Source organism: Pseudomonas oryzicola (assembly GCF_014269185.2).
Lineage (GTDB): Bacteria > Pseudomonadota > Gammaproteobacteria > Pseudomonadales > Pseudomonadaceae > Aquipseudomonas > Aquipseudomonas oryzicola.
This window is the reverse complement of record NZ_JABWRZ020000001.1, coordinates 1,049,235-1,104,927: the sequence shown is the minus strand read 5'-3', so window position 1 is coordinate 1,104,927 and position 55,693 is coordinate 1,049,235. Positions and strand designations below refer to the sequence as shown.

Annotated in this window: 56 protein-coding genes (1 of these 56 running past the window's edge); 27 read left to right on the top strand and 29 right to left on the bottom strand. The window is 64.3% G+C overall.

The genetic code is table 11. From position 1 onward, the window contains the following. The 10 genes from HU760_RS05000 to HU760_RS04955 form a co-directional block, all read left to right on the top strand. A protein-coding gene (locus HU760_RS05000; RefSeq protein ID WP_186675184.1) for an alginate export family protein crosses the window boundary here: on the top strand, positions 1-191 show its end. 1,288 nt of this gene lie to the left of the window's left edge; only the last 191 of its 1,479 coding nucleotides appear in the window; the start codon falls outside the window, past its left edge; its stop codon occupies positions 189-191. 22 nt (positions 192-213) lie between these two features. Then, positions 214-1,773, top strand: coding sequence for a mannuronan 5-epimerase AlgG (gene algG / locus HU760_RS04995; RefSeq protein ID WP_186675185.1), 1,560 nt, complete (start codon positions 214-216; stop codon positions 1,771-1,773). 13 nt (positions 1,774-1,786) lie between these two features. Beyond that, positions 1,787-3,229, top strand: a complete 1,443-nt coding sequence (locus HU760_RS04990) for an alginate O-acetyltransferase (RefSeq protein ID WP_186675186.1) — start codon at positions 1,787-1,789, stop codon at positions 3,227-3,229. A 7-nt stretch (positions 3,230-3,236) separates the two neighbouring features. Next, positions 3,237-4,340 (top strand): mannuronate-specific alginate lyase, encoded by a 1,104-nt coding sequence (locus HU760_RS04985; RefSeq protein WP_186675187.1) that lies wholly within the window; start codon positions 3,237-3,239, stop codon positions 4,338-4,340. A 182-nt stretch (positions 4,341-4,522) separates the two neighbouring features. Continuing rightward, positions 4,523-5,980: an MBOAT family O-acyltransferase gene (locus HU760_RS04980; RefSeq protein ID WP_186675188.1), complete on the top strand. Its 1,458-nt coding sequence runs from the start codon at positions 4,523-4,525 to the stop codon at positions 5,978-5,980. A 10-nt stretch (positions 5,981-5,990) separates the two neighbouring features. Next, positions 5,991-7,148, top strand: a complete 1,158-nt coding sequence (locus tag HU760_RS04975) for an alginate O-acetyltransferase (protein ID WP_186675189.1) — start codon at positions 5,991-5,993, stop codon at positions 7,146-7,148. 17 nt (positions 7,149-7,165) lie between these two features. Continuing rightward, a complete protein-coding gene (locus HU760_RS04970) occupies positions 7,166-7,813 on the top strand; it encodes an alginate O-acetyltransferase AlgF (RefSeq protein ID WP_186675190.1) in 648 nt (215 codons plus the stop codon). Between the two features lie 35 nt (positions 7,814-7,848). Then, a complete protein-coding gene (locus HU760_RS04965) occupies positions 7,849-9,303 on the top strand; it encodes a mannose-1-phosphate guanylyltransferase/mannose-6-phosphate isomerase (protein WP_170034287.1) in 1,455 nt (484 codons plus the stop codon). Positions 9,304-9,457: 154 nt separating this feature from the next. Continuing rightward, positions 9,458-9,922, top strand: coding sequence for a multidrug transporter (locus HU760_RS04960; RefSeq protein ID WP_186675191.1), 465 nt, complete (start codon positions 9,458-9,460; stop codon positions 9,920-9,922). Between the two features lie 111 nt (positions 9,923-10,033). Continuing rightward, positions 10,034-10,846: an SDR family oxidoreductase gene (locus HU760_RS04955; protein WP_186675192.1), complete on the top strand. Its 813-nt coding sequence runs from the start codon at positions 10,034-10,036 to the stop codon at positions 10,844-10,846. Between the two features lie 67 nt (positions 10,847-10,913). On the opposite strand, the gene HU760_RS04950 is transcribed toward HU760_RS04955, so the two are convergent. From HU760_RS04950 to HU760_RS04935, 4 genes are all read right to left on the bottom strand, one after another. Further along, positions 10,914-12,365: an efflux transporter outer membrane subunit gene (locus HU760_RS04950; protein ID WP_186675193.1), complete on the bottom strand. Its 1,452-nt coding sequence runs from the start codon at positions 12,363-12,365 to the stop codon at positions 10,914-10,916. After that, positions 12,362-13,423: an HlyD family secretion protein gene (locus HU760_RS04945; RefSeq protein ID WP_186675194.1), complete on the bottom strand. Its 1,062-nt coding sequence runs from the start codon at positions 13,421-13,423 to the stop codon at positions 12,362-12,364. Before HU760_RS04945 ends, HU760_RS04950 begins: the two co-directional genes overlap by 4 nt. 28 nt (positions 13,424-13,451) lie before the next feature. Beyond that, positions 13,452-14,990: an MFS transporter gene (locus tag HU760_RS04940; RefSeq protein WP_186675195.1), complete on the bottom strand. Its 1,539-nt coding sequence runs from the start codon at positions 14,988-14,990 to the stop codon at positions 13,452-13,454. 155 nt (positions 14,991-15,145) lie between these two features. Next, positions 15,146-16,054, bottom strand: coding sequence for a LysR family transcriptional regulator (locus HU760_RS04935; RefSeq protein WP_186675196.1), 909 nt, complete (start codon positions 16,052-16,054; stop codon positions 15,146-15,148). A gap of 159 nt (positions 16,055-16,213) precedes the next feature. Between HU760_RS04935 and HU760_RS04930 the strand changes: the two genes are divergently transcribed. After that, positions 16,214-16,666, top strand: coding sequence for a universal stress protein (locus HU760_RS04930; protein WP_186675197.1), 453 nt, complete (start codon positions 16,214-16,216; stop codon positions 16,664-16,666). Positions 16,667-16,737: 71 nt separating this feature from the next. Here the strand turns inward: HU760_RS04930 and HU760_RS04925 are convergent, their stop codons facing one another. Genes HU760_RS04925 through HU760_RS04910 form a run of 4 tightly spaced genes read right to left on the bottom strand, consistent with a single transcriptional unit; the run spans position 16,738 to position 21,517 of the window. After that, positions 16,738-17,598 carry an efflux RND transporter periplasmic adaptor subunit gene (locus tag HU760_RS04925; RefSeq protein WP_186675198.1) on the bottom strand — a complete coding sequence of 287 codons (861 nt, stop codon included), beginning with the start codon at positions 17,596-17,598 and terminating at the stop codon, positions 16,738-16,740. A 10-nt stretch (positions 17,599-17,608) separates the two neighbouring features. Further along, complete coding sequence (locus tag HU760_RS04920) at positions 17,609-17,809, bottom strand: DUF1656 domain-containing protein (RefSeq protein WP_008097766.1); 201 nt, start codon at positions 17,807-17,809, stop codon at positions 17,609-17,611. Between the two features lie 4 nt (positions 17,810-17,813). Further along, on the bottom strand, positions 17,814-19,991 hold the full coding sequence (locus HU760_RS04915; RefSeq protein ID WP_186675199.1) for an FUSC family protein: 2,178 nt from the start codon (positions 19,989-19,991) through the stop codon (positions 17,814-17,816). Then, on the bottom strand, positions 19,988-21,517 hold the full coding sequence (locus HU760_RS04910) for an efflux transporter outer membrane subunit (protein WP_186675200.1): 1,530 nt from the start codon (positions 21,515-21,517) through the stop codon (positions 19,988-19,990). The genes HU760_RS04915 and HU760_RS04910 overlap by 4 nt, the downstream gene beginning before the upstream one ends. Before the next feature lie 191 nt (positions 21,518-21,708). On the opposite strand from HU760_RS04910, the gene HU760_RS04905 reads away from it, so the two are divergent. After that, the gene (locus tag HU760_RS04905) at positions 21,709-22,656 is read left to right on the top strand and encodes a LysR family transcriptional regulator (protein ID WP_186675201.1); all 948 of its coding nucleotides are present in this window, start codon (positions 21,709-21,711) and stop codon (positions 22,654-22,656) included. A 95-nt stretch (positions 22,657-22,751) separates the two neighbouring features. Next, positions 22,752-23,726 (top strand): 2-hydroxyacid dehydrogenase, encoded by a 975-nt coding sequence (locus HU760_RS04900; protein WP_186675202.1) that lies wholly within the window; start codon positions 22,752-22,754, stop codon positions 23,724-23,726. A gap of 52 nt (positions 23,727-23,778) precedes the next feature. Here the strand turns inward: HU760_RS04900 and HU760_RS04895 are convergent, their stop codons facing one another. Continuing rightward, the gene (locus tag HU760_RS04895) at positions 23,779-24,681 is read right to left on the bottom strand and encodes a DMT family transporter (RefSeq protein ID WP_186675203.1); all 903 of its coding nucleotides are present in this window, start codon (positions 24,679-24,681) and stop codon (positions 23,779-23,781) included. Positions 24,682-24,883: 202 nt separating this feature from the next. Here HU760_RS04895 and HU760_RS04890 point away from each other — a divergent pair, with 202 nt between their 5' ends. Further along, positions 24,884-25,759 carry a helix-turn-helix transcriptional regulator gene (locus HU760_RS04890; protein WP_186675204.1) on the top strand — a complete coding sequence of 292 codons (876 nt, stop codon included), beginning with the start codon at positions 24,884-24,886 and terminating at the stop codon, positions 25,757-25,759. Between the two features lie 28 nt (positions 25,760-25,787). Here HU760_RS04890 and HU760_RS04885 read toward each other — a convergent pair whose 3' ends face one another. From HU760_RS04885 to HU760_RS04860, 6 genes are all read right to left on the bottom strand, one after another. Next, positions 25,788-28,178 (bottom strand): TonB-dependent siderophore receptor, encoded by a 2,391-nt coding sequence (locus tag HU760_RS04885; RefSeq protein WP_186675205.1) that lies wholly within the window; start codon positions 28,176-28,178, stop codon positions 25,788-25,790. 119 nt (positions 28,179-28,297) lie between these two features. Next, entirely contained in the window at positions 28,298-29,281 is a 984-nt protein-coding gene (locus HU760_RS04880) for a FecR family protein (RefSeq protein WP_186675206.1), read from the bottom strand. After that, positions 29,278-29,844, bottom strand: a complete 567-nt coding sequence (locus tag HU760_RS04875; protein ID WP_186675207.1) for an RNA polymerase sigma factor — start codon at positions 29,842-29,844, stop codon at positions 29,278-29,280. The genes HU760_RS04880 and HU760_RS04875 overlap by 4 nt, the downstream gene beginning before the upstream one ends. 4 nt (positions 29,845-29,848) lie before the next feature. Continuing rightward, positions 29,849-30,175, bottom strand: coding sequence for a DUF3325 domain-containing protein (locus tag HU760_RS04870; protein ID WP_186675208.1), 327 nt, complete (start codon positions 30,173-30,175; stop codon positions 29,849-29,851). Continuing rightward, the gene (locus tag HU760_RS04865) at positions 30,175-31,740 is read right to left on the bottom strand and encodes a PepSY-associated TM helix domain-containing protein (protein WP_186675209.1); all 1,566 of its coding nucleotides are present in this window, start codon (positions 31,738-31,740) and stop codon (positions 30,175-30,177) included. Before HU760_RS04865 ends, HU760_RS04870 begins: the two co-directional genes overlap by 1 nt. After that, on the bottom strand, positions 31,737-32,042 hold the full coding sequence (locus HU760_RS04860) for a DUF3649 domain-containing protein (RefSeq protein WP_186675210.1): 306 nt from the start codon (positions 32,040-32,042) through the stop codon (positions 31,737-31,739). The genes HU760_RS04865 and HU760_RS04860 overlap by 4 nt, the downstream gene beginning before the upstream one ends. Positions 32,043-32,276: 234 nt before the next feature. Between HU760_RS04860 and HU760_RS04855 the strand changes: the two genes are divergently transcribed. Both HU760_RS04855 and HU760_RS04850 read left to right on the top strand, forming a co-directional pair. Next, a complete protein-coding gene (locus HU760_RS04855; RefSeq protein WP_003260689.1) occupies positions 32,277-32,624 on the top strand; it encodes an HPF/RaiA family ribosome-associated protein in 348 nt (115 codons plus the stop codon). A 123-nt stretch (positions 32,625-32,747) separates the two neighbouring features. Continuing rightward, complete coding sequence (locus HU760_RS04850) at positions 32,748-33,038, top strand: DUF3509 domain-containing protein (RefSeq protein WP_186675211.1); 291 nt, start codon at positions 32,748-32,750, stop codon at positions 33,036-33,038. Between the two features lie 3 nt (positions 33,039-33,041). Here HU760_RS04850 and HU760_RS04845 read toward each other — a convergent pair whose 3' ends face one another. Further along, positions 33,042-33,512: a phosphate-starvation-inducible protein PsiE gene (locus HU760_RS04845; RefSeq protein WP_170032560.1), complete on the bottom strand. Its 471-nt coding sequence runs from the start codon at positions 33,510-33,512 to the stop codon at positions 33,042-33,044. A gap of 222 nt (positions 33,513-33,734) precedes the next feature. Here HU760_RS04845 and HU760_RS04840 point away from each other — a divergent pair, with 222 nt between their 5' ends. Next, a complete protein-coding gene (locus HU760_RS04840) occupies positions 33,735-33,998 on the top strand; it encodes a YebG family protein (protein WP_063913370.1) in 264 nt (87 codons plus the stop codon). Between the two features lie 30 nt (positions 33,999-34,028). On the opposite strand, the gene HU760_RS04835 is transcribed toward HU760_RS04840, so the two are convergent. Further along, entirely contained in the window at positions 34,029-35,048 is a 1,020-nt protein-coding gene (locus HU760_RS04835; protein ID WP_186675212.1) for a Leu/Phe/Val dehydrogenase, read from the bottom strand. A 124-nt stretch (positions 35,049-35,172) separates the two neighbouring features. On the opposite strand from HU760_RS04835, the gene HU760_RS04830 reads away from it, so the two are divergent. Further along, entirely contained in the window at positions 35,173-35,979 is an 807-nt protein-coding gene (locus tag HU760_RS04830) for a SirB1 family protein (RefSeq protein WP_186675213.1), read from the top strand. Here the strand turns inward: HU760_RS04830 and maiA are convergent. Genes maiA through hmgA form a run of 3 tightly spaced genes read right to left on the bottom strand, consistent with a single transcriptional unit; the run spans position 35,973 to position 39,214 of the window. Next, on the bottom strand, positions 35,973-36,605 hold the full coding sequence (gene maiA, locus HU760_RS04825) for a maleylacetoacetate isomerase (protein WP_186675214.1): 633 nt from the start codon (positions 36,603-36,605) through the stop codon (positions 35,973-35,975). The genes HU760_RS04830 and maiA overlap by 7 nt on opposite strands. Positions 36,606-36,616: 11 nt before the next feature. After that, positions 36,617-37,909, bottom strand: a complete 1,293-nt coding sequence (gene fahA, locus HU760_RS04820) for a fumarylacetoacetase (RefSeq protein WP_186675215.1) — start codon at positions 37,907-37,909, stop codon at positions 36,617-36,619. 3 nt (positions 37,910-37,912) lie between these two features. Beyond that, positions 37,913-39,214, bottom strand: coding sequence for a homogentisate 1,2-dioxygenase (gene hmgA, locus HU760_RS04815; RefSeq protein WP_186675216.1), 1,302 nt, complete (start codon positions 39,212-39,214; stop codon positions 37,913-37,915). Between the two features lie 174 nt (positions 39,215-39,388). On the opposite strand from hmgA, the gene HU760_RS04810 reads away from it, so the two are divergent. After that, complete coding sequence (locus HU760_RS04810; protein ID WP_186675217.1) at positions 39,389-40,186, top strand: IclR family transcriptional regulator; 798 nt, start codon at positions 39,389-39,391, stop codon at positions 40,184-40,186. A 264-nt stretch (positions 40,187-40,450) separates the two neighbouring features. Here the strand turns inward: HU760_RS04810 and HU760_RS04805 are convergent, their stop codons facing one another. The 4 genes from HU760_RS04805 to HU760_RS04790 form a co-directional block, all read right to left on the bottom strand. Next, the gene (locus HU760_RS04805) at positions 40,451-41,365 is read right to left on the bottom strand and encodes an SDR family oxidoreductase (protein ID WP_186675218.1); all 915 of its coding nucleotides are present in this window, start codon (positions 41,363-41,365) and stop codon (positions 40,451-40,453) included. Between the two features lie 120 nt (positions 41,366-41,485). Next, entirely contained in the window at positions 41,486-42,391 is a 906-nt protein-coding gene (locus HU760_RS04800; RefSeq protein ID WP_186675219.1) for an alpha/beta fold hydrolase, read from the bottom strand. A 176-nt stretch (positions 42,392-42,567) separates the two neighbouring features. Continuing rightward, entirely contained in the window at positions 42,568-43,254 is a 687-nt protein-coding gene (locus HU760_RS04795) for an LrgB family protein (protein ID WP_186675220.1), read from the bottom strand. Beyond that, positions 43,244-43,630, bottom strand: coding sequence for a CidA/LrgA family protein (locus HU760_RS04790; protein WP_186675221.1), 387 nt, complete (start codon positions 43,628-43,630; stop codon positions 43,244-43,246). The genes HU760_RS04795 and HU760_RS04790 overlap by 11 nt, the downstream gene beginning before the upstream one ends. 96 nt (positions 43,631-43,726) lie before the next feature. Here HU760_RS04790 and HU760_RS04785 point away from each other — a divergent pair, with 96 nt between their 5' ends. Then, entirely contained in the window at positions 43,727-44,623 is an 897-nt protein-coding gene (locus tag HU760_RS04785; RefSeq protein ID WP_186675222.1) for a LysR family transcriptional regulator, read from the top strand. 64 nt (positions 44,624-44,687) lie between these two features. On the opposite strand, the gene HU760_RS04780 is transcribed toward HU760_RS04785, so the two are convergent. Further along, complete coding sequence (locus HU760_RS04780; protein ID WP_186675223.1) at positions 44,688-45,143, bottom strand: flavodoxin; 456 nt, start codon at positions 45,141-45,143, stop codon at positions 44,688-44,690. Positions 45,144-45,259: 116 nt separating this feature from the next. Between HU760_RS04780 and HU760_RS04775 the strand changes: the two genes are divergently transcribed. Next, positions 45,260-45,688 (top strand): PAS domain S-box protein, encoded by a 429-nt coding sequence (locus HU760_RS04775; protein ID WP_186675224.1) that lies wholly within the window; start codon positions 45,260-45,262, stop codon positions 45,686-45,688. A 59-nt stretch (positions 45,689-45,747) separates the two neighbouring features. Further along, the gene (locus HU760_RS04770; protein ID WP_186675225.1) at positions 45,748-46,365 is read left to right on the top strand and encodes a hypothetical protein; all 618 of its coding nucleotides are present in this window, start codon (positions 45,748-45,750) and stop codon (positions 46,363-46,365) included. Here HU760_RS04770 and HU760_RS04765 read toward each other — a convergent pair. Continuing rightward, positions 46,350-47,285: a MerR family transcriptional regulator gene (locus HU760_RS04765; protein ID WP_186675348.1), complete on the bottom strand. Its 936-nt coding sequence runs from the start codon at positions 47,283-47,285 to the stop codon at positions 46,350-46,352. The genes HU760_RS04770 and HU760_RS04765 overlap by 16 nt on opposite strands. 217 nt (positions 47,286-47,502) lie before the next feature. On the opposite strand from HU760_RS04765, the gene HU760_RS04760 reads away from it, so the two are divergent. From HU760_RS04760 to HU760_RS04745, 4 genes are all read left to right on the top strand, one after another. Next, positions 47,503-48,063, top strand: coding sequence for a putative antibiotic biosynthesis monooxygenase (locus tag HU760_RS04760; RefSeq protein ID WP_186675226.1), 561 nt, complete (start codon positions 47,503-47,505; stop codon positions 48,061-48,063). A gap of 76 nt (positions 48,064-48,139) precedes the next feature. Then, a complete protein-coding gene (folM, locus tag HU760_RS04755; RefSeq protein WP_186675227.1) occupies positions 48,140-48,832 on the top strand; it encodes a dihydromonapterin reductase in 693 nt (230 codons plus the stop codon). A gap of 9 nt (positions 48,833-48,841) precedes the next feature. Further along, entirely contained in the window at positions 48,842-49,138 is a 297-nt protein-coding gene (locus HU760_RS04750; RefSeq protein WP_114171118.1) for a DUF1244 domain-containing protein, read from the top strand. Then, positions 49,131-49,472 carry a HopJ type III effector protein gene (locus HU760_RS04745; RefSeq protein ID WP_186675228.1) on the top strand — a complete coding sequence of 114 codons (342 nt, stop codon included), beginning with the start codon at positions 49,131-49,133 and terminating at the stop codon, positions 49,470-49,472. Before HU760_RS04750 ends, HU760_RS04745 begins: the two co-directional genes overlap by 8 nt. A 41-nt stretch (positions 49,473-49,513) precedes the next feature. Here the strand turns inward: HU760_RS04745 and HU760_RS04740 are convergent, their stop codons facing one another. Both HU760_RS04740 and fabV read right to left on the bottom strand, forming a co-directional pair. Beyond that, entirely contained in the window at positions 49,514-50,422 is a 909-nt protein-coding gene (locus HU760_RS04740) for an alpha/beta hydrolase family protein (RefSeq protein ID WP_186675229.1), read from the bottom strand. 165 nt (positions 50,423-50,587) lie between these two features. Further along, a complete protein-coding gene (fabV, locus tag HU760_RS04735) occupies positions 50,588-51,799 on the bottom strand; it encodes an enoyl-ACP reductase FabV (RefSeq protein ID WP_202883410.1) in 1,212 nt (403 codons plus the stop codon). 325 nt (positions 51,800-52,124) lie between these two features. On the opposite strand from fabV, the gene HU760_RS04730 reads away from it, so the two are divergent. Next, positions 52,125-53,303 (top strand): acetyl-CoA C-acetyltransferase, encoded by a 1,179-nt coding sequence (locus HU760_RS04730; RefSeq protein WP_186675237.1) that lies wholly within the window; start codon positions 52,125-52,127, stop codon positions 53,301-53,303. Between the two features lie 74 nt (positions 53,304-53,377). On the opposite strand, the gene metE is transcribed toward HU760_RS04730, so the two are convergent. Continuing rightward, positions 53,378-55,669 carry a 5-methyltetrahydropteroyltriglutamate--homocysteine S-methyltransferase gene (metE, locus tag HU760_RS04725; protein WP_186675239.1) on the bottom strand — a complete coding sequence of 764 codons (2,292 nt, stop codon included), beginning with the start codon at positions 55,667-55,669 and terminating at the stop codon, positions 53,378-53,380. Between the last annotated feature and the right edge of the window lie 24 nt (positions 55,670-55,693).

Here is a 55,693-nt window from a genome sequence, read left to right as displayed (position 1 = left end):
AGGAAATGGACGTGGTCGTGACCAAGTACTTCAAGCAAGGCCTGCTGCCGGCTTCGATGAGCCAGGCCATCGACGAGCCATCCGCCCTGGTGCGCCTGCGTGCCGGCGTGTTCAAGCCGGGCGACGCCTACGGCAAGGAAGCGGACTCGTACATGCACCGCGCCTTCGTCGACGTGATCTGGCGCTTCTGAGGCCGGTAGGGGACTTACCGTTATGAACCTTCACCCGCACCTACGTCACAGCCTGCTGGCCAGCGCCTTGCTGCTGGCCGCAGGCCTGGCAGCCGCCGCCGAGCCCACGACGACCGCCAAAGGCTTGCAGCAGGCCAAGACCTACACGGTCTCCAGTGCACCGGTCGAGCCACTGCACATGGACCCGCCAAAGCTGCCCGACCTGACCGGCTACACCGCCGAAGCGGTACAGAAGAAGATCGACCGCCGTCACAAGGGCAAGGTCAGCCTGCGCCGCATGTTCCAGGAGGACACCCTCAAGGAGTTCGTCGGTGGCGACAACAAGGCGGCCGAGTGGGTCCAGCGCCAGCATGGCATTCCGCAGGCGATCTTCGTCGATGACGGGCATGTCGACCTGGTCGAGCTGAGCAAGAAGGTACCCAAGCAGTACCTCAGCGAAGTCGAGCCGGGTGTGTACCTGGCGCGCCTGCCGATCGTGGTCGGGCAGAAGGGCATCCTCGAGATCGACGGCAAGGTCAAGCAGCTGCGCCTGTCCCAGGAGGGCGGTTCGTTCCTGGTCAACGACGGCAAGCTGTTCGTCACCGATACCCAGGTGACCGGCTGGCGCGAAAAGGACAACGGCCCGGCGACCTTCCGTTCGCCCAAGGAATTCCGCCCGTTCCTGCTGTCGTGGGGCGGCACCGAGACCTACATCGTCAACAGCAAGATGGCCAGCTTCGGCTATGCCAAGTCCAAGTCGTACGGCGTGAGCATCTCGCAGTACACGCCGAACATGGCCAAGCGCATGGGCCGCCCGGAACCCACCGGCTGGATCATCGGCTCGGAATTCAGCGACATGTGGTACGGCTTCTACTGCTACGAGACCCAAGACTTCGTGGTCAAGGACAGCACCTATCGCGACAACATCGTCTACGGCATCGACCCGCACGACCGCTCGCACCGCCTGATCATCGCTGGCAACACGGTGTACGGCACCAAGAAGAAGCACGGCATCATCATTTCGCGTGAGGTCAACGACAGCTGGATCATCAACAACAAGAGCTACGACAACAAGCTCTCCGGCGTGGTGATCGACCGTAACAGCGTCAACAACCTGATCGCCTACAACGAGATCTACCGCAACCACACCGACGGCATCACCTTGTACGAAAGCGGCGACAACCTGATCTGGGGCAACAAGCTGATCAACAACCGCCGCCACGGCATCCGTGTGCGTAACAGCGTGAACATCCGCCTGTACGAGAACGTCGCCATGGCCAACGGCCTGGTGGGTGTGTACGGCCACATCAAGGACCTGTCCGACACCGACCGTGACATCGCCCTCGACCCGTTCGACACCAAGGTGTCGCTGATCCTGGTCGGTGGCGAACTGGCCGCCAACGGCTCCGGCCCGCTGTCGATCGACTCGCCGCTGTCGGTCGAGCTGTACAAGGTGTCCATGCTCGCCCCGCGCAAGGCCAGCGGCATCAGCCTCAACGGCATCCTCGGTGAACGCCAGGACGAAATCCTCGACCTGCTGGTCCGCCAGAAAAAGGCTGTGCTGATCGACCCGGTCGAACGCCAGACCGAAATGATCGAATAAGGAAGCCCAGACCATGACTCCACATCTGATGAAACTGCTGGGCCTGTCCACTGCCCTCCTGGCCATCAGCCAGGGCGTGAGCGCCGACGAAGCGAAGGCCCCGACCTTCACCGCCGAGCCTTGCTGCCAGCTGTGCCCGGAAGCGCACGACCCCAGCCGCTACACCACCCGTTACCAGCAGAACTTCACCACCCTGGTGCAGGCCCAGGGTGACTGGCTGTTCCGTACCCGCGAAGACCTGCGCACCGAGTTCACCACCACCCCGGCCGGCTACAGGCGCCTGCAGCAGGTGCACGATGCGTTCAAGAAGCGCGGCGTGGAACTGGTGGTGGTGTACCAGCCGACCCGTGGCCTGGTGAACCGCAACATGCTCAACCCGGCGGAAAAAGCCGCCTTCGACTACCAGAAGGCCCTGGGCAACTACCAGGCCATGCTCAAGCGCTTCGCCAGCATGGGCTACAACGTGCCCGACCTGTCGCCGCTGACCAACGAACAGCTGGCCGCCGCCGACCAGGGCAAGGACTTCTACTTCCGTGGCGACCAGCACTGGACGCCATACGGCGCCGAGCGCGCAGCGAAGATCGTGGCCGAAACCGTGCACAAGATGCCGGCTTTCGAAGGTATCCCGCGCAAGGAGTTCGAGACGAAGAAGTCCGGCCGCATGGGCAAGACCGGCACCCTGCATAACGTTGCCGGCCAGCTCTGTGGCACCAGCTACGCGGTGCAGTACATGGACCAGTTCGCCACCGAGCCGAAAGGTTCGAGCGGCGGCGGCGACGATCTGTTCGGTGACACCGGCAACGCGCAGATCACCCTTGTCGGCACCAGCCACAGTGGCAAGAACTACAACTTCTCGGGCTTCCTCGAGCAGTACATCGGTGCCGATGTGCTCAACGTCGCCTTCCCCGGCGGTGGCCTGGAAGGTTCGATGATCCAGTACCTGGGCAGCGAGGAATTCCAGAAGAACCCGCCGAAGATCCTGATCTGGGAATTCTCCCCGCTGTACCGCCTGGACCAGGAAACCATCTGGCGGCAGATCCTCGGGCTGCTCGATGACGGCTGCGATGACCGCCCGGCGCTGATGAGTGCCAGCGCCACTCTCAAGCCTGGCAAGAACGAGCTGATGGTGAACGGCAAGGGCGGCGTGATCAAGGACCTGGTCAACCGCAACATCCAGATGGATGTGAAGTTCGAAGATCCGTCGGTGAAAGTCCTGCAGGCCACCCTGTGGTACCTCAACGGCCGCCACGAGGACATCAAGCTGGAAAAACCGGAAACCGCCGATACCGATGGCCGTTTCGTCTTCCAGATGCGCGAAGACGAGGACTGGGCCAGCCAGAGCCTGCTGGCCTTCGAGGTACAGGGCCCGGAAAGCGGTACCCAGAAGGTCGAGGCCAAGCTCTGCAAACGCAACAACTTCGCCGTGCCCGCGCAGACCGCGCAGGCCGGCCAGTGAGGCGACCATGATTGCGTTCAAACGAATTTCCCGTCCTGCCCTGCTCGCCCTGGCGTTGTTCGGTGGTGCCGCGCACGCCGCGCTGGTGCCGCCGCAGGGCTACTACGAAGGGATCGAAAAGCTCAAGACCAGCGACGGTAATTTCCGCTGCGAAGCTGTGCCCAAGCCGTACACCGGCGCCTTGCAGTTCCGCAGCAAGTACGAAGGTTCGGACAAGGCGCGGGCCACCCTCAACGTCAACTCGGAAAAGGCCTTCCGCAAGTCCACCGAAGACATCACCACCCTTGAAAAAGGCGTGAGCAAGATGATCGGCCAGTACATGCGTGATGGCCGCCCGGCGCAGCTCGAATGCGCCCTGGCCTGGCTGGGCAGCTGGGCACGTGCCGATGCGTTGATGTCCACCGACTACAACCACACCGGCAAGTCGATGCGCAAATGGGCGCTGGGCAGCATGAGCGGTTCGTGGCTGCGCCTGAAGTTCTCCAACTCGCAGCCGCTGGCCGCGCACCAGGCCGAGGCCGAGCTGATCGAGAAGTGGTTCGCCCGCCTCGCCGAACAGACCGTGCGCGACTGGAGCGACCTGCCGCTGGAGAAGATCAACAACCACAGCTACTGGGCAGCCTGGGCGGTGATGGCCACCGCCGTGGCCACCGACCGTCGTGACCTGTTCGACTGGGCCGTGAAGGAGTACCGGATTGGCGCCAACCAGGTCGATGCGCAGGGCTTCCTGCCCAACGAGCTGAAGCGCAAGCAACGCGCCCTGGCCTACCACAACTACGCCCTGCCGCCGCTGGCGATGATCGCCAGTTTTGCCCAGGTCAACGGCGTGGATGTGCGCGGCGAGAACGACAACGCCCTGCAGCGCCTGGCGCAGCGGGTGCTGGCCGGCGTCAAGGACCCGAGCGCGTTCAAGGCGCGCAATGGCGAGAAGCAGGACATGCAAGACCTGAAGATCGACAGCAAGTACTCGTGGATGGAGCCCTACTGCAGCCTGTACGCGTGCAGCGGCGACACCCTGCAACGCAAGCGCGGCATGCAGCCGTTCAACAGCTTCCGGCTGGGCGGCGACCTGACCCGGGTCTACGACCCGAGCGCGGAATCGAAAAAGTAACGCAAAACCCCTGTGGGAGCGGGTTTACCCGCGAAAAGGCCAGACCTGCCATGTGCGGTGCCTGTGCCGGCCTCTTCGCGGGTAAACCCGCTCCCACAGGAATCTAGGTAGCCCGCCACGAACATGTGGGGGGTTTGGGGGGCGCTTTGCCCCGGATGCTGTGAACAAAAAGGAGAACCGGGATGGTCTTCTCGTCCAACGTGTTCCTGTTCCTGTTCTTGCCGATCTTCCTCGGCCTGTACTACTTGAGCGGGCAACGCTATCGCAACCTGTTGCTGCTGGTCGCCAGCTACATCTTCTACGCCTGGTGGCGAGTGGACTTCCTGGCCCTGTTCGCCGGGGTCACCCTGTGGAACTACTGGATCGGCCTGAAAGTCGGCGCCGCCGGGGTCCGCACCAAGCCTGCCCAGCGCTGGCTGCTGCTTGGCGTGGGTGTCGACCTGGCGATCCTCGGCTACTTCAAGTACGCCAACTTCGGCGTCGGCAGCCTGAACGCGATCATCACCTCGTTTGGCCTGGAGCCGTTCATCCTCACCCACGTGCTGCTGCCGATCGGTATCTCGTTCTACATCTTCGAGTCGATCAGCTACATCATCGACGTGTACCGCGGCGACACCCCGGCTACCCGCAACCTGATCGACTTTGCCGCGTTCGTGGCGATCTTCCCGCACCTGATCGCCGGCCCCGTGCTGCGCTTCAAGGACCTGGTCGACCAGTTCAACAACCGCACCCACACCCTGGACAAGTTCTCCGAAGGCTGCACCCGCTTCATGCAGGGCTTCATCAAGAAAGTGTTCATCGCCGACACCCTGGCAGTCGTGGCCGACCACTGCTTCGCCCTGCAGAACCCGACTACCGGCGATGCCTGGCTCGGCGCCCTGGCCTATACCGCACAGCTGTATTTCGACTTCAGCGGCTACAGCGACATGGCCATCGGCCTGGGCCTGATGATGGGCTTCCGCTTCATGGAGAACTTCAAGCAGCCGTACATCAGCCAGTCGATCACCGAGTTCTGGCGGCGCTGGCACATCAGCCTGTCGACCTGGCTGCGCGATTACCTGTACATCACCCTGGGCGGTAACCGCAAAGGCACCTTCAACACCTACCGCAACCTGTTCCTGACCATGCTGCTGGGCGGCCTGTGGCACGGTGCCAACTTCACCTACATCATCTGGGGCGCGTGGCATGGCATGTGGCTGGCCATCGAGCGCGCACTGGGCATCGACACCAACCCGCAGCGCTTCAACCCGGTGAAGTGGGCCTTCACCTTCCTGCTGGTGGTGGTCGGCTGGGTGATCTTCCGCGCCGAAAACCTCGAAGTGGCCGGCCGCATGTACGGCGCCATGTTCAGCTTCGGCGACTGGCAGCTGTCGGAACTCAACCGCGCCCAGCTCACCGGCCTGCAGGTCGCCACCCTGGTGGTCGCCTACATCACCCTGGCGTTCTTCGGCCTGCGTGACTTCTATCGCAACGCCAGGCCGACGCCCAAGGCCACCCCGGTGGCGGTCAACGCCGACGGTTCGATCGGCCTGGACTGGACCCGCGTGATGACCCGCGCCCTGGTGCTGCTGCTGTTCGTGGCCTCGATCCTCAAGCTTTCGGCGCAGAGCTACTCGCCGTTCCTGTACTTCCAGTTCTGAGGTGGATGACATGACTCGCACCTTACGCATCACCTATTCACTGTCGTTCCTCGGCCTGCTGGTGGGCATGGGCGTGTGGTCGACCGGTGGCCTGCAAAGCTTCCAGCGCACCGAGCAGATGACCCTGCTCAACGGCAAACTGGCCAAGGCCGCCGAGACCCACTACGACGAGCACTTCCCGATCAAGCGGTTGGGCACCAACCTGTGGGCGGCGATGGATTTCAAGCTGTTCAATGAAGGCCGCCCCGGCGTGGTACTGGGCCGCGACCAGTGGCTGTTCAGCGACGAAGAATTCAAGCCCACCGCCGGGGCCGAGCAGCTGATGGCAGAAAACCTGGCGCTGATCCGCGGAGTGCGCGACACCCTGCAGCAGCACGGCAGCCAGCTGGTGCTGGCGATCGTGCCGGCCAAGGCACGGGTATACGCCGAATACCTGGGCAAGGAACTGCCGACCAGCCTGCATGACGACCTGTACAACCAGTTCCATGCCCAGGCACGCCAGGCCAACGTGTTCGCCCCGGACCTGATGGCACCGCTGGAGCAGGCCAAGGCCCGCGGTCAGGTGTTCCTGCGCACCGACACCCACTGGACGCCGATGGGCGCCGAAGTGGCGGCGCAGGCACTGGCCGAAGCCGTCAGCCGGCAAAGCCTGCTCAATGGTGACCCACAGACGTTCATCACCGAAGCCGGCAGCACCGCGCCGTACAAGGGCGACCTGACCAACTTCCTGCCACTGGACCCGCTGTTCAGCAATTTGCTGCCGGCCCCGGACAACCTGCAGAAGCGCACCACCCGCCCGGTCGAGGCCGAGGGTGAAGCCGGTGACGCGCTGTTCGCCGACAAGCAGATTCCGGTGGCCCTGGTAGGCACCAGCTACAGCGCCAACCCGCACTGGAACTTCCTCGGTGCGCTGCAGCAGGCCCTGCGCAGCGACGTGGCCAACTACGCCGAAGACGGCCACGGCCCGCTGCTGCCGATGCTCAAGTACCTGCAAAGCGATGCCTTCAAGAACGCCGCACCGCAAGTGGTGGTGTGGGAATTCCCCGAACGTTATCTGCCAATGAAGAACGACCTCAGCAGCTTCGACCCGCAGTGGATCGCGCAGCTGAAGAACTCCCGTAAATCCGAAGAAAACCTGGCCTTGTCGTCCACCCGGACGAACCACTGAAAGAGAGGAACACGCCAATGACTACCAAGACTTCCATTGCCAAAGCCCTCACCCTCGCGGCCGGCCTTTCCCTGGCCTCGATGCAGGCCTTCGCCGGCGCCGACGCCGCGCTGTACGGCCCGAGCGCACCCAAAGGTTCGACCTTCGTGCGCCTGTACAACGCGACCAGCACCCCGACCGCTGCCTCGGTCGGCAATACCCAGATCAAGCAGGTTGGCGCCCAGGCCAGCAGCGACTTCAGCTTCCTGCCAGGCGGTGACTACACCGCCCAGGTCGGCGGCAAGAGCGTGCCGGTCAAGCTGGCCTCGGACAAGTACTACACCCTGGTCAACAGCGCCAACGGCAGCCCGAAGCTGATCGAAGAGCCGCCGTTCAAGAACAAGCAGAAAGCCCTGGTTCGCGTGCAGAACCTGAGCGACCAGCAACTGACCCTGAAGACTGCCGACGGCAAGACCGAAGTGGTCAAGCCGGTGGCCGCCAACGGCCGTGGCGAACGTGAAATCAACCCGGTCAAGGTCAACCTGGCGCTGTACCAAGGAGACAAGAAAGTGGGTGACGTCAAACCCGTCGCCCTGGAGCGCGGCGAAGCCGCAGTGCTGTACGTAACGGGTTCCGGCAACGCCTTGTCGCCGGTGTGGGTAACTCGCCCCGTGGCTAGCAACTGATTTCCCTGCCTCTAAACGACTATTGGAGAAACATGATGATCCCGGTAATTCTTTCTGGTGGTAGCGGTTCGCGTCTGTGGCCTCTGTCGCGCAAGCAGTTCCCCAAGCAGTTCCTGGCCCTGACCGGTGAACACACCCTGTTCCAGCAAACCCTGGAACGCCTGGTGTTCGAAGGCATGGACACCCCGATCGTGGTCTGCAACAAGGACCACAAGTTCATCGTCCAGGAACAACTGGCCGCGCTGAAGCTGGAAACCCAAGGCATCCTGATGGAGCCGTTCGGCCGTAACACTGCCCCGGCGGTGGCCATGGCTGCCATGAAGCTGGTCAACGAAGGCCGCGACGAACTGATGCTGGTGCTGCCGGCCGACCATGTGATCGATGATCAGAAGGCCCTGCAACGCGCCCTGGCCCTGGCCACCGTGGCCGCCGAGCGTGGCGAGATGGTGCTGTTCGGCGTACCGGCGACCAAACCGGAGACCGGCTATGGCTACATCCGCTCCAGCCAGGACGCCCTGCTGCCGGAAGGCGTGGCCCGTGTGGCGCAGTTCGTCGAGAAGCCCGACGAAAAACGCGCTGCCGAATTCGTCCAGGCCGGTGGTTACTTCTGGAACAGCGGCATGTTCCTGTTCCGTGCCAGCCGCTTCCTCGAAGAACTGAAGAAGCACGACGGCGACATCTACGACACCTGCGTACTGGCCCTGGAGCGCAGCCGTGAAGACGGCGATGTGCTGACCATCGATGAAGCCACCTTCGCCTGCTGCCCGGACAACTCCATCGACTATGCGGTGATGGAAAAGACCCAGCGCGCCTGCGTGGTGCCGATGTCGGCCGGCTGGAGCGACGTGGGCTGCTGGTCGTCACTGTGGGAAGTGCACGAGAAGGACGACAACGGCAACGTCACCAAGGGCGATGTGGTGGTGCAGGACAGCCACAACTGCATGATCCACGGCAACGGCAAGCTGGTGTCGGTGATCGGCCTGGAGAACATCGTGGTGGTAGAAACCAAGGACGCCATGATGATTGCCCACAAGGACAAGGTCCAGGGCGTCAAGCAGATGGTCAAGACCCTCGACGAGCAGGGCCGCAGCGAAACCCAGAACCACCTGGAAGTGTACCGCCCGTGGGGCTCGTACGATTCGGTGGACATGGGCGGCCGCTTCCAGGTCAAGCACATTACCGTCAAGCCGGGCGCCAGCCTTTCGCTGCAGATGCACCATCACCGTGCCGAGCACTGGATCGTGGTGTCCGGTACTGCCGAGGTGACCTGTGACGAGAACGTGTTCCTGCTGACCGAGAACCAGTCGACCTACATCCCGATCGCCTCGGTGCACCGCCTGCGCAACCCGGGCAAGATCCCGCTGGAGATCATCGAGGTGCAATCCGGCAGCTACCTGGGTGAGGACGACATCGAGCGCTTCGAGGACGTGTATGGCCGTACATCCACGCCGATCGAGCGTGGCGTTTCGGTGAAGACCATCGCGCAGTAAAACTGCAAGCTGCAAGAAAAAGCGGGACGGAGGTGAATCTGCAAGCGCGGGTTCACCACCGCCCCGCTTTTTTCTTGTGGCTTGCAGCTTGCCGCTTGGCGCTTGGCGCTTGGCGCTCCAAGATGTCCGAATCCCCGGTCGGAATCAGCCCATCATGATCATTGGCGCCTTCCTCATTCTCACCTGGCTGGTGCTGCTGTTGCGCTACCCGGCCAAGGCCCTGCCGATCTCGCTGGCGGCCGTGTGCGGCCTGGGCCTGGTTGCCCTGTTCGTCGTCTGGCAGGACGCCCGCGAAACTTCGCGGTTGGCCCGCCTGGACCTGCGCCTGGCCTACGCCCCCGAACATTGCCCCGCCGACCGTGCCCTGCAGGTACACATGAAGAACGGCAACGACGTGCCGTTGACCGAACTGCGCTGGCGCGTGGCGGCGTATGCGCCGGGCGATACCGTGAACCTGGCCGAGAACACCTACAACGCCCCGCGCTATCGTGGGCCGGGCGAGCTGCAACCGGGGGCAGAATGGAAAGACTGCCTGCCACTGCCGCCACTGCGCTCAGGGTACCGGCCGCAGACCCTGGAATTCCGTGCAGAGCATCTGCAAGGTACATTTGCCAATTGATTCACAGCGATAGCGCCACTCCTGAGAAAAGCGCTGTACCTGTGGGAGCGGGTTCACCCGCGAAGAGGCCGGCACAGCCAAAATACATTCCCCTGACTACAGGCCCCAACCATGCCCACCGTACTGATCACCGGTTGTTCTAGCGGCATCGGCCGCGCCCTGGCCGACGCCTTCCGCGATGCCGGCCATCACGTCTGGGCCACCGCCCGCAAGCCCGAGGATGTCGCGCAACTGAACGCCGCAGGTTTCACCGCCCGGCAACTGGACGTTAACGACAGCAAAGCCCTGGCCCGCCTGGCCGAAGAGCTGGAAACCCTCGACATCCTGATCAATAACGCCGGATACGGTGCCATGGGCCCATTGCTCGATGGCGGCGTGGAGGCCCTGCGCCAGCAGTTCGAAACCAACGTCTTCGCCGTGGTCGGCGTCACTCGCGCCCTGTTCCCGCTGCTGCGCCGTACACGTGGCCTGGTGGTGAACATCGGCAGCGTTTCCGGCGTGCTGGTAACCCCCTTCGCCGGTGCTTACTGCGCCTCGAAAGCCGCCGTGCATGCGCTGAGCGATGCCTTGCGCCTGGAGCTGGCACCGTTCGGCGTACAGGTGATGGAAGTGCAACCGGGGGCGATTGCCTCGCAGTTCGCCAGCAATGCCCAACGCCAGGCCGAGCAGGTACTGGCAGCGGACTCGGCATGGTGGCCATTGCGTGAGCAGGTGCAGGCACGGGCGCGTGCATCGCAGGATAAACCCACTTCGGCGGCGGTGTTTGCCCAAGGCGTATTGGCAGCAGTCGGCAAGTCGCCGGTGCCGGCAATGGTGCGCCTGGGCAATGGCAGCACGGCGTTGCCGCTGATGGCCCGGCTGCTGCCACGGCGGCTACTGGATCGGGCGCTGCGCAAGCGCTTTGGCCTGTTGCGCCCGCTGTGAATTTTCCGCCCTGGTGCCGACCTGTTCACCGGCGCGCCCACGATCGGCCGCAGGGCGGCCCCTCTCGCTATGCTTTCTTCACCGGCTGCGCATCGAACGCCTGCCAGCCACCACCCAGGGCCTTGTACAGCCCCACCAATGCCTGCGACACCGCCGCCGAACTGTCGATCCACTGCTCCTCGCTGGCCAGCAACGCACTCTGCACCGTCAGCACATTGAGAAAGTCCACCGCCCCTTCCACATACTGACGCTGGGCAGTCTCCAGGGCGATACGGTTCTGCCGCACCGCCTCGGCCAAATGATCGCGGCGCAGCTGGCTGGCGTTGTACAGGCGTAGCACATCGTCGATTTCATGCCAGGCGCCCAGCACCACCTTGCGATAGTTCAGCGCCGCTTCCTGCTGCTGTGCCTCGCGCAGTTCGAGGGTGCCCTTGAGCCGGCCACCCTCGAAGATCGGCAGCGACAGCTGTGGCCCGAAGGCGAAACGGCGCGAATCCCAGGCGCCGAAATCGGACAGCTGCATGGCCTGGAACCCGACACTGCCCGACAGCCGGATGCTGGGGTAGAAGTCGGCGTTGGCCACGCCAATGCTGGCGGTGGCGGCGTGCAGGCGGGCCTCGGCCTGGCGAATGTCCGGGCGGCGTTCGGCCAGTTCGGATGGCAAGCCAATGGCGAACTTCTGCTGCGGCGCAGGCAGCTCGCCACCCTGCAGCAACTCGGCCTGGAGGCTGCGCGGCGGTTCGGCGGCGAGCAGGCTGAGGGCGTTGACCAGGTCATCGCGCCGCGCTTCCAGGCTGGGCAGGCGCGACTCGATCGAGGCGACCTGGGCACTGGCCTGGGCGACATCCAGGCGTGTGGCGACACCTTCGGCCTGGCGGTTTTCGGACAATTCCAGGCTGTGCCGGGCGACCTTGAGGTTGTCGCGGGTCACATCGATGGTGTGCTGCACGGCGCGCAGCTGGATGTAGTTACCGGCGGTTTCCGAAAGCAATGCCAGCAGCACGCCGCGGCGATCGTTCTCGGCCACTTCGACCGTGGCATCGGCAGCCTCGACCTGGCGCCGCACGCGCCCCCACAGGTCCAGCTCCCATCCGGCCAGCAGGTCGCCCTGCCAGAGATTGAAGGCTTCCTTGCCCGCCTTGCCGGACGGGTCACTCAAGCCTTCGGCACTGTTACGCGCGCGGCTGTAGCCGGCGTTCATGTCCACCGACGGTGCTTCAGCGGCAGCCACGGTACTGCGCAGGGCGCGGCTTTGCAGCAGGCGGGCGCTGGCCATCTGCAGGTCGAGGTTGCGCTCGGCAACACGCCGGATCAAGGCACTAAGGCGGGCATCATGGAAGCTCTCCCACCAGCGCAGTTCCAGCGGTTCGGCCTGCGGCTGGCTGGCCGCCGCTTCGCCTTGCAGCGGCGCCCACTGTTGCGGTGCCTGGCTGTCAGGCCGCTGGAAGTCCGGGCCGAGGGTGCAGCCAGCCATCAGTACGGCCAGCAGCAACGGGCCCAGGAGCAATGCCGGCTTCATCGTGCGCTTACCTCTTTGCCGTCCAGCTTGTCGCCACGGGTGTCGATGGTCGCTTCCACCGACATGCCGACGCGCAGGCGGGCAAGCAGCGGCTGGCCGTCATCGAAGACGATCTTCACCGGTATGCGCTGCACCACCTTGGTGAAGTTGCCGGTAGCGTTGTCCGGCTTGACCGCAGCGAAGGTCACGCCAGTGGCCGGAGCGATGCTTTCCACATGGCCCTGCAGCCGTTCGCCAGCGAAGGTATCGACGCTGATACTCACCGCCTGGCCGGGCTGCACGTGGGTCAGCTGGGTTTCCTGGAAGTTGCCGACCACGTAGGCCTGCTGCAACGGCACCACCGACAGCAGGCGGGTGCCCGGGTTGACGTAGGCGCCGACGCGCAAGGCGCGCTCGCCGACCATGCCGTCCACCGGTGCCGTGATGCGGGTGTAGGACAAGTCGAGCTGGGCCTTTTCCAGCCCAGCCTCGGCGCGCTTGAGCTGGCCATCGGCACTGGCCACCTGGGCGCTGAGGATATCCACCTGTTTGCGCGCTGCCACCAACGCCGCCTGGGCATTGGCCAGGCGTGCGCGCGCCTGGTCGACCCTGCTGCGCGCCTGCTGGGCATTCTGCACGGTACCGGCGCCCTGCTCGGCCAGGCGGCTGTAGCGGTGCACTTCATGGTCGGCGAATGCAGCTTCGGCCTGGGCGGCTTTCACCTCGGCCTCGGCCTGGGCAATCAGTGCGGCCTGGCGTTCGAGGGTGGCCCTGGCATCGGCGCTCTGCGCCTTGGCCACCAACAGCTGCGCCTGCGCGGCAGCCAGCGCGGCCTGGTAGTCACGGGCATCGATGGTCGCCAGCAACTGGCCGGCCTTGACCTGCTGGTTGTCTTCTACCAGCACCTCCTTGATGAAGCCGGCGACCTTCGGCGCGACCACGGTGTAGTCAGCGACCACATAGGCATCGTTGGTGCTCTGGCGGTGGTCGCTGCCGAGCAGCCAGGGGCCGACGATGCCGGCCAGGACGGCCACGGCAAGCACCGAGCCGATGATCAGGGTTTTGCGGTTGTTGGTCATTTCAGTGGTTCTCGAATTCACCCTGGGTTCAAGCCACCGCGCGCGGTGGGTAGACCCGGGTAGGCACGAAAGGAATCAGGCAGATCAAGGCCATGGCAATGCCGGCCATGACCAGGTAGAGGTCGGCCGAGGTCAGCACCAACGCCTGTTCATGGATACGCTTGGCCAGGCCCACGGCGTGATCGTCGACCAGCGGAGCGTTACCCAGGCTGTCCACCAGGTGATTGGAATGGAAGTGCCGACGCACAGTGCCCAGGGCGTCCAGCAGGCCACCGGCGATCACCGCTGCCAGGCCCTTCACGGTGTTGAACCAGCTGGAAGCGAATGGGCCTTCCTGCGGGGTCATGCCGTTGGTGGACAGCATCAGTAGCGGCAGCACGGCCATCGGTTGGCCAAACACCTGCAGCAGGTAGAACGGATAGAAGTCGCCACGGATCCATTCGGCGGTGAGCAGGCTGCTGCCGATGCAGGACACCGCCAGCAACGCCAGGCCGGCGCCCAGTACCCAGCGGCAGTCCACTGCGCGGATGTTGCACAGCGCCGCCGTCAGTGGCAGAGCTAGCAGTTGCGGCATTGCCACCAGCAGCATCAGCGGGCTGGTCTGCGCCGGGCGATAGCCCTGGAGCTGCGCGAGGTAGGCCGAGGGAATGCTACCCACGCCCGAGAGCACGATCAGCACCCCGGCCAGGGTGACCAGGGCGAAACTCAGGTTGCGCCGCGACAGCATGCGCAGCTGGAAGAACGGCAGCGGCTCGGACCATTCGTTGTACATGAACAGCACCAGCAACAGCAGGCCACCGCCAAGCAGCCAGCAGATCAGCGGCGAATCGAACCAGCCCCAGCGGTCGCCCAGCGACAAGCCCAGCACGATACAGCTGATGGCAGGCAGGCCGAGCAGCACGCCACGCCAGTCGAACTGCCGGAAGCGCTCCAGGCGTAGCGGGTCCTGCGGCAGGCCCCAGCCGACACAGGCCATGGCCAGTGCCGAGGGCAGGATGATCTGCCAGAACGCCCAGCGCCAGCCGACGTATTCGGTCCACAGCCCCGCCAGCGGCGTGCCGAGGTTGGGCCCAAAGGTGGCGGTGAGCGCGTAGCAGGCCAGGCCATAGACCTTGATGCCCGGCGGCAGGAAGCGCAGGGCCACGCTCATCAGCATTGGCGGCAGCGCGCCCGAGGCGAAGCCCTGGAGCACACGCAGCAGCATCAGGCTGTGCAGGTTGGGGGCGAACGGTTGCAGCAGGCCGAGCAACGCGAACAAGCCAATGGCGCACAGGGTGAAACGCCGTAACGAGAAGGTGGTGGCCAGCCAGGGCGCGAAGGCCATGGCCGACACCGAGGCAGCGCTGTACACCGCCAGCAGCCAGGCGCCTTCGTCGGCACCGATACCCATGGCGCCGCGGATATCGGCCAGGGAGATCTTGGTCACCGATTCGTTGAGCCCTGCGCACAACACGGCCAGCAATACGCCGAACAGCCCGACCACTACCTGCAGGCCGAACGCGGCCTGCGCAGGGGCTGCCGGCGCAGGCGCGGCGAGCGCGGCAGATGGGGCGGACAGGGAACTCATGGGCAGACATCTCCGGCAACAAATTTGCGACTGGAGCAAGTCTAAGAAGGTCGAATGCTGACGAAAACTGACTTCTCGGTAGGTTTAAGTTGCGTCAGGCGCAATCCACATCAGCACTGCTTCCCGGGTATGCCGGCGAAGCAGCCAACCCGCGATCAAGGGTCGACACTGCAGCAAGCCTTCAAGATCTGCCGCAACCAGCGATGCGCCGGGTCATTGTGGAAGCGGGGATGCCATGCCTGCAGCACGGTCACCCGCTCCAACGGCACCGGGATCTCGAATGAACGCAGCGGTAGCCCAAGCTTGTGCACGCTGTTGAGAATATTCGCCGGCATCGGCAGGATCAGGTCGGAATCCGGCAGCGAGAACAGCGCCGAGTGAAAGCTTGGGGTAATCAACGCCACCCGCCGCTGTACCTTGCAGTTGGCCAGCTCGACATCGATCGGCCCGTTGGCCCGACCACGGCGAGATACGCTGATCTGTGGATAACTGGCGAAACTGGTGGGCGTTATCGGCTGCTGGAAAATCGGGTGGTCGCGCCTGGCCAGGCCCACATAGTAGGTCTGGAACAGGCTTTGCACCTTGATCTCCGGCCCCAGCTCCATGGTCGAACTGATGATCAGGTCGGTACGCCCGTCGCGCAGCACACTGTCATCATCACCGCCGGGGCTTTCCGGCACGAAACGCAGCACCGTGCGCGGCGCCTGCTCGTGCATGCGCCGTAGCAGCTGGGCGCCGTACAAGGCAATGAACAGGTCATTGGTGCGGATGTTGAAGGCCCGGTCGAGCTTGGGCAGGTCGACTTCGTCGGCACTGCGGAACACCTCGCCGGCCTGCTCCACCAGCGTTGCCACCTGTTCGCGCAGGGCCAGCGCCCGCGGCGTCGGCACCAGGCCACGGCCGGCGCGCACCAGGACCGGATCGCCCAGGGCATCGCGGATGCGCCCCAAGGTCCGGCTCATCGCCGCCGGGCTCAGGTTCATGCGCTGCGCCGCGCCGACCACGCTGCCTTCATCGAGCAGGGCATCGAGGGCGACGAGCAGGTTCATGTCCGGGAGTTGCATGGCCGTTTTCCGTGACAGCTGTGGGAATGGCGATGGTAGCAGGTTGGCGGATTGCACCAGGCGCAATGCGCTCGTGCGTGGCGGGGCATTTATTAGCTGGCTGTGTTCGGCCATAAATGAGGCATTGGCACATCAGCCAGCCTCAGCCAAGGATCCCGCATGCCCAGCCCCGTCCTGATCGCCATCGATGCCTCCCCCGCCTCCACCGCCCTGCTCACCCTCGCCCGTCGCTATTGCCACCCTGGCGATCATGAATTGCACGTGCTGCTGGCCATCGACTCGACTTTCGCCGTGCACGACCAACCCGCGCCTTACACCACCGAGGAACTGGAGGAATACCCCGCCGCCTGCGAGGAACAACGCCTGGGTGAGCGCGCCGTGGCCGAAGCGGTGGCGCTATTGCAACAGGCCGGCTTCGACAGCCAGGGCTGCGTGGTTGCCGGGCAACCGGTCGAGGCAATTGTCAGCAAGGCACAGAAACTGAACTGCGAGCTGATCATCATGGGCCACCGCCACCTGTCGCGGCTGGGGCGGTTGCTGGATCCGTCGATCAGCGCGAAGGTGATTGACCGGGTTGAGGTGCCGGTGTTGGTGGGGGCTGCGGGGGTATGACTTGAGAAGTGTATCGCCTGTGAGATCGAGCGCCGCGCGGGCGGCGCTCGATCTCACAGACGCCACACCACTCAAGGCGAACCCGGCTTCACCACCACCGTACAGGTCGTCCCCGCCGCCAGCAGGAACCCTTCCGGCACCTCATCGATGTGAATACGCACCGGCACCCGCTGCGCCAGGCGCACCCAGTTGAAGGTCGGGTTCACATCGGCGATCAGCTCGCGGCTTTGCGGGTTGTCACGGTCGTAGATGCCACGGGCGATGCTCTCCACATGGCCCTTGATGCGCTCGCCGCTCATCATCTGCAGCTCGGCCTGGTCACCCACCTGCACATGCGGCAGCTTGGTCTCTTCGAAGAACCCGTACACCCAGAACGAGTGCTCGTCGACCACCGCCATCACCGCTTCGCCGGTGCGCGCATAGTCACCCTTGTGGATATTCAGGTTGGTCACATAGCCGTCCACCGTGGCCACGATCTGCGTGCGCTTCAGGTTCAGTTCGGCTGCTGCCAGCTCGGCAAGGGCTTGCTGGTAATCGGCCTGGGCCGCGTTGGCGATGTTGCTGGCGTCGTCGCGGTTTTCCCTGGAGATCACCAGGTTGTCCATGTCGGCACGGCGCTTGGCGTTGACCTTGCGCATCTCCCAGGTGGCCTTGCGCGAAGCGACCAGGGCCTTGGCCTGGTCGACCGCCAGCTGGTAATGCTCGGGGTCGATCTGGATCAGCAGGTCGCCCTTCTTGACCCGCTGGTTGTCCTTGACCGGCACGTCCACCACATAGCCGGGCACGTCGGCAGCGACATTGATGATATCGGCGCGCACGCGGCCGTCACGGGTCCATGGCGTGGTCATGTAATGCAGCCACAACTGGCGACCGATCACCACGGCAGCGGTCAGCACCAGCAGTGTGGCGATCAGGCTGAAGAACTTTTTCATCGAAGGTTTCTCACCAGTAGAGCGACAGCGCCAAGGCGCCGAACAGGCAGACGAACAGGCTCAGGCGCAACAGCGCCGGGTGCCAGAAGAAGCGGTAGCCATCATGGCTGGCGATGAACCGGTCCAGGCCCCAGGCCAGGCCCAGGGCGAACAGGAACATCAAGGTCATGGTGGGCATGTACACGCCATGGAAGGCGATTTCGCGGGGCATGATTTCACGGAGCACGGTGCAGTCCTTTCGCCGGTGCCAGTGGCGACTGTGGGTCGAGCAGGGAAGAACGGATGAAGTGCAGGTAGCTTTGCGCGCGGCGCAGCACCGAGGTATCGAAGTGCCGGGCGAACGGCTCGTCGGTGGCCTGCACCCGGGCAATGGCGTGGTCCACCGCCACCAGGGCGCGTTCGTGGTTGCTGGCGCTTGGCTGCAGGAACAGCCGTGCCAGGGCGCGGCCCATGACCCGGATGGCCTGACGCCAGGGTTGCGACTCGGCGTAGGCCGGATGCACCGGCGCGCGGGCCTGCTCCTTGCGCAGTTCGATGACTGCGTGGCCGATTTCCAGCACGGTGAACATCCAGCCCATCAGCTGGCTTTGTACCTGCGGCTTGCCAGCAGCCAGGCCATAGGCCTGGTGCAGCAGGTCGCGGGTGCGGCTTTCGAAGGCCGAGCCCAGGCCGCGCAGGCGACCGCTGATGGCGAACAGCACCTGCTCGCGCAGTTCCTGCTCCAGGCGGCTCCACAGCCAGCGGCTGTTGGGCGGCAGGATGATCGCCCCGGCCGCAGCGCAGACGAACATGCCGATGACCATGCCGATGTAATCGTTGATGAAGCTGTACGGGTCATACACGGTCAGGTTGTTCGGCACCGAGCCGATGGCGAAGAACACCAGCAGGCCGATGCCATAGCCGGCGTAGGCCGGGCGTGACGAGAGGAAGGCGCCCAGCACGAATACCGGCGCCAACACCATGCACAACAGTGGGAAACCGTCGATCCAGGGGAACACGAAGAAGGTTTCGAAGAAGCCGACGAAGGCGCCAATCGCCGTACCGCAGGCCATCTGGAACGACATGCGCTTGGGGTTGGGCGAAGCCGCCGACAGGCCGACGGTGACCGTGGCGATCAGGGTCATCATGGCACCGCTGGGCCAGTCGCTGAGCAGCCAGTAACTGCCCAGCAGCAACAGCACCGCCGAGGCCCGCAGGCCAGCGGCCAACGACACCAGCCAGCTGGTCTGCGCCACATAGGGCTCGTCCCATTGTTCGCGTTCATGGCGGTGCGCGGCCAGCGAGGCGTGCGTCTCGGCGTAACTGTACATCTCGTCGACGAAGCGGTAGAGCAGCTCGAAGGCCGTGTGGAAATCGAGCAGGTCGGCCTCGCTCGGCTCGGTCGTCAGGTACTCGGCACGCAGGCTGCGCACCTGCGCCTGCAGGCCTTCCTTGTAAGCCGCCAGCTCCAGGGTCAGGCGCAACGCGTCGGCATCGGTCAGCGCCCGGCCGACGTAAGGTTGCAGCAACTCCACCAAGGTGTTCAGGCCTGGCTCGATGGCGCTGACGATCTGCAGCGGGCCACGCGCACGCAGGCGCTCCAGCAACCGGTGCAGGGCATTGAAGCGGGTGGTGATGGCCATGAACTCGCTGTTCATGCGCACCAGCCGGCCAGAGCGTCGGCGCATGTGCGGGTCTTCGAATGCGGTGACGTTGCGCAGGCTCTCAAGGCCCACTGCCTCGGCGACGAAGCGCACGTTGCTGCTCTCGAAGCGGTCCCGCTGACTGTCACCGCGCAAGGCCTCGACCACTACTCCGGCGAATACGCCAAAGCGCTGGTACAGGGCGTTGCGCATGGCGGCACTGGCCGACTGCGGCAGGATTGCCGCGCTGACGAAGGTCGACACCAGGATGCCCAGGGCGATTTCCAGCACCCGCCATACCGCTGCCATGAATGCCTGGTCAGGGTGTTGCAGCACCGGCAGGCCGATCATCGCTGCGGTGTAGCCGGCCAGAACGAAACCATAGGCGCGGAAGGTGCGATAGCGCATGGCACCGGCCGAGCACAGGCCTACCCACAGGGCCAGGCTGGGCAGGAACAGCTCGGTGTTTTGCGGAAAGATGGCGATCAGCGCCACCATCATCGCCGAACCGGCCAAAGTGCCCAGCACCCGGTAGAAGCTCTTGGCGAATACATGCCCGCTTTGCGGCTGCATCACGATGAACACGGTGATCATCGCCGTGCGCGGTTGCGGCAGTTCCAGGCGCATGGCCAGCCACAAGGTAATGAACGCAGCGGTCAGCACCTTGAAGATGTACACCCAGGTCACACCGTCGGTGCGCGCCCAGGCAAAGAAGCCCCGGCGCCATTCCAGGCTCTGCAGCCAGCGCACGGGCAAACTCGAAGTGCTCATTCGGCGTTATCCGGCTGCTGGTCGAAAATGGCCAGGGTGGCCGGGGTTTTCGGTGCCGCCTGGCGCTCTTCCTGCGGCACGTCCTGGCCAGCCTGCAGGCCACCACCCAAGGCGGTGACCAACTCGGCATGAGCGATCAGGCGGGCGGCCTGCACCTGCTGCTGCATCTGCTGCTGGCGGAACAGCAAGGTTTGTGCGTTGAGCACGTTGAGGTAGTCGGTGAGCCCGCGCTGGAAGGCGACCATGGCGATGTCGTAGGTTTTTTGCGCGGCAGCGACCGACTCGGCGGCGAAGTGCGACTGCTCCTGCATCGACTCGCGTCTAATCAGCTGGTCGGAGATGTTCCTCAGCGCACCCACCACGGTCTGGTTGTAGCGCGCCACGGCCACATCATAGCCCGCCGAGGCCACGCCCAACTGCGAACGCAGGCGGCCGCCGTCGAAGATCGGCAGGCTGATGGCCGGGCCGACGTTGTAGTTGAACTTGCGCCCGGTCAGGAACTCCAGTGGGCCACCGCCAGTGGCCATGAAGCCCAGGCTGCCGACCAGGTCGACATTGGGGAAGAAGCCGGCGTGGGCGACATCGATACCACGCGCCTGGGCGGCCACCTGCCACCGGCTGGCGACCACGTCGGGGCGCTGACCGACCAGCTCGGCCGGCAGGTTCGACGGCAGTTTCAGTGGCGCGGCCAAGGCCAGGGTCGGGCGCTGCAATTGCGCACCCTCCCCCGGGCCCTTGCCGGCCAGGGCGGCCAGCTGGTTACGGGTCAGGGCAATGTCTTCATTGAGGCTGTCCAGCTGGCGGTGGGTTTCCGGCAGCGGCGCTTCGGCCTGGCTGACTTCGAAGTGAGTGCCGATGCCGGCATCCAGGCGGCGCTTGGCCAGGGCCAGGATCTGCTCCTGCTGTTGCAGTTCGGCCTTGACGATATCGCGCTGGGCGAAGTGCAGGCTCAACTGGATATAGGCGCGCACCACGTTGTTCTGCAGCTCCAGCTGCGCCTGGCGGGCTTCGGCCACACTCACGTGCGCCTGGTCCACGGCCTGCTCGCTGGCATTGCGTTCGCGGCCCCAGAGGTCGAGGGCATAGCTGAAGCCGATGGCGGCGTTGTTGTCCCAGGTATTGGCCCCGGACAGCGCACCAGGGCCGTAGAACTGGTCCTCAGGCCAGTTGTGGCGCTTGAGCGTGGCCTGGCCGTTGGCCTGGAGCTTCTCTGCCGACTCGACCACGCCAGCCATGGCCTTGGCTTCGCGCACCCGCGCTGCAGCCATGGCCAAACTCGGGCTGTCGGCAACGGCCAGGGCAACCCAGCGGTCCAGCTGAGGGTCGCCATAGGCATGCCACCACTGCTGGTCAGGCCAGTGGGCGTCGCTCGCGGCTTCGCGTATGGCCGCGTCGGTGGTCAGGGTGTTGGCTTGCAGCGTCTTGCTTTGCGGGGCTATGCCCCAGGTTCCGATACAGCCGCTCAAGGTGAGGGCAAGGGCACAGGCACTGAACGCATTGAGCGTTCTGATGATGCGACGCGGCACAGCTGCGATTTCCCGAGGAAGAAGTGATAGGGCCGGGCAATTCTAGGGGGCGCCAGCACTGGCGATAAGCGTGGATTCCTGCGAATCTTTGTTACCGAAACAGCGATAATCCGCCTTTGGTCGAAGGCAACTTTTCATCTTTTTTTCGTTACTTCGTGACACAATTTTGTCCTCTAGATCGAGAGTGACCCATGGACACCCTGCAAAACATGCGTGCTTTCAGTTGCGTAGCCCAACTGGGCAGCTTTACCGCTGCCGCCGGGCAGCTGGATACGACCACCGCGAACGTGTCGCGGGCAGTCTCCAACCTGGAAGCCCATCTGCAAACAAGGCTGCTCAACCGCACGACCCGCCGCATTGCGCTGACCGAAGCCGGCAAGCGCTACCTGATGCGTTGCGAACAGATTCTTACCTACGTGGAAGAAGCCGAGGCCGAGGCCAGCGACGCCCATGCGCGCCCCGCCGGGCAATTGAAGGTGCATTCGATGACCGGGGTCGGCCAGCATTTCGTGGTCGATGCCATCGCCCGCTACCGCGAATCGCACCCGGACGTGACCTTCGACCTGACCATGGCCAACCGCGTGCCCGACCTGCTCGACGAGGGTTATGACGTGTCCATCGTGCTGGCCACCGAACTGCCCGACTCGGGGTTCGTGTCCCAGCGCCTGGGCATCACCTACAGCATCGTCTGCGCCTCGCCCGCCTACCTTGCCCGCCAGGGCGTGCCGCACAAGCCCGCCGACCTGCTCAAGCACGCCTGCCTGCGCATGGTCAGCCCGGTGATCCCGCTGGAAAAGTGGCTGTTCGACGGCCCGGAAGGCCAGGAGATGGTCAACATCACCAGCTCGCCGTTCATGGTGAACACCGCCGATGCCATGAAGACCGCGATTCGCAGCGGCATGGGGGTGGGCGTGCTGCCGATCTATTCGGCCATCGACGGCCTGCGTGACGGCAGCCTGGTACGGGTGCTGCCCGAGTACCGCCTGCAGGAGCTGAACCTGTATGCGATCTACCCGTCGCGGCAGTACCTGGACGCCAAGATCAAGACCTGGGTCGAGTACCTGCGCAATTCGCTGCCGGAGATTCTCGCAGCGCACGAGGCGGACCTGAAAACCCATCAGGTGCAGATCGCCAATTGAAAAAGCTGCTGCATTGCGGGGGCGGACAATGGTAGGTTGCTAACCAATGTCCGCGAAGACGCCCCACCGCCCCCGCCTTGCAGAGAAGTAGCCCGATGAAAAAGACCGTCCTGGCCTTCAGCCGTATCACCCCGGCCATGGCCGAGCGCCTGCAGCAAGATTTCAACGTGATCCTGCCCAACCCCAAGCTGGGCGACATCAACGCCCAGTTCAACGAAGCCCTGCCCGAGGCCCACGGCCTGATCGGCGTCGGCCGCAAGCTGGGCCGGGCACAGCTCGAAGGCGCGGCCAGGCTGGAGGTGGTGTCCAGCGTTTCGGTCGGCTACGACAACTATGACCTGGACTACCTCAACGAACGTGGCATCGCCCTGACCAACACCCCGGATGTGCTGACCGAAAGCACCGCCGACCTGGGTTTCTCGCTGATCATGGGCTGTGCCCGTCGCACCGCCGAGCTGGATGCCTGGACCAAGGCCGGCAACTGGCAGGCCACCGTGGGCCCGGCCCACTTCGGCAGCGACGTGCATGGCAAGACCCTGGGCATCGTCGGCCTGGGCAACATTGGTGCCGCAGTAGCGCGCCGGGGCCACTTCGGTTTCAACATGCCAATCCTGTACAGCGGCAACAGCCGCAAGGCCGCGCTGGAGCAGGAGCTGGGGGCACAGTTCCGCAGCTTGGAGCAATTGCTGGCCGAAGCGGATTTCGTGTGCATCGTGGTGCCGCTGTCCGATGCCACGCGCAAGCTGATCAGCACCCGCGAGCTGCAACTGATGAAGCCGAGCGCGTTCCTGATCAACATCGCCCGCGGGCCAGTGGTGGACGAAGCGGCGCTGATCGAGGCGCTGCAGAACGGCACCATTCGCGGTGCGGGCCTGGACGTGTACGAGAAAGAGCCGCTGGGCGATTCGCCGTTGTTCAGGCTGCCCAACGCGCTGACCTTGCCACACATCGGTTCGGCCACTGCCGAAACCCGCGAGGCCATGGCCAACCGGGCAATCGACAACCTGCGCGCGGCGCTGCTGGGTGAGCGGCCGCGAGACCTGGTGAACCCGCAGGTGTGGAAGGGCTGATAGCCCTTTACTGCCTGCACCGGCGATTAGGCCGGTGCAGGTAACCCATTCTCTATTTGGCCGCCACGATACCCGCAGCCAACTTGGCCTTCGGCTTGCGAAACACCAGCACATTCCCCGCCATCACCGCAACCAGCCCCAACAAGGCCGGCGCCGTCCACTGATACCCCTCGGCCAGCGCCGACACGTTCAACGCCACCAACGGGAACAGCACCGTGCAGTACGCCGCCCGCTCCGGCCCCATGCGCCCGACCAGGGTCAGGTAGGCGGTGAAGGCGATCACCGAACCCGGGATGACCAGGTACAGCAACGAGCCGATATAACGTGCATTCCACTCCATGCTGAACGGCACGCCACTGACCACACAGAACAGCGCCAGCATCGCTGCGCCGTAGACCATGCCCCAGGCATTGGTGGTCATGGGCTTGAGCCCGGCCTTCTGCTGCATGCTCGAGAGCATGTTGCCCGCCGAGAAACACAAGGTGCCGAGCAAAGCCAGGCCAAGGCCATACAGGGTCTCGCGGCTGGCCGTGTGGTGCGACAGCTCCGGCCAGAACAACAGGCCCAGGCCGAGCAAGCCCAGGGCGCCGCCACCGAGCACATTGCCGGCGATCTTCTGGCCAAAGAATATCCGTGCGTTGAGCGCGTTCCACAAGGTGGCGGTGGAAAACACCACGGCAATCAGGCCGCTGGCGATCCACTGGCTGGCGCTGAGGAAGCAGATGAAGTTGACGCAGAACAGGCACAGGCCCTGGGCCAGGCAGATCTGGTGACCACGGCGGTTCATCGGCTGCAGGCGGCGGGTAAGCAGCAGGAAGGCGAACAGGATCAGACCGGCCAGGGCGAAGCGGTAGACGATCGAGACCGGAATGGCGACCACGCCCAGCTGGAGTTTGAGGGCGATCCAGGTAGTACCCCAGATCAGCACGGTAAGTAGATAGAGTGACAAGTTCATGGTGGCGGTTCCTTGGGCCTTTCAAGATCGGTGCCCGGCGCTTCGCGGCTTTAGCCGCGAATCAAGGGCACAGCCCTCGCCGAGGCATCCCAGTGTTCTCCGCCCGGACAACCGCGCGCTTGCACAAACTTGCGCATTTGTCCCGTGGGTAGCTGTAAGCCTGCGCAAGGCGCAGTAGGATGGCAGGCAAGAGGAACCGCCCATGACGCCATTCAGCCAACTGCAAGTGTTCAATGCCATGCATGCCTCGCCCCACGCCCGGCTGGAGCTGAGCGCACAGCTGGGTGACGGGCTGGCGGCGGCGTTGTGGAACAACCGCGACGATGCCCGCGACTACCAGGCACCCAGCCACCACACCCTGTCGTGCTACATCGCCGACGGCACCGGCACCTTCCGCCGCCAGCGCCCGGCCGACAAGGGTGCGCCAAACAAGCTGTGCGTGATGCCGGCCGGGCAGGAATCGAACTGGGTGATCAATGGCGCGATCCGCCTGGCGCACCTGTACATCAGCGAGGCGCAGTTCGCCCTGGGCTGCGTGCGCCTGCTCGACCGCGAACCGCGTGAACTGCAACTGCAGGAAGCGACCTTTCTCGACGACCCGCAGCAGGCCGCGCGCTTTCGCCAACTGATCACCCTGGACTGGCACGAACCCGGCGAGCGCTTGCTGGCCAGCAGCCTGGCGCACGAAATCGTCGACCATGCATTGCTCAACCAGGTCGGCCTGCGCCAGGGCCTGCGTCTGAAAGGCGGGCTGGCACCGAACCTGCGCCGGCAAATGGTCGAATACATCGAAGCACACCTTGACCAACCCATCACCCTGGGTGAACTGGCCTTGCGCTGCAACCTGTCCGAATACCATTTCGCGCGCATGTTCCGCGCCAGCTTCGGGCTACCGCCGCACCAGTACCTGCTGGCCCGGCGCCTGCACCGGGCCTGCCAGTTGCTGCGCCTGGGGGTGATGCCGCTGGGGGAAATTGCCTTGCTATGCGGGTTTGCCAGTGCCAGCCATTTCAGCAACCGCTTCCGCCAGGCGATCGGTGCGACACCGGGCGAATACCGTTCGGCCATTCGCGACTGAAGCCGCGAAGAGGCCGGCACAGGCTGGTCTAGAACTCGAAGGTGCTGGACAAGCTCACCTGCCGCGCATCGCCGATAGCCACAAAATACTGGTTCACCGCCGAGCTGTAATAGACCTTGTCAAACAGGTTCTTGACGTTCAACTGCAACAGCACCTTGTGCTCGTCAAGCCGGGTTTCGTAGCTGGCAAAGGCATCGGCCACGGTATAGGAAGGCAGGTCGAAGGTGTTGGTCGAATCACCCGCCCGCTCGCCCACGTACCGCGCCCCGCCCCCCAAGCGCAAGCGGTCGCCGCCGAACAGGCTGCCGTAGTCGTACACCGCCGACAGCGAACCACTGTGCCGGGCCACGTTCTGCAGGCGGTTGCCCTTGAGTTCCGGGTCCTTGGTCACTTCAGCATCGGTGAACGCGTAGCTGCCGATCAGGCTCCAGCGCTCGCTCAGTTGGCCGGTCAGGTCCAGTTCGACACCCCGCGAACCGACTTCCCCGGCATTGCTGTACACCGTATCGCCCGTGCGCGTGTCGAGGGTGGAAACCAGCACATTGCGCTTGGTGATGTCGAACAGCGCCAGGGTACCGGTGAGGCGCCCCGGCATGTCGAGCTTGGCCCCCAGCTCCCACGACTTGCCCTCCTCCGGCGCCACCGAGCCGTCCAGCACCACATTGCCGACCAGCGGCGCGATGGTCGAGTTGGGCTTGAACGATTCGCTGTAGCTGGCATAGAACGACAGCTGCTCATCGAGCTTGTACACCACGCCCGCATGCGGCACCCAGGTCTGGCCGTTGCTGTCGGTATTGGCCTGGAACGGGCGCCCGCGGCCGGCGTACTGGTCGTATTGCTGGAAGCGCGCACCGGCTACCAGGATCCAGTGCTCATCCAGGTGCAGCGCGTCCTGGGCGAACAGCGCATCGGTGCGCAGCTTGTCGGTCTGGTCGCTTTCCTTGGCACCGACCGTGGTGCCTTCCACTTCCTGTCCATAGACCGGGTTGACATAGCTGAAGGTCGATTGGGCTTTCTGCCGGATCAGGTCACCGCGGAAGATCTTGCGGTCCTCATGGTCGACGCCGAACAGCAGGTCGTTCTGCATGCCGGCCAGTTGCACGTTGCCGGCCAGGCTCAGCGTGGCGAACTGGTCACGGCTCATGGCGTCGTGCGTGCCGTCGATGCTGCGCGACAGCGTGCCGCTTGATTCACTGACTTTGGTCACCCGCACCTGGCTGGCATCGTAGGTTTCGCGGTTGAAGCTGTAGCCGAAGTGCAGCTTCCAGTCATCGGCCAGCTGGTGGTCGAGCTCCAGGCGGTACAGGTCGGAACGCCCTTCCATGTCGTTGAACGGCTCGTCCAGGCGCCGCGTGGCCGGAATGTCCAGCGGGTGGCCGTTGTTGCCGAATGCCGTGCCCCGATCGAACGGTGACAGAAACTCGCGGTGCTCATAGGCCAGTACCACCTGGGTGTCCTCACCCAGCCAGGCCAGCGATGGCGCTACCAGCGATTCGCGGTGCACACCGTAGTTGCGCCAGTAGTCCTCGTCTTCGTGGTCGACGATCAGGCGGTAGGCGAAATTGCTGTCGCCCAGCGCGCCGGTGCTGTCAAAGCCGCCGCCGCTGCCATTCTTGCCACTGCCGTAGGTCGAGCCGCGCACGTTCAGGGCATTGTACTGCTGCAGCTGCGGCCGCTTGCTGACCACATTGATCACCCCGCCCGGGTCCTGGATGCCGTACAGCAGCGACGCCGGGCCCTTGAGCACTTCGACTCGCTCGGTGCTGGCATTGAGGTTGCGGCCCTGTACCACCGGCATGCCGTCGCGCATGATCGAACCATCACGGTTATCACCGAAACCACGCTTCATCACCGTGTCGGCGGTGCCGCCAAAGTTGTTGCCCTGGGTGATGCCGCTGACGTTGGCCAGGGCGTCGTCGAGGTTGCGTGGGGCCTGGTCGCGGATGACCTGGGCCGGCACCACGTTGATCGCCTGGGGAATGTCCTGGTTCGGGCCCTGGCCGCGCATGATCGAGGCGCTGGCCGGGGGCTGGTAGCTGTAGTCGTCCAGTTCCGAGCTTATCGTGGTGGCCTGCAGGTTGAGGGCGCCGGAAGTGTCCAGCGCTTCCAGGGTGAAGGTGCGTGCATCAACGCGACGCCAGGCCAAACCGCTGCTGCCCAGCAGTTGCTGCAGGGCCTGCTCGGCGCTGAACCGGCCATTCAGCCCCGGGGCCTGCACGCCTGGTAACTCCAGGGTGTAGACCACGCTCTGGCCAGTGGCGCGACTGAAAGCGTCGAGCGCCTGTGCCAGCGGTTGCGCCGGCTGGGCGAAGGCGTACGCCTGCTGTTGTTCGACAGCGCCGGCCAGCGGAGCGAAAACGAGTGCCGGCAGCGCGGACAGGCCGAGCAAGAGAGGGACGCAACGCGAGGTGAACTTCATGAACGCTGACCTGTGAGAGGGGTTATGACTGCGAATGAATCGCACTTCCACTCATTACACGGATGCCACGTCCTGTTACCTCACCCGCTATCTGAAAATATTTTTACCTGTGCCGGCGACTATCGGATGACCGTCAACCGCCCCAGTACGGTCTGCTGCGAAAAGCCCATCACCTTGCCCAGCGAATCCAGCGCCAGCAACGGCTCTGCCACAGGGAAACTGCCACTGACCTTGCGCTGCCCCAGTTGCTCGTCGAGCAACAGGATGCGCCCCGGGTAATAGCGCTCCAGGTCTTCAAGTACCTGCGCCAGCGGGACCTGGTAGTAGTTCAGCCAACCCTGGCGCCAGGCCAGGCGGTTGTCGCTGTCCACCGTCCCAAGGTCGCCCAGCCGGCCTGCAACATAGGCCACCTGCTGGTTGGCCGTCAGTTCGCGGCTTGCAGCGCCTGGTGCCGGGCTTACTGCCACCCGCCCGCTACGCACCGTGACCTGGGCGCCTTCGCCCTGCTCACGTACTTCGAACTGCGTGCCGAGTACCCGCACCTCGCCACCTGCTGCTTCGACCAGGAACGGTTCGCCGGTATGCGTGACCTGGAAGAACGCCGCGCCATGCAGTAACCGCACACGGCGCTCGCCGCGGACGAACTCGACAGCAATCGCGCTCCGCGCATCCAGCGTCACCTGCGACTGGTCGGCCAGAATCACCTGGCGCACCTGCTCGGCGCTGCTGTAGTCGGCCTGCAGGTCCTGCAACCACAGGCCGGGTTGCCAACCCCCGGCGATGCCCACGGCCAGTACCAGGCAGGCCGCCAGCGCCAGTGCCGCGAACCGCTGCCGCCACGGCGACCGGGCCGCTGGCTGGGCCATGGCAGCCAGATAGCGTTGCAAGCCTTGCTGTTCTTCGCCAGCCAGGCGCGCTGCAGCGCTGCCGCTGGCCTGCCACAGCGCCTGCGCCTCGGCATAGGCTGCACGGTGCGCGGGGTCGCTCAACAGCCAGCGCTTGAACGCGGCGCCCTCGGCTTGCGCGGGCTGCTCGTTGATGCGGCTGAGCCATTGCAGTGCAGCCTGGGACTGCGCCTCGGTAATCTGCGGTAGACGGCTCATCGGCGGGCACTCCCTGGCCGGCGTGGGATGGACGCGGGCTCGGCAACACTCGCCTTGCACGCCTCGAGGGCGCGCATCATATGCTTTTCCACAGCACTCTGGGACAGTTGCATGGCCTTGGCGATCTCGCCGTACCTGCAGCCATGGATGCGATTGAGCAGGAAGATCTGCCGGGTGCGTTCGGGCAAGGCGCGCAGGGCAGCTTCGATGCGCTGCAGATCGTGATCGATCTCCACGGCCTGCTCCGGCGCCTGGGCTTCATCCACCGACAACGCGGCTTCGACCACTCGTACGCGGCTGCCTTCACTGCGCAAGTGGTCGATGGCCAGGTTGCCGGCGCAACGCAACAAGTAGGTATCCAGCGCCTCGACCTCGACCTCGGGGCGGCGCCAGAAACGCAGGAACAACTCCTGGACCAGGTCCGATGCCGTGGCCCGGCAACCGACCCGGCGACTGACCAGTGCTTCCATGCGCGCGCGCTGGGCCTGGAAAACCTCGACGAAACGCGCACGTCCAGCGCTGTTGTCGGCGTCCGGCTCGAGCATGCTGCCCTGTTCGCTCATCGGCTCACCCGGCGCATACCACAAGCAACGGCCCCAGCACCACGCTGGCGGCGGCCAGGCACAGCAGCAGGCGGGGCTGGTAGGGCAAGCCGAAGACCCACACGGTCGCCACGGCCATCAGTACCGCGCCCCACTCCACCAGGCCATGGGCCCAGCCCCGCAGGCGCACGCTGAATGCCAGTGAAGCCAGCAGCAGCAACCAGCCGGCGCCGCGCAACAGGGGCAGCTGGCCTGGGCGCGGCTTGCGCCCGAGCAGCTCGGCAAAGTGCTTTTGCATGGCCAGGCACAGGGCCACCAAGCCTGCGAATGTGATCAGTGCGATGCCCGCCATCAGCTTGCCTCCGCCGTTTGCGCAGGTGGCGTTCTTGCCGCTCGCGGGGTGCGCTTGGCAGCCGCCTTGGGCCTGCGCAGCAGCTTGCCGGCAAGCCAGGCGAGGAACAGGCCGGTAGCCAGCGCCGTCAGGTCGACGCCGGCCATGGCCCAGTCCCCTGCCGGCAGCGAATGGTTCAGGCCCTGGCCGGTGGCAAGGCCATTGAGCAGCGGCAGCAGGACGAAAGCCAGCGCGCCCAGGGCCAGTTGCTCGGCCCAGGCCCGGCGCCCACTGCGCAGCATGGCGTGCACCAGCGCCAGGCCCCAGGTGATGAAGAAAGCGTCGACCTCCAAGTCGCCCCGGCCTTCGATCCCCAAGGGGATCAGGCGGTTGGCCCAGAAGAAACCGGCAACGGCCAGCAGCAGGCCGCCCATGCTGGCGATGTTGAGTACCTCGACCAGGCGCAGCTCGCCCGGCAGGCGTTCGCCACCGGCATGCTTGAGCTGGCGCTTGCCCAGCCACATCACCAGCCCGGTGCCGATCACCGCAGTACCCGCCATGCCAAACAGGAAATACAGCCAGCGCAGCCAAGGCCCGGCGAAATTGCCCATGTGCAGGCCGGCAAGGCTGAATGCGGTCATCATCACCCCACTCTCCGGCTTGCCCTGGCTCAGCAGCGCACCCGTGGTGCCATCGAATGTCCAGTTGGCGCTGCGCCGGTAGGCGACGTGGTCGGCTGACGATTGTGTGAAGGTTACGCGGGCATTGCGGTCGCCGGGGTTCTGCACCTGGATATCGCCAATATGCGCGCCTGGTTGCAGCGCCTGTACCCTGGCGTACAGGCTTGCCAACGGCACCAGCGGTGCGGCCACATGGGCCGCCGCGGGCGCATCGTTGCGGCCGAACAGGTCGTTGAAGTACTTGTCGGTGTCATTGCCGTAGCTGGCCATGATGCCCGCCGGCATGACCATGTACATGAACAGCACCAGGCTGCTGTAGCTGATCATCAGGTGGAACGGCAGCACCAATACGCCGATGGCGTTGTGCCCATCCAGCCAGGAGCGCTGGCCCTTGCCGGGGCGGAAGGTGAAGAATTCCTTGAAGAACTTCTTGTGGGTGATGATGCCGGTCACCAGCCCCAGCAACATGATGAATGCGCAGAACGTCGACAGCCAGCGGCCATAGGGGTGCGGCATCTGCAGCTGGAAATGGAAGCGGTAGAAGAATTCGCCACCGCGGCTATCGCGTGCCTGCAGTGGCTGACCGGTCTGGGTATCGAGGACCTGGCTGACATAGCCACTGGCGTCGCGATAGCCCACCTTCAAGCCAGCCTCGCGTGCGTTGGGCAGGCGGATGAACCAGGTTCCCGCATGACCTGCGGTATCCAGCAGGTAACGCTGGGCCACTTCCAGGCCATGGGCCGGATCCAGTGCCTGACGACGCACTTCGGGCTGTGACCAGTGGGTGATCTCTTCCTTGAAGTACGACAGCGTGCCGGTGAGGAAGATGGCGAACAACAGCCAGCCGAAGACCAGCCCGGTCCAGGTGTGCAGCCAGGCCATGGCCTGGCGGAAGCCTTCCTTCATAAGGTTTGCATCCGGTATGCCAGCAGGTTGGTCACAGCCAGCAGCATGCTTGGCGCCAGCACGCCCAGCCAGGCGCGCCAGGCGCTACGGCAGGCGAAGCACCAGATGAAGGCCAGCAGGTAGAAGACGAACGACAGCAACAGGCCGGTAAGCGTGGCATCGACCTGGGGCAGCGGCGCCAGCAGCGCAATGCACACGCTGGCCATGGACGCCAGCAGGTAGCCGCCGAGCAACGCGGCCAGGCTGCGTGAAGTCACGGCCAGGCGATAGCTGAGCGAGAGACCGGCGATTTTGCGCGTCATGGCGAATGTCTGGCGTTTGCGGGAATGCAATACTAATGATTTCAATTCTCATAAGCAAAGACCAGGCGATGTGCCGCCGACCGCCGCCATTCATGCAACAAGAAATTTATTTTCAAAAAGGGCTTGAATTCGTTTCGCCGTTGCCTGACCTTAGAGTCAAGAGGCGCAGAAATTCCAAGGGTCTCAAGGGCCTAGGCGCGTCTCCATGCGAGCAAGCTGAATAAGGATTGAATCATGCAAATCCAGGTCAACAGCAGCAACCATTTCGAAGGCAACGCCCGGCTCGACCAGTGGGTCCGCAGCACTCTGCAGAACTCGCTGGAACGTTACGAAGACGACCTCACCCGCATCGAGGTGCACCTGCGCGACGAGAACGGCGCCAAGCCCGGACCGCATGACAAACGCTGCCAGATGGAGGCTCGCCCCAAAGGCCATCAACCGATTTCCGTGACCCACACTGCCACTTCGCTGGACCAGGCAGTCGATGGTGCCGCCACCAAGCTGAACCACGCGCTGGAACACTTCTACGGCAAGCTGCGCAGCAAGCGCGGGGCCCTGGAACTGAGTGACCCGGACGCCTGATCGGCAATCCAGGAAACGCCCGGCCATGTGCCGGGCGTTTTCGTTCATGTCGATCAATGGCGCTGAACCAACTGGCAATTGCTCCGGTCAACCTCTGCAGTCATTCATTGCAGAAGCAAGACCATGAACAACCCATTCGAACGAATCAGTGCTGCATTCGCCCCCGAATACCGGGTAAACCTGAGCATCGTCAACCTCGACGGCAGCATCATGCTGACTCTGTCCGACGCCACCGGCGTGGTCGCCAAGCGCCTCATCACCCAGGCCCAGCGCAATGACCCGGTGCGCCTGCAACGGGTGATCGACAGCATCCGCCTCGGCCTGGCCATCGAACACCATCAGAACCCATTGCAGGTGCTGGCCGCACTGACCCGCGACGCTCAGCGCGAGCCGCGCCATTTCATGGCCAACTGAGGGCTACTTGCCCTCCTCCACTTCCTTGCCATTGGCATCCAGCGCCTTGGTCGAGGGGTAGCGGTACGAGGCATAGCGCACCACCAGGATCGAGAACGCCAGCAACAGGATGCCACCGCACAGGTACAGCAGCCCCGCGTCCGGCGCCTTGTGGTGCGAGACATCGCCGATCAGCAGGCGAGTCAGCGCAGTGATGGCCACGTACAGCAGGAAGCGGATCGGCATGTGGTTGGTCTTGAAGTAGATCCCGACCATCGCACCCAGCTCCAGGTAGATGAACAGCAGCAGGATGTCATCGACGCTGACCCCGCCCTTGCCGAGCATGTCCAGGAAGGTCATCACCGCCGCATAGGCGGTAATCGCGCCAATGCCGAACAGTGCCAGGTAATGGAATGCCTCGACGCACAGGTTGCCCAGCGAGTCGGCCGAGCCGTGCAGGCCCTTGCGCAGCTTTTCTGCCCATTTGATGTTCACGATGTTCCATTCCCCGATACGTCTTGAAGGATGATGCGCCACCGGTGTGACGCTTGTGCCATGCAGTTAAAGGGCCAGGCCCTTGGCTTGGAAGGCGACCGATTGCCGCAAGGCACGCGCGCACGGGCTGAAGAATCGGCTTGCGCGGCGGTGGCAAATGCCATTACTGTATATGGATACAGTAGATCGTACCCTAACCAGCAAAAGGCACAGAGGTGATGAATGGCCGTCGAAGTGGTGTACCGCAGCAGCCGCGACCCGGAGCGCTTGTTCATGGATAAGGCCGAAGCAGACCGTCACGACAAGATGCTCGAACTGGCCGAGCGCCTGGCCGAAGTGCTGCACAAGGCAGTGCCCTCGCTGACCGAGCAGCAGGTCGAGGAAGCCGGCATCTACATGGCCAGGAACCGCGATGTGTTCGCCCGGGCGTTCAAGAGCCAGCCGGATGCGTTGGCCGAGTTGCTCGAGGCGCCAGCAGCCGAGTAATTGCTGCGCTGGCCTTGGCTGGAGCGGCCGTCAGCCGTAGAGCAACCGCTCCGCCAGCATCTGCGCCACCCGCGCCGGCGAGCGTTTCTCCGCCTGCGCATGGCCAAACACTTCGGTCAGCCGCGTTGGTATGCGCGCCAGGTGCGCGGTGATGGTACCCAGATCCTCGCCACGATGGGTAAGCGCCACATAGATCAACCCACCGGCGTTGATCACGTAGTCAGGCGCATACAGAATCCCGCGCGATTCCAGCTGGTCGGCCACCTGCAAGGTGGTCAACTGGTTGTTCGCCGCCCCCGCCACCGCCGCGCAACGCAGTTGCATCACGCTCTGCCCGTTCAGCACCGGCCCCACGCCACAAGGCGCGAATATGTCGCAAGGGGTGCTGATCAACGCGTCGTTGGTGATCGGCTTGGCATCGAACTGCTCCACCGCCAGCCGCACCCGCCCCGGGTCCAGGTCGCTCACCAGCAAATCGGCTCCCGCCGCGTGCAGTTGCTCGGCCAGCGCATAACCGACATTGCCCAGCCCTTGCACCGCAACCCGCAACCCTTGCAGGTCATCACTGCCAAGCCGGAACGAGGTGGTCGCCCGAATCCCGGCGAAAACTCCCATCGCCGCATGCGGGGATGGATCACCGCAGGCCGTGGTGCTGGTCACATGCGGGGTACTCTGGGCAATGCAGTCCATGTCCAGGGTTGAGGTGCCGCTGTCTATGGCAATGATGAAACGCCCTTGCAACGTATCGACGAAGCGGCCAAAGGCCTCGAACAGCGCCGCTCGGTTTTCCACATGCGGGTTGCGCATGATCACCGCCTTGCCGCCGCCCAGTGGCAGGCCGGCCAGCGCAGCCTTGTAACTCATGCCCTGGGCCAGGCGAATGGCATCGGTCATGGCGCTTTCGTCATCGGCATACGGCAGGTAGCGGCAACCGCCCATGGCCGGTCCCAACTGTTCACTGTGGATCGCCACCACGGCCTTGAGCCCGGTGGGCGGGTCGGTGAACAGGTGCAGCGACTGGGTGCGGGTGCTTTGCATCAGTGCGAACATCGACTGGCTCCCCTGAGAGGTGCTCATTCCAGTATAGGCTTGGCCCTTGGGCCGATGCCGCTGCCGGACCACTGGACGAAACCGCGCACGGCGGCTAATACTCAAGCGTGAGTGGAGAAGCCCCATGAAGCCACGTCAAGCCTGCCTGGCCTGCCTGGAACGCAAGCCCGTCGCCCTGCTGGAAGCCGCATTGTGGATTGCCGCCGAGCATGACTGCAGCGTCGAGCCTGCGGCCAGCCTTGCCACACTGCATGACCTGCAACGCGAGATCAGCGCCAACCTGCCAATGCTGCCGCTGTGCGAGCTGGCCCAACCACTCCTGCGCCAGCTCAATGCCCTGGGCTTCCAGCAGGATGAGTACCATCCCCTGCGCCCACATGCCGCGCTCATGGACAAGGTGCTGCAGCGCCGCCGTGGCCAACCGCTGACCCTGGCCATACTCACCCTGGAATTGGCCGGGCGCCTGTCCATCCCCCTTGAGGGCGTGGGCTTTCCCGGCCATTTCCTGCTGCGCGTGCCGGGTGCCGACCACCTCCTCGACCCCTGCGGCGGCCGACGCCTGTACCCCAACGATTGCCGCGAACTACTGGCACGTCAGTTCGGCCCGCAGGTAGCGCTGACTGCCGAGCACATGCGCAGTGCCAGCCCCGCGCAGATACTGCAACGCCTGTCACGCAACCTGCGCCAGTTGCACATCAGCAATGACGACCACATGGCAGCGCTGATCGATGCCGAACGGGTCATGCAACTGGGGCCGGCGCAAGTCAGCGACTATGTGACCCGCGCCTCGCTCTACCAGCATCTGGATTGCCCGCAGGCCGAGCGCTTCGACCTGGAGCATGCTTTGCTGCTGACGGAAGACCCGGTCCAGCGCCTGAAGCTGTCCGAGCGTATCGGCAAGCTTCCGGCGGCGAACCGTTCCATTCACTGAGCCGGGCAGTCCGGCTGCCGGGAAGGGTGTGCCTTGGCAAACGCCGGGTGCCCGGCGGCCAGGGCGGCAACCCGCAGGATGCGCGGGAAGCCGTCGAGGTCGATGTTGAAACGTTCGGCCGCGTACAACTGAGGGATCAAGTAGACGTCCGCCAGGCCTGGCTCATCGCCGAAACAGAAGCCGTGATCGCCGATCAGTTGTTCCACCGCTGCCAGCCCTTGGCTGATCCAGTGGCCAATCCACTGGTTGACCTGGGTCTCGTCATGCCCGGCCTGGCGCAGCCGGTTGAGCACGCTGACATTGTGCAACGGATGGATGTCGCAGCCGATGATCGCTGCCACACCACGCACCTTGGCGCGCACCTCCGGCGTGGCAGGCAGCAGCGCGGGCTGTGGATAAACCTCTTCCAGGTACTCGATGATCGCCGGAGACTGCACCAGCAGCTCACCGCCGTCAGTGCGCAAGGCTGGCACACGGCCCTGCGGATTGACGGCGACATAGGCAGCACCGCGTTGCTCACCCTGCAGCAGGTTGACCGGCAGGGACTGGTAGGCCAGCCCCTTCAGCGCCAGGGCAATGCGCACCCGATAGGACGAGGTGGAACGGTAATAGGTGTACAGCTCCATGCCCTGCCTCCTCAGTTGGCCGCGATGACCGTGCCGCGGCACTCGCCGAAGCCGATGCTGGCCACGCCATCACGTACGCAACGGCCACGCAGGATGATTTCGTCGCCGTCCTCGAGGAACTTGCGTACCTCGCCACTGGCCAGTTCCACCGGGTGCTTGCCGCCTTCGGTGATCTCCAGCAGGCTGCCGAACGAACCGGGCGTGGCGCCCGACAGCGTGCCCGAACCGAACAGGTCGCCCGGCTGCAGCTGGCAGCCGTTGACGCTGTGGTGCGTCACCAGCTGCGCCACGGTCCAGTACATGCTGCGGGTGTTGCTCAGGGTCAGGCGATGCGGGGCCATGCGCTGCTCGCGCATGCGCTCGGTCAGCAGCAATACCTCGAGTTCGATATCGAATGCACCGGCGGCCTGGTCGCGCTTGTCCAGCAAGTACGACAGTGGCTGCGGGTCGCCTTGCGGGCGTGGCGGCTGGGCACAACGGAAGGGTTCCAGCGCTTCGGCAGTGACTACCCACGGTGAGATGCTGGTAACGAAACTTTTCGACAGGAACGGGCCCAGCGGCTGGTATTCCCAGGCCTGGATATCCCGGGCCGACCAGTCATTGAGCAGGCACAGGCCTGCCACGTGCTCGGCGGCATCACCGATCGGGATCGCCTGGCCGAAGTCATTGCCCTGGCCGATCCAGATGCCCAGTTCCAGCTCGTAGTCCAGGCGCGCGCAAGGGCCGAAGCTCGGTTCGCTGTGCCCGGCCGGCAGGGTCTGGCCCTTGGGGCGACGCACGTCGGTGCCGGACGGACGGATGGTCGAGGCGCGGCCGTGATAACCGATCGGCACGTACTTGTAGTTGGGCAGCAGCGGGTTGTCAGGGCGGAACAGCTTGCCGACGTTCTTGGCGTGCTCGATGCCCACGTAGAAGTCGGTGTAGTCACCAATCTGCGCCGGTACATGCAACTGGCAGGCGCTGGCCGGATACAACGCAGGCTGCAGGGCCGCCTGGTGCTCGCTGTGCTCGCCTAGCAGCACCTGCAGACGCTCGCGCAGGGCCACGCGAGCGCTGCGACCGAGGGCGAAGAATGCGTTCAGAGCGCCACCGCGGGTGGCCTCGACAGCAGCCTTGGCGGCACCGTCGAACAGGCCGGCGGCCAGCACTGCCTCAAGGTCGAGGATCGCATCGCCAATGGCCACGCCACAGCGCCTGGCTTCACCGGGCCGGCTGAATATGCCCAACGGCAGGTTCTGCAGCGGGAAGTCGCTGTGCCCGTTGGCGTGCTCCACCCAGCTACGGGCAATGGCGGTCTGGTTCATGGGTTATCTCCGGTTCGGGTTGAAGGTGCTCGGCAAGGTGGCCCAGCAACTATCGTAGTCGGCCTGCAATTGCGGGCATTCGAGGGCCTGCAGGCTCGGGCGCAGCACCTGGCTGGTCTCGAACATGAAGGCCATGGTGTTGTCGATCTTGTGCGGCGCCAGGTCGGCGGCAATGGCCTTTTCGCAGGTTTCGGCATCGGGACCGTGGGCGCTCATTACTCCGTGCAGCGAGGCACCACCGGGCAGGAAACCCTCGGCCTTGGCGTCGTAGGCACCGTTGATCAGGCCCATGAACTCGTTCATCAGGTTGCGGTGGAACCATGGTGGACGGAAGGTGTTCTCGGCCACCATCCAGCGTGGCGGGAAGATCACGAAGTCCATGTTGGCCATGCCGTGCACGCTGGTCGGCGAAGTCAACACAGTGAAGATCGACGGGTCCGGGTGGTCGAAGCTGACCGTGCCGATGGTGTTGAAGCGCCGCAGGTCGTACTTGTATGGCACGTTGCTGCCGTGCCAGGCGACCACGTCCAGCGGCGAGTGCTGCAGTTCGCAGGCCCAGTGCTCGCCCAGGAACTTCTGCACCAGCTGCACCGGGCCTGCGGCCTCTTCGTAATGCGCCACCGGGGTGAGGAAGTCGCGCGGGTTGGCCAGGCCGTTGCTGCCGATCGGGCCCAGGTCCGGGATACGCAGCGGTGCGCCGTGGTTTTCGGCAATGTAGCCACGCGCCTGGCCGTCGAGCAGCTCGACGCGGAACTTCATGCCGCGCGGGATCACCGCGATTTCCAGCGGTTCGACCTGCATTACCCCCAGTTCGGTGGCGATGCGCAGGCGGCCCTGTTCCGGCACCAGCAGCAGTTCACCGTCGGCGTTGAAAAACACCCGTTCCATCGAACGGTTGGCGCGGTAGATGTAGATGCTGACGCCGGCCGGTTTCTCTGCTGCCGAGTTGGCCACCATGGGTAGCCAGCCTTCGATGAAGTCGGTCGCTTCGCTGGGGATCGGCTGTGGGTTCCAGCGCAGGCGGTTTGGGGTGATGGCCCCCAGCGGGCCGCTCAGCGGCTGGCGCGCCAGGCGCTCGAACCGCGGATGTAGCGCAGACGGGCGAATTCGGTATAGCCAGGTGCGGCGCAACTCGCTGCGGGCCATGGTGAATGCCGTGCCCGAGAGCAGCTCGGCATACAGCCCGTATGGGGCTTTTTGCGGCGAGTTCTGCCCGACCGGCAGGGCACCTGGCAAAGCTTCGCTGGCAAATTCGTTGCCAAAGCCGCTGAGGTAGTGAAGGTCGGGTGACGTATCGCGATTCATCGATGCCTCCGGGCTCTGGCCGAGCCGTTGCGGGCAGCTGGCTGCCGGTCCCGATCGGGTTGGCAGCACGTCTGCATTGTTTTTATCGTAATCAGATTACGAATAACGTAATTTGCTCCGGGCAATGCGTCAAGCTATAAAGGCGCGACGCGAAGAATCCGGAAGCAGATGTCCATGACCAAAGCCAGCTCCCCCGCCGACAACGGCAAGCAGAAAGTCCGCTCGGCAGAGGTCGGCACCGACATCCTCAAGGCCCTTGCGGAACTCTCCCCCTCCACCTCGCTGTCGCGCCTGGCAGAGCACGTGCAGATGCCGGCGAGCAAGGTGCACCGTTACCTGCAGGCCCTGATCGCCAGCGGCTTCGCCGAGCAGGATGCAGCCACCAACCATTACGGCCTGGGGCGCGAGGCCCTGCGGGTGGGGCTGGCGGCACTGGGCAGCATCGATGTGCTGAAGATTGCCGCGCTGCCGCTGTCGCAACTGCGCGATGAACTGAACGAGAGCTGCTTCATTGCCGTATGGGGCAACCAGGGCGCGACCGTGGTCAGCATCGAGCCGGCAGTACGCGCGGTTACCGTGGTCACCCAGATCGGTTCGGTACTGCCGCTACTTACCTCATCCACCGGGCTGGTGTTCGCCGCCTACCTGCCCGAGCGCGAAACCGTGGAGTTGCGGGACCAGGAACTGGCCGCCCTGCAGCACAGTGCCGCCGATTACCAGGCAGTACTGGCCGGCATTCGCGAACGTGGCCTGCACCATGTGCACGGGCTGCTGATGCCGGGCGTGGATGCGCTGTCGGCCCCGGTATTCAACGCCATGGGGCAGATCGCTGCGGTGATGACCGTGGTCGGGCCAACCTCGATCTTCCATGCTGACGAGCATGGCCCGGCGGCGCAACGGCTGCTGGCGGCAGTACGGGAAACCAGCTGGCGCATGGGTTATACGCCTGCGGCACTATTGCCCGATGCGTAAAGGTGAATGTCATAAGCCGCTATTTTTCCTACAGGATCAAGCGCTTATTCTTAACTCACTGGCCGGCATGAAGGGCTCCCCCCCCCCCCGCCTTTCAGGCCTGCGAGGTTCACCGACGTAGATTTTGAAGCTCCTTGATCTGACGTCTCGATTGGCCGCTGCGGCTTGCAGCGGCCTTTTTTATCTGCCCTGAAAATAATCTTCACCTGTGCCGGCCTCTTCGCGGGCAAACCAGTGAAGAGGCTGGCACAGGCAGCAAAGGTTTCAGCCCAGTGGGTATTTCTGCAGGTTCGCCATCATCTGCTGCAATGCCTGCAAGCTGTCCTGCGGGTGCACCGCCCCCTCGAAGTCACCGATGCGCGCCCAGTTCTCCGCCACTTGCTCCGGGGTAAAGCCCTCGCGCGGATCGAACCCCACGCCCAGGCTACGCTCCCAACGCACCTTGCCCACCCAGCCGCCACCCACTTCGAACAGGTCCCCGCTGCCTTGGCACTGCTCGCTGCCCAGGTACACCACCAGCGGGCTGACCAGTTCGGGCTTGAGCCGCTCGAACACCTGGGGCGGGATCAGCCCTTCGGTCATTCGCGTGCCACCGGTAGGGGCAATGGCGTTGACCAGGATGCCATGCTTGCGCCCCTCGATCGCCAGGGTGCGGGTCAACCCGTACAGGCCCAGCTTGGCCATGCCATAGTTGGCCTGGCCAAAGTTGCCGTAGATACCGGATGTGGACGCGGTGAAGATCACTCGTCCCCAGTTCTGCTCGCGCAGGTGCGGCCAGGCAGCGCGGGTGACCTTGTAGGCCCCTTCGACATGCACCTGGTAGACCTGCTCCCAGTCGCTGTCTTCCATCTTGTGGAAGGTCTTGTCACGCAGGATGCCGGCGTTGTTCACCAGCACATCGACCCGGCCGAAGCTGTCCAGGGCCTGCTCGACGATACGTGCGCCATGGCTGACCGAATCATGGCTGGCAATGGCGCTGCCGCCAGCGGCGCGGATCTCCTCGACAACCCGGTCAGCGGCGGAGGCGCTGGCACCTTCACCATGGGTGGAACCACCGAGATCGTTGACTACCACCCGGGCGCCACGCGCGGCGAACAGCAACGCATGGGCACGGCCCAGGCCGCCGCCGGCTCCGGTGACGATCACCACGCGATCTTGCAGACGGACAGGCTCGCTCATGCTCATGGCTCCAGGCAGGTTCAGGTCCGCCGAGTGTCCGCCGCCGAGGGCGAACGGACAATCAAGCGCCTGCCGGCTGAATGCCTGGCAATAACGCAACGCGATGGTCGAAGGACCTGGTCAGGACCAGGCCATCTTCTGCGGGTAATTGCGCAGCGGTCGTTCGCGAAACACGAGGTAGTGGCGTAACACCTGGACCGGCGCCTCGGTATGCGGGTAGTGGCCGATGCCTTGCAACTGAACGGTATCCGGCGCTGGTACCAGTTGCCGGTAGCGCTCGACCATGTGCGCGCCAGACAGCGGGTCGACCATGCCAGTGATCAAGCGCAGCGGCACGCCTTCGCGTTGCATCGCGCCAACCCAGCGGTCGCGGTACAACCTGCGCTCCGGCATGTAACCAACCAGTTTGTGCAGCACGCGCGTACCATGGTTGGCGGTGATCAGGCTCCAGAAATCATCCAATACGCTTTCACTGGGATGGGTGCAAGGGCCATAGACCTGGATAAGGTTGCGCACCAGGTCGTCGCGCCCGAACGAGCGCCCTACCAGCCAGCCCACACGGCTGAGCAGCAGTTTCTGGATCAGCAGCATGCGGCAACTTTCCGGAAACAGCCCACTGTTGAGAAACGCACAGCTGGCGATGCGGGCGCGCTGTTCGTAATGCCGCGCCAGCAGTTCCTGGGCCACGCTGCCACCGTAGTCATGGGCCAGCAGGTGCACCGGCTGGTCGACCTGCAGTTCGGCGAGCAAGGCCTGCTGCAGGTCGGCCTGCTCCATCAGGCTGTAGACATGATCGACCGGTTTGGCCGAATCGCCAAAACCGAGCATGTCGCAGGCGATCACCCGGAAGCGTTGGGCCAAAGGCCCCCACAAGTAGTGCCAATCCCAGCTGGCGGTGGGGAAACCGTGCAACAGCAGCAGGGGCTCTCCTTGCCCTGCGGTCCAGTAGCGGATGCTCTGGCCCCGGAAGGTGAAGCTCTGTCCCCGGGTACGCCAGACGCACAATGGAATTTCGGCCATGGGCATCAGAAAGGTCCCGGTGAAGTGGTGTTGGCTGAACAAGGCAAGGCTGTGCTCATAGCATGTCACCTCGGCACTTACATGTGCTCTCTGAGTCGAGGCTGAGTCTAGCCAGCAGCCCAGGGCCTTGAACTTGCATTGCCAGCCAGCTTGATGACTGAGCGAGTCAGTGGCACGAACGGTCAGAGCAGCATGGCCAGCAGCGGTGCCGCGAACAGGTTCAGCAGACCGGTCAGGACCATCACCAGGCCCGCCACCGAACCCTCCTCGCGACCCACCTCATGCGCACGGCTGACCCCTGCACCATGGGCACCGACGCCAAACAGCGCCCCACGCGCCAGCGACGTGCGCAACGGCAACCAGCGCAGCAAAATGCCGCCGAACATGGCGCCGAGTACGCCGGTGAACATCACGAATACTGCGGTCAGCTCCGGTACGCCACCCAGGTCATGGGCCAGTGGCATGGCAAACGGCGTGGTGATCGAACGCGGCACCAACGACAGGCTGGTCGTACTGTCCAGCGCGAGCAGATGAGCCAGCCCCCAGGAACTGGCAATCGAGGCACTGCTGCCGGCGACCATGCCCGTCATCAGTGCCGGCCAGTGGCGTGCCAGCATGATCCGCTGCTGCCAGATCGGCACCGCGAATGCCACGGTCACCGGGCCGAGTACATTCATCAGCCAATGGGTATTGCGGGCATACTCGGCATAGGCGGTGTGCAGCGGTACCGCCACCGCCAGCAACAGGATCGGCACCAGGATCAGCGGCGACAGCAGGTAGCGCCCACTACGCCGGTACAGCCAGCGGCTGCCCAGATAGGCCAGCAGGGTCAGGGCGAGCCAGAACAGCGGCATGGGTTCAAGGCTCATGGCGCAACCTCCAGCGGCATACCAGTTCCACGGTCAGTGCGGTCACCACCATCACCATCAATGTACTCATGGCAATTACCAGCAAGATGCGCCAGCCTTCGTCACGGATCAGGGCGCCGTAGTCGAGCAGGCTCATCAATGCCGGAATGAAAAACAGCAGCATTTCGGCCATCAGCCAGCCCGCGCCCAGTTGCAGCATGGCCGGCTTGAGCACACCTGAAGCGAACAGTAGCAGCAGTAATGCCAGGCCCATCACACCACCCGGAATCGGCCAGCCCAACCAGGCAGCAAGCTGGCCGCCGAACAGGAACAGAAAACAAAGGGTCGCCAGTTCGAGCAACAGGCGCAGGGCTTTTTTCAGTAACGCGGGTTTCATGGGGGAGTCCTCGACAGGCCCTCATTTTAAGATCCGGCTGCCTAGGCCAGAAGCGAATTGTTAGACTACGCACCATTCCAGAATGGAATTGTGATCATGGAATTCAAACAGCTGCGCAGCTTTATCGAAGTCGTCCATCGCGGTGGTTTCACCCAGGCAGCGCAAACTCTGCACATCAGCCAGTCGGCCGTCAGCAAGCAAGTCGCCCAGCTGGAGCAAGATCTGGGCCAGCCATTGCTGGAGCGCCAGGCTTCACAACTGCACCTGACGGCAGCCGGGCGCATCGTGCTCGAGCGTGGCGAAGCGTTGCTGCGCCAACGCCAGGCACTGCTAGGCGAACTGGACGACCTCAGCCAGATGGGCCGCGGCGAATTGCGCCTGGGCTTGCCGATGCTGGGCAGCGACGCGCTGTTCGCCGGGTTGTTCGCCGAGTATCGGCGTCGCCACCCGAACATCGTCATTCAACTGCTCGAAGGCGGCAGCCGCAGCATCGAACAGGCTGTCAGAAGTGGTGAACTGGAGCTGGGCGGCAGCCTGACACCTGCTGACGAGGCGCTCGACTACCAGCCTTTCTGCAACGAGCCACTGGATGCCCTGCTGCCGGTCGGCCACGAGCTGGCGGACCAGGACGGGGTAGACCTGCGGCAGTTGGCCGACACTCCGTTTCTGCTGTACCAGCGCAGCTTCGTGCTCAACGACCGGTTGCTGAAGGCGTGCCAGCAACAAGGCTTTACCCCCAAGGAAGGCGGGCGCAGTGGCCAGGCAGACTTCCTTGCCGCGCTGGTGGCGGCGGGCCAGGGCGTGGTCTTGCTGCCCCGAGTGGTGGCAAAAGCACTGCAACGCCCTGGGGTAGTGCGTTTGCCGCTGCGCTCGCCAAAGGATCTGCGTTGGGACATCGCCTTCATCTGGCGGCGCGGGGCGTATCTGTCACGGGCAGCGCAGGCGTGGTTGGCGTTGGTGAACGAGCGGCCAGTGCCAGACGGCAAGGAATGAGTTGCCCTTGCTGGCCTCTTCGCGGGCGAACCCGCGAAGAGGCCGGTACAGGCAAAAGAAATTGTCAGGCTTTCAATGCAACAGCCAACTCAGCCAGCCAAGGCTCGGCATCCACTTCGGGGGTTACCGTCTCACTGGCGTCCAGGCGCAGCATCGGCTGTACTTCCCGCACGCCCAGCTCGGCGAACAGCTCGCGCATTTGCTCACCGCCACCGCAATAGGTATCGCCATAGCTGGAATCGCCCAGCGCGATCACCGCACCCGGCAGGCCACGCCAGGCCGCTGGCAGCGTATCGCGGATGCTGCTGTACAACGGCATGAGGCTGTCCGGCAGCTCGCCCATGCCTGTTGTCGAGGTGACGGCCAGCAGGGCGTCAGGGGTAAATCCTTCGAGGTCCTGCAAGGTAGCGCGCGCCGCATGCCAGGCCTCCAGGCCGGCAGCCTTGAGCAGCACTTCGGCGTGACGGGCGACTTCTTCGGCGGTGCCGTAGACCGATCCGGAAATAATGGCGACTTTCATCGAGTAGAGGATTCCGAAACTGAGTGAAAACGTAGGATACTAGCATTCAGCGCTGGCAAAAGGCCGCCTCTACTCTAGTCGCTTCTTCAGCCCTTCTTCGCCAATGGCCCCCGAACATGATCAACGCGCAACTATTGCAATCCATGGTCGATGCATCCAATGACGGGATCGTGGTCGCCGAACAGGAAGGCGACGACACCATCCTCATCTACGTGAATGCCGCCTTCGAACGCCTGACCGGCTATAGCCGTGACGAAATCCTTTATCAGGATTGCCGCTTCCTGCAGGCCGACGACCGCGACCAGCTTGGCCGCGCCCGCATTCGCAAGGCGCTGGCCGAAGGCCGCCCGTGCCGCGAAGTGCTGCGCAACTACCGCAAGGATGGCAGCACCTTCTGGAATGAACTGTCGATCACCCCGGTGAGGCACGACGTCGAACAACGCACTTACTTCATCGGTATCCAGAAAGACGTGAGCCGCCAGGTCGAACTGGAGCGGGAGCTGGCCGAAATGCGCGCTCGTCCGAAACCCGACGAACGCAGCTGAACCAAGCGCGAAGCTCGCGGTCAATCGCGTTGAAGAAATTGTCACCCTCGAGTTCGATCATGCAAGCAGAAGCGCTCCTGACTCAGGACGAGCTGGACTTCATACAGAGCATGCAGCATTCGCCGCAACTGAACCTGGCCGACCCCATGTCGAGCCTGCTGGTCAATGGCGATCGCCGAATCCAGAGCTTGCTCACCCGTCTGGTGGCCAACGAGCAAGTCACCTTGCAGGCCCAGTTCAACAACCAGCAGATCAGCTTCCCGCTGCAACTGGTGGAAGACGAGTTCCACGCCCTGCACCTGCAACTGGGCTCGCCGGAAATCTACGAAGACGGCCCCAGTTTGCGCCCGTGGCGCCTCTCGCTGGAACAGCCGAGCGCGTTGCTCGATGCCCATGGCCAGGACAGCGGCCTGTGGGTTCGTGACATATCGTTCAAAGGTACGCTGGTTGAAATCCGTGGCTTGCCCACAGCGCCTACCCGCTTCGAACTATGCTTCGCCCCTGGTGGCATCAACCCCATCGAACTGCTGGGTGTGTTGAGCCGGCGCATCGGCCCGGACCTGGCCGCCTATGACCTCAGCCAAAGCCCGGCAGAAGAGATCGAGCGCCTGCGCGACTACATTCTGCAGGCCCACCGCCGGGCTCACCCCGAACTGCACACTCAGGTATCCAGCTGACCGGCCAGAAATTGCCGCAAACGCTGGCGCATCACGCTGCCCTGCGCGCCCAGGCAGGCTATCGCGCTGCCCGCCAGGCTGTCCTGTGCCAGCTCCGCCGCTTCACCGGCCAGTAGCAACGGGCACTCGAGCCCGGCCACCAGGCGCGCCAGGCGTCGACTGACCTCTACGGTAAGGGACTGGTGCGAAAACAGCACCAGGGCATCCGGCTTCAGGCGCTCGCAGACCAGCGCCAGTTCCGCCAGCGGCTGGCCGTTCGGCAACAGGGTCACACCAATCTCGTCGCTGCCCAGAATCAGGCTGGTCACCAGCAATTCCAGCTCGTGGGACTGCCCCGGAAGCGGCGCCAGCAGTACTGTGCGCCGGCGTGGCGCGTGGGCAAGCTGCAGGCGGGCGAACACCCGGCCACGCAGGAACTGGTCAAGGAACAGCCACTCGCTGGCTTGCCCGTAACTGCCCTGCCCGACCGCAAGGTCATGCCACACTGGCATGAACACTTCGCTGAACACCTGGTCCAGGGTACTTGCGGCGAACACCTCGTTAAACAAGCGGTCCAGGCCTGCCGCGTCAAACCGTTGCAGCGCCTGGCGAATCTGCTGTTGCCAGCGCGCCCAGGCGTCAGTCGCCGCGCCTGCCGGCCCGGCAAGGGCATGGTCGCGCGCGAGAATGCTGGCGACCTTGCTCACCGCCACACCGCGCTCCAGCCAGCCGAGGATGCGCCGCACGTCATCGATGTCGGCCTGCGAATACAGGCGATGACCACTGTCGGTGCGGGTTGGCTGGATCAGGCCATAGCGGCGTTCCCAGGCGCGCAAGGTCACGGCATTGACGCCGGTCAGGCGGGATACCTCACGGATCGGAAACAGGTCCTGCTGCATCAGGCCCGCATCGATCACTGGATTACGTCCCTGTTCGTTCATCTTCACGGAGTATCCTGTGGGCGGAAGTCGAGCACTAGTCTACTACGACGTCGACGGCCGCAGGGATCGACCGTTTGCCGGCTGACATTTGCCGATGCACGCCGATACGCGATAATCCGCGCCCGATTCTTGCATGCATGCCTGCGTCGCCCACCACCCCGGACGACTCAGCCAGAAGGGCCAGCTACCCGCCAGCCCTGTAGCCAGGAGATACACGATGTCTACCCCACCCGTTACCCTGATGGTTTCGCGCCGCGCCGCCCATGGCCGCTACCAGGACCTGCTGGCCTGGCTGCATGAAGGCGAGCAGTTGGCTACCGACTTCCCCGGCTACCTCGGCTCGGGCATCCTCGCCCCACCCAGCGATGGCGATGAGTTCCAGATCATCTTCCGCTTCAGTGACGAACCCACATTGCATGCCTGGGAGCACTCCGCTTCGCGCCGGGCCTGGTTGCAACGTGGCAATGGCCTGTTTGAACGCCCCAGAGAAGCGCGCGTAAGCGGTATCGATGACTGGTTCGGCACCAACACGGTGCAAAAACCGCCGCGCTGGAAACAGGCCGTGGCTATATGGCTGGCTTTCTTCCCGGTCTCGCTGGTGTTCAACCTGGTGTTCGGGCACTGGCTGGCAGCGCTGGATCTGCTGCCTCGGGTACTGCTCAGCACCCTGGCCCTGACGCCTGTGATGGTCTACCTGTTCATCCCGCTGTCCACCCGCCTGCTGGCCGGCTGGCTACAGGCCGTGCCACGCGGTGGACCAGCACTGCGCAGCCGCTGAGCGCAGCGGTACAAGAGCAAAATTCTTGAGGTATGCTGGGCGGCAACGACAGACCAGACAAGTTGACCGCCCGAACATGAACAGCCCAATTCTCGTAACCGGAGCCAGCCAGCGTGTCGGGCTGGCCCTGGCCCTTGAACTGGCCCAGGCAGGCCACACGGTGGTCAGTGCCAGCCGCAGCGCCCAGCCAGGGGCGGCCCACCCGAACATCGTGCAGTTCCAGGCCGACCTGTGCCAGGCGGCCGACCGCCAGGCCCTGATCGACTACTTGCATAGCCATTACGATGGCCTGCGCGCCATCATCCATAACGCCTCGCTGTGGCTGGACGATGGCCTCGACAATCTCGAAACCATGTTCCGCCTGCACGTCGAAGCCCCCTACCACCTCAACCTGGCGCTGGGCGACCTGCTGGCCAGGGAGGAAAAGGCCGACATCATCCACATTTGCGACGAAACCTCTTCGCGCGGCAGCAAAAGCCATATCGGTTATGCCGCAACCAAGGCCGCGTTGCAGAACATGGTGCTGTCGTTCGCCGAAAAATATGCGCCCAAGGTGCGTGTGAACGGTATCCTTCCCGGGCTGCTGATCCTCAAGGAAGGGGGCGACGAAACCTATCGCCAGCAAACCCTGAAGAAGGCCTTGCTGGAATTCGAACCCGGCGCCGGCCCGCTGATCGAGACGGTCAAGTACCTGCTCGCCAGCCAGTACAGCACCGGCAGCCAGGTGGTCATCAACGGTGGCCGCCACCTGAAGAACCGCATGACCTGAGAGAAGCCAATGACCCCACAGCAACAGCTCGAACTCGAGGCCGCCGCGTTCCGGCGCCTGGTCGAACACCTGCAAAAGCGCACCGACGTCCAGAACATCGACCTGATGAACCTGTCCGGTTTTTGCCGCAACTGCCTGTCCAAGTGGTACAAGGCGGCAGCCGACGAGCGCCAGCTCGACGTAAGCCTCGACGACGCCCGCGAAGCGGTATACGGCATGCCATACGCCGAGTGGAAAGCCCAATACCAGAAAGAAGCCAGCGCCGAGCAACAAGCGGCGTTCGAAAAAGGAAAACCTCGTGACTGACCTCGACACCCTGCGCGCCAGCCTGGCAAGCGGCAAACACGTGTTCGCCGACACCCTGGCGTTCATTGCCGACCATTACAGCTACCAGCCACAAGCCTTCGACAACGGCGGCGTGGCGAATGCGGCCGGGCAGAACGAAGGCTCGTGCAAGACCCTGGGCCTGGCGCTGCTGGAAGGGCTGAGCGACCAGGAAGCGCTGCTGGCCTTTGGCGAGCACTACCGTGACGTGCTGGCCACGCCCGAGGGCAGCGACCATGGCAACATCCGCGCGCTGATCAAGCATGGCCTGGCCGGTGTGAAGTTTGCCGGGCTGCCGCTTTCGCGCAAGGCCTGAAATTGCCGGGGCTGCTTTGCAGCCCCGAATCTGTATCAACCTCAGCTGATGATTATCCCCGGCACGCCAGCTGCCAACCCACCCCGCTGCAACCACTGCACCGCAACCGGCCACAAACTCTCGCGAAACCGATCATGGAAGAACGCGAAATGGCCAATTTCCCCGACCGAGATATCCCCAGGCGCAATGCGCAAGTGGCAGCGTTCAGCACCCTGCAGGTAGCCCAGCAGGCGCTCCGTCGCCGCCACGGTACCAAAGGGGTCGTCGGTCAGGCTGATCGCCAGCGTCGCCGCCCGCACCTGGGCGAACGGTAGCATCGCCAGCGCCCGCCCGCTGGGGCGTTGCTCATAACGCGGGGTACGTGTGGCCCAGTCATGCACCACGCCGGATGGCGTGTCCTCCAGCCAGCCCAGGCGCTTGCCGGGGAAATAACCGAACACCCGGGTGAGCAGCGGCATCAGCACATGCCACTTGCCGAACAGCTGCCAGCGCTGCCCGGCCGCGTAATCTCGCCAGTAGGCGAATTGCGCGCCGACCATCACCACCCGGCGTACCTGCCCCGCAGACGGCGCCAAGCCCACTGCGCAGCCGCCAAAGCTGTGTCCCACCACGTCCACCGGCTGGCCGGGGAAATGTTCTGCTGCGTGCGCAAGCATGGCTTCGAAATCCAGCCGGCCCCAGTCGCTCCAGCTGGCCTGGAAGCCGCGCAGCGATGACGGGCGGGATTCGCCGATACCGCGGTAGTCGTAGGTCAGCACATCGCAGCCTTGGGCGAACAGGTAGTCGGCAAAGCGCGAGTAATAGCGGCAGCGTACCGAAGTGGCAGCATTGATGATCACCAGCGGCCGCTGGGTGTCAGGTTGGGCGTGGCGCCAGCGGAAGCCGCCGAGAATGTAGCCGTCGGCTGCGGCGTGGCGAAAGGCGGTGGCAGGTTGGGCAAGGCTGCTCATGGCACATTCCCTGTTGTCGTGCGCCAAAGCTAGCAAAAAATCGTCAGCCTGTGCTGGCCCTGTCACCGCCAAGCCAGCTCCCACAGGTATTCCGCAAATTTGAAGGCCTGCGGACACTCTGTGCGGAAACTGGCTTGCCGGCAATGAGGCCAGCGCAGCTTCAGCTTACAGCTCGATGCAGTCGAACTTCACATCGGTAGCCACGTCTTCGTCGTAATTGACGTCAGCGCGCTCGAAGCCGAACAGGTTGAGGAACTGCTTCTTGTAACCGGCATAGTCGGTCAGCTCGAACAGATTCTCGGTGGTCACCTGTGGCCACATGGCCTTGCAGGCATCCTGCACGTCGTCACGCAGTTCCCAGTCGTCCAGGCGCAGACGGCCCTTCTCATCTACCTCGGCCGGCGCACCGTCGGCGCGGTACATGCGGTCGCGGAACATGCGGTCCAGCTGGTCCTGGGTACCTTCGTGAACACCCTTCTCCTGCATGATCTTGAAGACCATCGACAGGTACAGTGGCATCACCGGGATGGCCGAACTGGCCTGGGTAACCACCGACTTCAGCACCGCCACGTTGGCACCGCCCTTGATTTCAGCGGCCAGTTTCTGGTCCAGGCGCAGGGCGGTTTCGTCCAGGTCCTGCTTGGCCTGGCCCAGCGCACCGTGCCAGTAGATCGGCCAGGTGATTTCGGTACCGATGTAGCTGAAGGCCACGGTGCGGGCGCCTTCGGCCAGCACGTTGGCGCCCGCCAGGGCATCGATCCACAGCTGCCAGTCCTGGCCGCCCATGACGGTAACGGTGTCTTGGATTTCCTGCTCGGTGGCCGGCTCGATGCTGGCCTCGATGATGGTGTCCTTGTTGGTGTCGATGGCGGTCGACTTGTAGGGCTGGCCGATCGGTTTCAGCGCCGAACGCACCAGTTCACCGGTCTGCGGCAGCTTGCGCACCGGCGAGGCCAGCGAGTAGATGACCAGGTCGACCTTGCCACCCATTTCGTTCTTGATCAGCTCGATGACCTTGGCGCGCGCTTCGTCGGAGAAGGCATCACCGTTGATCGACTTGCTGTACAGGCCTTCGGCCTTGGCGAACTTGTCGAAGGCGGCAGCGTTGTACCACCCAGCGGTACCGGCCTTGGTCTCGGTGCCAGGCTTTTCGAAGAACACACCCAGGGTGTCGGCCTTGAAGCCGAACGCCGCGGTGATACGGGCTGCCAGGCCGTAGCCGCTGGAAGCGCCGATGACCAGGACCTTCTTCGGGCCATCCTCGCGCACGCCCAGCTTGCGGGTGGCTTCGATCTGGTCACGGACGTTGAGCTCGCAGCCCTTCGGGTGAGTCGTGGTGCAGATGAAACCGCGAACCTTAGGATGAATGATGGCCAATGTCTGTACCTCGTCAGGTTTATGCCGGGGAAGCGCCACCATTGGGCGATTCCGAATGAATTGATCAGAGGGTGAGACTACCCTCGCTGGTTATCCGACACATATTACGGGCTGATCAGGGGGATGCAAAACGGAGCTTCGCCGATACCGGCCCTTTCGCCGCGGTTCGGCGCGCAACAGCCGGTGCACTCGGTCGTGGGGCCGATGCGCGTCGGCTTTGCGCCTATTCATTGGATTTCCACATCAATCGCTAAGAAAAACAAACTTAACAAATGAGCCAAAGCCACCGATGCTTGAAGCACTACGCCCATCGGAGAACAACAACATGAACGACGTGGTTATCGTCGCTGCAACCCGTACCGCCATCGGCAGTTTCCAGGGCGCCCTCGCCACAGTCCCTGCGGTAGACCTCGGTGCCGCCGTGATCAAGCGCCTGCTGGAGCAGACCGGGCTGGAGCCGGCGCAGGTCGATGAAGTGATCCTCGGCCAGGTGCTTACCGCCGGTGCCGGGCAGAACCCGGCACGCCAGGCTGCGATCAAGGCCGGCCTGCCCTACAGCGTACCGGCGCTGACCCTGAACAAGGTCTGCGGTTCGGGCCTCAAGGCCCTGCACCTGGCAGCCCAGGCCATCCGTTGCGGTGATGCCGAGGTGGTCATCGCCGGAGGCCAGGAGAACATGAGCCTCGCCCCCTACGTGATGCCCTCGGCCCGCACCGGCCAGCGCATGGGCCACGGCCAGCTGATCGACAGCATGATCAGCGACGGCCTGTGGGACGCTTTCAACGACTATCACATGGGTATCACGGCGGAAAACCTGGTGGACAAGTACGGCCTCAGCCGTGAGCAGCAGGACGCCTTTGCCGCCGAGTCGCAGCGCAAGGCGGTGGCGGCGATCGAGGCGGGCCGCTTCGATGATGAGATCACGCCGATCATGCTGCCGCAGAAGAAGGGTGAGCCCAAGGTCTTCGCGCGGGACGAACAACCACGCCAGGACACCACCACCGAGTCCCTGGGCAAACTGCGCCCGGCGTTCAGGAAGGACGGCAGCGTCACCGCCGGCAACGCCTCCAGCCTGAACGATGGCGCTGCCGCCGTGATGTTGATGAGTGCCGCCAAGGCCGAGGCCCTGGGTTTGCCGGTGCTGGCCAGGATTGCAGCCTATGCCAGTGCTGGCGTAGACCCGGCGATCATGGGTATCGGCCCGGTTTGCGCGACCCAGCGTTGCCTGGACAAAGCCGGATGGCAGCTGGCCGAACTGGACCTGATCGAAGCCAACGAAGCCTTCGCCGCGCAGGCGCTGGCGGTGGGCAAGGCGCTGGCGTGGGATGCGGCGCGGGTGAACGTCAATGGTGGAGCAATTGCCCTCGGCCATCCGATCGGGGCGTCCGGATGCCGGGTGCTGGTGACCCTGCTGCACGAAATGATCAAGCGCGATGCCAAAAAAGGCCTGGCCACCCTGTGCATCGGTGGCGGGCAAGGCGTGGCGTTGGCGATCGAGCGCTGATCACCACTCGATTCGGGCAGGCCCGGCCTCTTCGCGGGTAACCCCGCGAAGAGGCCGGCACAGGCTACAACAGATCAGGCACTGGTACGCAGCTCGCGGGCAGCAGCAACCATATTGATCAGCGCTGCCTCGGTCTCCGGCCAGCCACGGGTCTTCAGCCCGCAATCCGGGTTGACCCACAGGCGTTCGGCGGGGATACGCCGGGCCGCCTTGCGCAACAGCTTGACCATTTCCTCGCGGCTCGGCACCCGCGGCGAGTGGATGTCGTACACCCCCGGGCCGATCTCGTTGGGGTAGGCAAACCGCTCGAATGCCGCCAGCAATTCCATGTCCGAACGCGAAGTCTCGATGGTGATCACGTCGGCATCCATTGCCGCGATCGACTCGATCACGTCATTGAACTCGCTGTAGCACATGTGGGTGTGAATCTGGGTTTCGTCGCGCACGCCCGAGGCACACAGGCGGAAAGCCTCGGTAGCCCACTCCAGGTAATGGGCCCAGGCGCCGTGGCGCAGCGGCAGGCCTTCGCGGAAGGCCGCTTCGTCGATCTGCACGATCCGGATCCCCGCCGCTTCCAGGTCGAGTACTTCGTCGCGGATCGCCAATGCCAGCTGACGCGCCTGCACCTCGCGGCTGACGTCCTCGCGTGGGAACGACCACATCAGCATGGTCACCGGGCCGGTCAGCATGCCCTTCATCACCTTACCGGTCAGGCCCTGGGCATACGTGATCCATTCCACGGTCATGGCCTTCGGCCGGCTCAGGTCGCCAACGATTACCGCCGGCTTCACGCAGCGCGAGCCATAGCTCTGTACCCAGCCGAAGCGGGTGAAGGCATAGCCATCGAGCTGCTCGGCGAAGTACTCGACCATGTCGTTGCGCTCGGCCTCGCCGTGTACCAGCACATCCAGGCCCAGGTCTTCCTGGATTTGCACCGCATGGCGGATCTCGCTGTGCATGGCCTCGACATAATCGGCCTCGGTCAGCCTGCCTTGCCGGTAGGCCTGGCGTGCCAGGCGAATCGCCGACGTCTGCGGGAACGAACCAATGGTTGTGGTCGGGAACGCTGGCAGGCCGAGCCGCGCACGCTGCTTGCCGATACGCTGGGCAAACGCCGACTGGCGCTGGCTGTCGGCGGGCTTGATTGCGGCCAGGCGGGCTTGCACGGCGGGTTTGTGGATGCGTGGTGAAGCAGCGCGGCTGGCCTGCACGGCCCGGCTCTGCGCCAGGGCAGCGGCGACATCCGCGGCCCGCGGGTCATCGATGGCCTTGGCCAGCAGCGCCACCTCCTGGCACTTCTGCACGGCAAAGGCCAGCCAGCTTTGCAGCTCGGCATCCAGCTGGTCTTCACGTTCCAGATCCACCGGGCTGTGCAGCAGCGAGCAGGACGGTGCCACCCACAGCCGGTCGCCAAGGCGTTCATGGGCGTGGCGCAGTACCTCCAGCGCCTGCTCCAGGTCGCAGCGCCAGACATTGCGGCCGTTGACCAGGCCCAGCGACAGCACCTTGTAGGCCGGCAGGCGGTCGAGGATGGTCGGGTACTGCTCCGGCGCCCGCACCAGGTCGATATGCAGGCCATCGACCGGCAGGTTGGCGGCCAGGCCAAGGTTGTCTTCCAGGCCGCCGAAGTAAGTGGCGATCAGCTTCTTCAGCGGCGCGCGCTGAATGATGTTGTAGACACGCTCGTAGGCGTTCTTCCAGTTCTGGGGCAGGTCCAGGGCCAGGATCGGCTCATCCAGCTGCACCCATTCCACTCCCTGGGCAGCCAGGCGGTTGAGGATCTGGTCATACAGCGGCAACAGACGATCGAGCAGCTCCAGTTTGTCGAAATCGCCGCCCTTGGCCTTGCCCAGCCACAAGTAGGTCAGCGGGCCAATCACTACCGGCTTGACCGTGTGGCCAAGGGCGTGGGCTTCGTCCACTTCTTCGAACAACTGCTCCCAGCTGAGGGCGAACTGCTGGTCGGCGGTGAATTCGGGGACCAGATAGTGGTAATTGGTGTCGAACCACTTGGTCATTTCCTGGGCGTGGGCGCCGCCACAGCAGCTGTCTCCGACGGCACCACGGGCCATGGCGAACAGGGTTTGCAGGGTGGGCCGGGCAGCGCCGTTGCTGGCAAAGCGCTGGGGGATGACGCCGAAAGTCAACGAGTGGGTCAGTACCTGGTCGTACCAGGCGAAGTCGCCGACCGGCAGCAATTCGATGCCGGCGTCTTTCTGCACCTGCCAGTGGCGGGCACGCAGCTCGCGGCCGACGGCGCGCAGGCCGGCTTCGTCGAGTTCGCCCTTCCAGAAGGCTTCCTGGGCCTTTTTCAGCTCGCGGTCGCGGCCGATACGTGGAAAGCCCAGATTGTGTGCCAGTGCCATGTCTTGTCCCTCAGCATGCATAAA

Excerpts from the sequence above, each read along its gene's own strand:
- algG (WP_186675185.1), top strand. The coding sequence starts at position 214 with ATGAACCTTCACCCGCACCTACGTCACAGCCTGCTGGCCAGCGCCTTG.
- HU760_RS04990 (WP_186675186.1), top strand. The coding sequence starts at position 1,787 with ATGACTCCACATCTGATGAAACTGCTGGGCCTGTCCACTGCCCTCCTG.
- HU760_RS04985 (WP_186675187.1), top strand. The coding sequence starts at position 3,237 with ATGATTGCGTTCAAACGAATTTCCCGTCCTGCCCTGCTCGCCCTGGCG.
- HU760_RS04980 (WP_186675188.1), top strand. The coding sequence starts at position 4,523 with ATGGTCTTCTCGTCCAACGTGTTCCTGTTCCTGTTCTTGCCGATCTTC.
- HU760_RS04975 (WP_186675189.1), top strand. The coding sequence starts at position 5,991 with ATGACTCGCACCTTACGCATCACCTATTCACTGTCGTTCCTCGGCCTG.
- HU760_RS04970 (WP_186675190.1), top strand. The coding sequence starts at position 7,166 with ATGACTACCAAGACTTCCATTGCCAAAGCCCTCACCCTCGCGGCCGGC.
- HU760_RS04965 (WP_170034287.1), top strand. The coding sequence starts at position 7,849 with ATGATCCCGGTAATTCTTTCTGGTGGTAGCGGTTCGCGTCTGTGGCCT.
- HU760_RS04960 (WP_186675191.1), top strand. The coding sequence starts at position 9,458 with ATGATCATTGGCGCCTTCCTCATTCTCACCTGGCTGGTGCTGCTGTTG.
- HU760_RS04955 (WP_186675192.1), top strand. The coding sequence starts at position 10,034 with ATGCCCACCGTACTGATCACCGGTTGTTCTAGCGGCATCGGCCGCGCC.
- HU760_RS04950 (WP_186675193.1), bottom strand. The coding sequence starts at position 12,365 with ATGAAGCCGGCATTGCTCCTGGGCCCGTTGCTGCTGGCCGTACTGATG.
- HU760_RS04945 (WP_186675194.1), bottom strand. The coding sequence starts at position 13,423 with ATGACCAACAACCGCAAAACCCTGATCATCGGCTCGGTGCTTGCCGTG.
- HU760_RS04940 (WP_186675195.1), bottom strand. The coding sequence starts at position 14,990 with ATGAGTTCCCTGTCCGCCCCATCTGCCGCGCTCGCCGCGCCTGCGCCG.
- HU760_RS04935 (WP_186675196.1), bottom strand. The coding sequence starts at position 16,054 with ATGCAACTCCCGGACATGAACCTGCTCGTCGCCCTCGATGCCCTGCTC.
- HU760_RS04930 (WP_186675197.1), top strand. The coding sequence starts at position 16,214 with ATGCCCAGCCCCGTCCTGATCGCCATCGATGCCTCCCCCGCCTCCACC.
- HU760_RS04925 (WP_186675198.1), bottom strand. The coding sequence starts at position 17,598 with ATGAAAAAGTTCTTCAGCCTGATCGCCACACTGCTGGTGCTGACCGCT.
- HU760_RS04920 (WP_008097766.1), bottom strand. The coding sequence starts at position 17,809 with ATGCCCCGCGAAATCGCCTTCCATGGCGTGTACATGCCCACCATGACC.
- HU760_RS04915 (WP_186675199.1), bottom strand. The coding sequence starts at position 19,991 with ATGAGCACTTCGAGTTTGCCCGTGCGCTGGCTGCAGAGCCTGGAATGG.
- HU760_RS04905 (WP_186675201.1), top strand. The coding sequence starts at position 21,709 with ATGGACACCCTGCAAAACATGCGTGCTTTCAGTTGCGTAGCCCAACTG.
- HU760_RS04900 (WP_186675202.1), top strand. The coding sequence starts at position 22,752 with ATGAAAAAGACCGTCCTGGCCTTCAGCCGTATCACCCCGGCCATGGCC.
- HU760_RS04895 (WP_186675203.1), bottom strand. The coding sequence starts at position 24,681 with ATGAACTTGTCACTCTATCTACTTACCGTGCTGATCTGGGGTACTACC.
- HU760_RS04890 (WP_186675204.1), top strand. The coding sequence starts at position 24,884 with ATGACGCCATTCAGCCAACTGCAAGTGTTCAATGCCATGCATGCCTCG.
- HU760_RS04885 (WP_186675205.1), bottom strand. The coding sequence starts at position 28,178 with ATGAAGTTCACCTCGCGTTGCGTCCCTCTCTTGCTCGGCCTGTCCGCG.
- HU760_RS04880 (WP_186675206.1), bottom strand. The coding sequence starts at position 29,281 with ATGAGCCGTCTACCGCAGATTACCGAGGCGCAGTCCCAGGCTGCACTG.
- HU760_RS04875 (WP_186675207.1), bottom strand. The coding sequence starts at position 29,844 with ATGAGCGAACAGGGCAGCATGCTCGAGCCGGACGCCGACAACAGCGCT.
- HU760_RS04870 (WP_186675208.1), bottom strand. The coding sequence starts at position 30,175 with ATGGCGGGCATCGCACTGATCACATTCGCAGGCTTGGTGGCCCTGTGC.
- HU760_RS04865 (WP_186675209.1), bottom strand. The coding sequence starts at position 31,740 with ATGAAGGAAGGCTTCCGCCAGGCCATGGCCTGGCTGCACACCTGGACC.
- HU760_RS04860 (WP_186675210.1), bottom strand. The coding sequence starts at position 32,042 with ATGACGCGCAAAATCGCCGGTCTCTCGCTCAGCTATCGCCTGGCCGTG.
- HU760_RS04855 (WP_003260689.1), top strand. The coding sequence starts at position 32,277 with ATGCAAATCCAGGTCAACAGCAGCAACCATTTCGAAGGCAACGCCCGG.
- HU760_RS04850 (WP_186675211.1), top strand. The coding sequence starts at position 32,748 with ATGAACAACCCATTCGAACGAATCAGTGCTGCATTCGCCCCCGAATAC.
- HU760_RS04840 (WP_063913370.1), top strand. The coding sequence starts at position 33,735 with ATGGCCGTCGAAGTGGTGTACCGCAGCAGCCGCGACCCGGAGCGCTTG.
- HU760_RS04835 (WP_186675212.1), bottom strand. The coding sequence starts at position 35,048 with ATGTTCGCACTGATGCAAAGCACCCGCACCCAGTCGCTGCACCTGTTC.
- HU760_RS04830 (WP_186675213.1), top strand. The coding sequence starts at position 35,173 with ATGAAGCCACGTCAAGCCTGCCTGGCCTGCCTGGAACGCAAGCCCGTC.
- maiA (WP_186675214.1), bottom strand. The coding sequence starts at position 36,605 with ATGGAGCTGTACACCTATTACCGTTCCACCTCGTCCTATCGGGTGCGC.
- fahA (WP_186675215.1), bottom strand. The coding sequence starts at position 37,909 with ATGAACCAGACCGCCATTGCCCGTAGCTGGGTGGAGCACGCCAACGGG.
- hmgA (WP_186675216.1), bottom strand. The coding sequence starts at position 39,214 with ATGAATCGCGATACGTCACCCGACCTTCACTACCTCAGCGGCTTTGGC.
- HU760_RS04810 (WP_186675217.1), top strand. The coding sequence starts at position 39,389 with ATGACCAAAGCCAGCTCCCCCGCCGACAACGGCAAGCAGAAAGTCCGC.
- HU760_RS04805 (WP_186675218.1), bottom strand. The coding sequence starts at position 41,365 with ATGAGCGAGCCTGTCCGTCTGCAAGATCGCGTGGTGATCGTCACCGGA.
- HU760_RS04800 (WP_186675219.1), bottom strand. The coding sequence starts at position 42,391 with ATGCCCATGGCCGAAATTCCATTGTGCGTCTGGCGTACCCGGGGACAG.
- HU760_RS04795 (WP_186675220.1), bottom strand. The coding sequence starts at position 43,254 with ATGAGCCTTGAACCCATGCCGCTGTTCTGGCTCGCCCTGACCCTGCTG.
- HU760_RS04790 (WP_186675221.1), bottom strand. The coding sequence starts at position 43,630 with ATGAAACCCGCGTTACTGAAAAAAGCCCTGCGCCTGTTGCTCGAACTG.
- HU760_RS04785 (WP_186675222.1), top strand. The coding sequence starts at position 43,727 with ATGGAATTCAAACAGCTGCGCAGCTTTATCGAAGTCGTCCATCGCGGT.
- HU760_RS04780 (WP_186675223.1), bottom strand. The coding sequence starts at position 45,143 with ATGAAAGTCGCCATTATTTCCGGATCGGTCTACGGCACCGCCGAAGAA.
- HU760_RS04775 (WP_186675224.1), top strand. The coding sequence starts at position 45,260 with ATGATCAACGCGCAACTATTGCAATCCATGGTCGATGCATCCAATGAC.
- HU760_RS04770 (WP_186675225.1), top strand. The coding sequence starts at position 45,748 with ATGCAAGCAGAAGCGCTCCTGACTCAGGACGAGCTGGACTTCATACAG.
- HU760_RS04765 (WP_186675348.1), bottom strand. The coding sequence starts at position 47,285 with ATGAACGAACAGGGACGTAATCCAGTGATCGATGCGGGCCTGATGCAG.
- HU760_RS04760 (WP_186675226.1), top strand. The coding sequence starts at position 47,503 with ATGTCTACCCCACCCGTTACCCTGATGGTTTCGCGCCGCGCCGCCCAT.
- folM (WP_186675227.1), top strand. The coding sequence starts at position 48,140 with ATGAACAGCCCAATTCTCGTAACCGGAGCCAGCCAGCGTGTCGGGCTG.
- HU760_RS04750 (WP_114171118.1), top strand. The coding sequence starts at position 48,842 with ATGACCCCACAGCAACAGCTCGAACTCGAGGCCGCCGCGTTCCGGCGC.
- HU760_RS04740 (WP_186675229.1), bottom strand. The coding sequence starts at position 50,422 with ATGAGCAGCCTTGCCCAACCTGCCACCGCCTTTCGCCACGCCGCAGCC.
- HU760_RS04730 (WP_186675237.1), top strand. The coding sequence starts at position 52,125 with ATGAACGACGTGGTTATCGTCGCTGCAACCCGTACCGCCATCGGCAGT.
- metE (WP_186675239.1), bottom strand. The coding sequence starts at position 55,669 with ATGGCACTGGCACACAATCTGGGCTTTCCACGTATCGGCCGCGACCGC.